The organism is Xanthobacter sp. ZOL 2024, from assembly GCF_052932325.1.
Map to the genome: position 1 here is coordinate 2727280 of NZ_CM128808.1, position 55863 is coordinate 2783142.

Consider the following 55863-nt stretch of genomic DNA (forward strand, 5'->3'; position numbering starts at 1 on the left):
ACCGAGCTGTAGACATCCACCCGGTCGAGCCGGTCGAGATCGAAGGTGCGGGTTTCCCAGCGTTCCGTCGCCGCATCTTCCGTGTGCCAGTCGAACACCCGCACATGCGCGAGGGTCACGCGGCTGCCGTGGAAGGTGGCGGTGACGCCCTGGGCCACATCCGGCGCCCAGTCGCGGTCGTCGCGCGGCAGGATGGTGGACCACCACAAGGCGACGATGGCCACGAGTGCCGCCAGCACCAGGCTCGCCCGCTCCGGCCGCCGGGGGGCGAGAAAGAGGATCGCGGCGGCCACCCCCAGCACCGCCGCGGTCGCCGGCCAGCGCCAGAAGGGGCCGGCTTGAAAGGCGAGGGCGGTGGCCGTCCAGCCGGCAAGCCCCAGGGTGCCGAGCATCAGCGCCAGCGCCCACAGGCGCCGCAGGAGCCGGCCGTTTCGGGCCTGTGCAGGGGCGGGGGAGGAAGATCGATCCATGGCGCCCCTCTAGCATGTTCGGGCCCGCGCTTGTGGGGATCACGCGGGCGTGATCGACGGGCGCCTCCAGGTGGCGTAGACCGCTACCAACGGTGGGTTTGGCCCATCGTCCTGTTGAACTGCGTGAAGGAGTGCCGCCATGTCCGCCACCAGCCATACCCCCATCCGCAAGGTTGCCGTGATCGGCGCCGGCACCATCGGCGCCAGCTGGGCGGCGCACTTCCTGGCCCATGGTCTCGACGTGGTGGTGAGCGATCCCGCCCCCGGCGCCAAGGAGCACACCCAGCAGCTCATCGACGGCGCCTGGCCGGTGCTGCAGTCGCTCGGCACGGTGAAGGGCGACCCCAAGGGGTGGCGGTTCGAGCCCGATCCGGCCAAGGCGGTCGAGGGGGTGGACTTCGTTCAGGAGAACGCCCCGGAGCGCTACGAGGTGAAGCAGAAGCTCCTCGGGGTCATCGGCGAGCTTCTGCCGCCCGAGGTGGTGATTGCGTCCTCCTCGTCGGGCCTCCTCGTCACCCGCTTCTCCCAGGGTTGCCGCTTCCCCGAACGCTGCGTGATCGGCCATCCGTTCAACCCGCCCCACCTCATTCCCCTGGTGGAAGTGGTGGGTGGCGAAAAGGCGAGCCGCGCCGCCATCGACACCGCCATGGCCTTCTATGCCGCCATCGGCAAGCGCCCCATCGAGATCCGCAAGGAGGTCACCGGCCACGTGGCGAACCGCCTGCAGGCGGCCCTGTGGCGGGAGGCGATCTACCTTGTGGAGCAAGGGGTTGCATCGGTCTCTGACATCGATGCCGCGGTCACCGAAGGGCCCGGCCTGCGCTGGGCGCTGATGGGCCCGCACATGACCTTCAACCTGGGCGGCGGCCAGGGCGGCCTTGCCCATTTCATGGAGCACCTGTTGCCGGCGGTGGAAAGCTGGTGGGCCGATCTCGGCACACCCGACATGACCGCCGAGCTGCAGCAGACGCTGGTGGACGGGGTCAAGGCGGAAGCCGATGGCCGCTCCATGACCGAGCTCGCCCAATGGCGCGATAAGCTGTTGACAGACATCATTACTTTGCGCGCCGCCAGCGCTGCGGCGCGTGCCGCCGCGGCCGCCGACCGGCGGTTGGACGAGGCGCTGGAAGAGACCTTCCCCGGCAGCGACGCCCCCTCCGTCACCCGCCAAACCCCGGCGGAAGACATCGAGGGTGATCCCGCCAAGCAGGCCTGAACGCCTTCAGCTTCAATGCCTTCGCGACCCGGCCCTGCGCCGGGTCGCGTGCTGTTCGGGCTCTGCCCGTTTGCGCCCGAGAGACTGAGGAGAAGTGCCGGTGCCGATCGCGGACCGTTGTCGGGCCACGCCTGAACCCCTGTTCCAGGTCCGCTGCGCCCGGCCCTGGCTGGTGGCTTGCTTCACCGCGCCGCAGCGCATGGTGTCCTGGTCCATCACCCGGCCGGGCTTCACCACGGCGGATCAGGTGGCCTGGCTGGAGGTGCGCAACCGCGACCTCACGGCTGATCTCGACGTGCCTGCCTGGTTCCGTGACCGCCTGCAATCTGAAGGGCTTGGGGCAGCCGTCGGCCTGCTCACCTCCCGCAACGTGGCGCACCATCATCTGGCGACCTGTCAGGCGGAAGGGATCACCGCCACCTGCCTCGTCACCCTCGGCCTCAATAATGGGGAACGGGTGGGCCACCGCTTCTCGCCCGAGGCGGCAAAGCGGCTCACCGCCGGCACCGTCAACATGCTGGCAGCCCTTGATATTTCCCTGACCGAGGCAGCGCTGCTGGAGGCCTCCTCCATCGTCGTGCAGGCTCGCACCCGGGCCATTCTGGAGGCGGATTTCCGCCGCGAGGGAGCCGATGAGGCGGTGTCTGGCACCGGCACCGACTGTGTGGTGATGAGCGCGCCGGCAGCGGGGGCGCCAGTGCCCTATGCGGGTCTTCACACCGCGGCGGGCGAGGCGCTCGGCGCGGCGGCGCTGGCGGCGACCCGTGAGGCCGCCGCCGTCTGGCTGGCCGATCCCGGCCGGCTGGTGTTCTAAGGCGTGAAGCTCAGGCGACGGTGATGTCGAGGGTGCCGACGCCGGCCACCTCGCCTTCGAGGCGGTCACCGCGCGCCACCGGGCCGACGCCGGCGGGGGTGCCGGCGAAGATGAGGTCGCCGGGGGCGAGGCGGAACAGGGTGGAGAGGGTGGCGATCATCTCCGGCACCTTCCAGATCATCTGGTTGAGGTCGCCGTCCTGCTTCACCGCGCCATTCACCTTGAGGAAGATGCGGCCGGTGGAGGGATGGCCGGTGACGCTGGCGGGCACCAGGGCCGAGCAGGGAGCGGCATTCTCGAACGCCTTGGCCACTTCCCACGGGCGGCCGAGCTTCTTGAGATCCGCCTGCAGGTCACGGCGCGTCAGGTCGAGGCCGACCGCATAGCCGAACACGTGGTCGAGAGCCTCGCTGACCGGAATGTCGGTGCCGCCGGACTTCAGCGCCACCACCATCTCGATCTCGTGGTGCACGTCCTTGGTGGCGGAGGGATAGGGCATGGTGGAGCCGGACGGCACCAGGGTGTCCGGGTTCTTCTGGAAGAAGAACGGCGGCTCCTTGTTGGGGTCGTGGCCCATCTCGATGGCGTGGTCGGCGAAATTGCGGCCAACGCAATAGATGCGGTGCACCGGGAACACAGCGGTGCTGCCGACCACCGGCAGGGTGGGGATGGCAAGCGGCGGAAACACATAGTCGACCATCGCGGACTCCGACACGCCGATGTGGACACCAGGCCTCGCGCCAGTCTCGGTCAGCCTGGGGCGGTCGCGGCTTCGCCAGGTCGGGGCGCAAGGTCCCGGCGCAGCCCGCCCGCATGACGGGCGGCGACCTCAACCGAAGCTATTAGGCCGTTGTGGCGGGCGAGGAAAGCCGGCAACGCCCACCACGGGTGGTTCCCTGGTCTGTCGCGGAACCCCTGCGCAGTCATGACAGTCGAACTATATTCACATATATATAACGTTGTTGTTTCCAGCCCGGGCGTGGGTCGCCGGTCGGGCGCTTACGCGATTTGCTTTTGGGGGATTGCCATGCGTTTCGGCATTTTCTGCACCTATGAGAATCCGCAGCAGGATTATGTCTCGGCTTTTGCAGAGCAGACCCAGCTGGTGCGGGCGGCGGAGAACCTGGGCTATGAAGAGGCCTGGGTGGCGGAGCACCATTTCAACCCCGGCGCGGCCAGCCCCTCCTGCCTCGCCCTTCTGGCCCATCTCGCCGGGCAGACCTCGCGCATCCGGCTCGGCTCGGCGGCGGTGCTGCTGCCGTTCCGCGATCCCATCACGGTGGCGGAAGACGTGGCGACGGTGGATATCCTCTCCCGTGGGCGGCTGAACCTCGGGGTTGCCAAGGGCGGGCCGTTTCCGGTCCAGAACAAGCACTTCCACGTGGCGAAGGAGGAGTCCCGCGCCCGCACCCTGGAGGCGCTGGAGGTGATCGAGCAGCTGCTCTACACGCCGTCGGTGCGCTTCAAGGGGGCGTTTTTCGATCTCGATGGCGTGGAGCTGGTGCCCAAGCCGGTGCAGGCGCCCATTCCCACCTTCCTTGCCACGGCCACGCCGGATGCCCTGCGCCATGCGGCGGCGCGGGGCTATGGCATCATGGCGGCGCCGCCCTTTCCGCTGGCGGGCGCGCGCGAGAGCCTGAACATGTATCGCGCGGCGGCGCCGGGCGTCGATCCGCGCTTCACCCTCATCCGCTTCTTCCACCTGGCGCCGACCCGCGAACAGGCAGTGGAGGAGGCCAAGGGTTTCCTGCGCCCGTTCGTCGAACGCATGCAGGCCACCACCCAGCAGGCGCAGCCCGATTGGACGCCCTGGTTCGCCCTCGATCGCATGGTGGCGGATTCCCTGGTGGGCACGGTGGACGAGGTACGGGCGCAGCTCGCCACCATTGCCGCCGATCTCGATCCGCGCATGGTGCTGCTGAAGCCGCTGTCCCCCGCCTTCAGCAAGCGGCTGGCCGATGTGGAGGCATTCGCCACCACCATCCGCCCACAACTGCCCGCGGCGGCCTGAGGGGCGCGCGGGAGGGCGCGCCCCCGGCTGCCGGCCTATGGAGCGGCGACGCCCGTGCCGATCGGGCAGCTGACGCCGGTGCCGCCCAGGCCGCAATAGCCGTTCGGATTCTTGGCGAGATATTGCTGGTGGTAATCCTCGGCGAAATAGAACGGGCCGAGGGGAAGGATCTCGCTGGTGATGGGGCCGAAACCCCGCGCCTTCAGGGCTGCGCCATAGGCCGCCTTGGCGGCCTCGGCCTCGATCTTCTGCGCATCGTCCGTCACATAGATGCCGGAGCGGTATTGGGTGCCCACATCATTGCCCTGGCGCATGCCCTGGGTCGGGTCGTGGGCCTCGAAGAACACCTTCAGCAGCGCGGCATAACTCACGGCCGCCGGGTCGTAGACCACCAGCACCGCTTCGGTATGGCCGGTGAGGCCGGAGCAGACCTCCTCATAGGTGGGATTGGGCGTGTGCCCCGCCACATAGCCGACGGCGGTCACCCAGACCCCGGGCACCTGCCACAGGCGCCGCTCCGCGCCCCAGAAGCAGCCGAGGGCGAACACCGCAGTCTTGAGCCCCTCCGGATAGGGGCCTTTCAGCGGGTGGCCCGAGACGAAATGGTTGGCGGCGGTGGGCAGTGGCGTGGACCGGCCGGGCAGGGCCTGGTCCGCAGTGGGCAGTTCGAGGGACTTTTTCAGAAAGAACATGGCGGCGCTCCTGCTGAGCGGTGTGCGATCAGGCCCGTGAGGACACCGACCGCACCGTCGCTGTGTTGTGTCGCAGATATGGGGATGGCGCGGGACCGCCGCGAGGGGTCAGCTCACCTCGAAGCGCGAATGCTCGCGGCTGCGCCCCAGGCCGAGCAGGGCGAGGCCCGCCACCACCAGCACCGCCGAGGCTGGCAGGGAGAGCAGCGGCATCACCAGCTTGCTCCATAACAGGGGGGAAGCGGCCTCCGTGACCGCTTCCGCATGCTCGATGTTGCCCGGCGCCAGCGCATACCAGGCATCGCCGGCGGAGGTGAAGAGCATGGCCGAGGCGGCGATGGAGCGTGTGCCATCGACGATCAGCGCGACGAAGCCGCCGGCCAGCAGCCAGAAGCCGGAGAAACGAAGCAGAAAACGGATCATTCGCACGACGGCCGCCACGTCAGTGAAGGAGCCAGGACAGGCGCGCGTCCCCCATTCCAGGGGAGATGCCCGCCCGCAACGATCTTGTCGCCTCCGCGCCGATTCGGGAACGCCCCAGCCGAAAGGCCGGCGCCGGAGGCCGGCGCGCGCATGATATTGCAGTGCATCTTAAGAGAGTGCCACTTGAAGGGAAGCGCAGCGTCTGCTTCCATCGTGCCATGAACACGCTCGTGATCGAAATCCGCAGAGCGAAGGTCGCCGACGCGCCCGTGATCGCGGCGGTGCACGACGCGGCGTGGCGGGCGGCCTATCGCGGCCTCATCCCCGGCCTCGAGCTGGAGCGGATGGTGGAGCGGCGTGGCCCGCAATGGTGGCAGACCGCCATTCGTCGGGGTAGCCGGATTTCCGTGCTGCTGGTGGGTGATGACCTGGCCGGCTATGTGAATTTCGGTGGCAACCGGGCCAAGGCGCTGCCCTATGGCGGGGAGATCTACGAGATCTACCTGCACCCCCAATATCAGGGGCTGGGCTTCGGCCAGCGCCTGTTTGCGGCGGCGCGGCGCGATCTGGCGCTGGCGCGGCTCGACGGGCTGGTGGTGTGGGCGTTGGCCGAAAACGAGAATGCGGTGGGCTTTTATAAAGCCCTGGGTGGTCAACCGGTCGCATCCTCAACCGAGAGGTTCGGCACAAAAACGCTGGACAAGATCGCATTCGCTTGGCAGCGGTAGCGCCCGCGCGGGGGCAGTCCTGCGCGATCCGAAGCTGGAAGCGAGAGTGACATGCGCATCGAAGCCATTCCGATCGGCAAGAACCCGCCCGAACAGGTCAACGTCATCATCGAGGTCCCCATCGGTGGCGAGCCCATCAAGTATGAGATGGACAAGGAGTCGGGCGCGCTGTTCGTCGACCGCTTCCTCTACACCTCCATGCGCTACCCGGGGAATTACGGCTTCATTCCGCACACCCTCTCCGGCGATGGCGATCCGGCCGACGTGCTGGTGTGCAACACCCGCGCCCTGGTGCCGGGCTCGGTCATCGCGGTGCGTCCGGTGGGCGTGCTGGTGATGGAAGACGAGAGCGGCCAGGACGAGAAGATTGTCGCGGTGCCGGTCTCCAAGCTCACCAAGCGCTACGACAAGGTCGAGGACTATTCCGACCTGCCGGAGATCACGCTCAAGCAGATCGAGCATTTCTTCGAGCACTACAAGGACCTGGAGCCCAACAAGTGGGTGAAGGTGCTGCGCTGGGGCGACAAGGCCGAGGCCCACAAACTCATCGTCGAGGCCATCGAGCGCGCCAAGGCCAAAGGCTGATCGCTCCAAGGGCTGATCGGCCGAGAGGCTGATGTTCCTCTGCGGCCAGCGCAGGTGCTGGCCGCAGAGCCCCTCCCGCCCTGCAGGGCGGGCGCATTGACTTCACACCCGAACCCACCCATGCGTGGCCTCCACCCTTAAGGAGGAACGCCATGTCAGGTTCGCAGATCCCGGTGTCGACGACCCCCGATCCTCGCGCTCCGGTCTGCGTCGTCACCGGCGGGGCCAGCGGCATCGGCGCGGCCTGCGCCCGTGAGCTCGCCCGCACCGGCGCGCGGGTCGCCATCGTCGATCGCTCGGCCGAGGCCGCCGCACAGGTGGCTCAGAGCCTGGGCGGCGCCCCCTTTGTGGCCGATGTGGGCGATGCCGCCAGCCTCGAGGCCTGCGCAGCGCAGATCGAGGCGGAATACGGCCCGGTCGAGGTGCTGGTGACAAGCGCCGGCGTGCTGCAGGTGCCGGCCCGCCCCCATGAACTGCCGCTGGAACAGTGGGACAACGTGGTTCGCATCGACCAGCGTGGCACCTATGTGTCCTGCCTCGCCTTCGGCCGCGCCATGCTGGCCCGGCGGCGTGGCGCCATCGTCAACATCGCCTCCATCACCGGACTGCGCTCGGTGCCGCTGCATGCCTATGGCCCGGCCAAGGCCGCGGTGATCGCCATGACCGAGTGCCTGGCCGCCGAATGGGGCCCTGCCGGGGTGCGGGTGAATGTGGTTTCGCCCGGCTATACCCTCACGCCGGCGCTGAAGCAGGCCATCGCCAAGGGCGAGCGTGACGTCTCCACCCTTGCCGCCAACGCCGCGCTTCAGCGGCTGGTGGAGCCCGAGGAGGTGGCGCGGGTGGTTGCTTTCCTCGCCTCCGATGCCGCCTCGGCCATGACCGGAGTGAACGTGCCGGTGGACTGCGGCTGGCTGGTGGCCACCCCTTGGAACACCTATGGCGGGCTGCGCGCGCCTTAGCCGGCTCTCGACGCGGCGGGGCCGCTGCTAGCCGAAAGTCCATTGGCCATGGGCGCGGATCCGGTTTAAGGAATGAAATTCGCAGCAAAATAGCTATTGTCGAAAGCTAATGATTGATCGTGCGGGTCCCGGCAGCCGCTGGAGCGCGCTGCGGTGGCGCGGGGCCGGCAGCGGGCTCGGGGCACCCGGGTCAGGGGAGTTATCGCTTGATGTCGTCGAAGCTCGGCCGTCGCCGCAATGCCTTGCCGCTCACCGTATCCCGGCCCGCCCTCCTGGTGGACGGCTCCGATCTCGTGTTCCGCGATGTGCTGCACGACATGCTGGCCTTCGCCGCGGTGATCGAGCAGGTGCGCGACCGGCTGGGCGCGCTCATCGGCCTGTCCGGCACCCAATACACGATCCTCACCGCCATCGCCCATCTGCGCGCGCTCACCCCTGATCTCGGCGTTAACCAGGTGGCGGAGCACCTGCATCTGTCCGGGGCGTTCATCACCCTGGAGGTCAACAAGCTGGTCAGCGCCGGCCTGGTGACCAAGGCGGTCAATCCCGAGGACCGCCGGCGGGTGGTGCTGGCGGTGACGCCGGAGGCCGAGCGCCGCCTGACGGAGCTGGTGCGGGTCCAGGTGCCGGCCAACGACGCCCTGTTCGAGGGGTTGTCGGCCCAGGAGTTCAAGGCCCTGCGCTCCATCATCGCCAAGCTCGCCGGTCCCGGTGACCGGGCGGTGCGTCTCATCGACTATCTGGCGCCCTCGGGGCAGCTCGACGACGTGCCGCCGGACGTTCGGGCGCCGCTGTAAGCCTGCGCGATCAGGCCGCGGCGAACGGCGGTCCGGCAGGATCGATCTCAGCTGCGGGCGTTATCGTTTGCCCGGCGGAGGGCCAGCCGAAGACCGCGCGCCGCAGGGCCGCGCGGGTGGCCAGGTGGTTGAACCGCCAGATCCGCGCCTCGTCGCGCGCCAATCCATGGATGAAGACGCCGACGCAGATGAACAGGTTGGTGGCGTCCGACTGGCCAATGGTGCCATCCCGCACGCAGTCGGCGACCGCCTGCGCGACGGCGCGCTGGGCGGGGCCGAACACTTGCGCGGCCTGGCGGGCGTCGCGGATGGCCAGCTTGTTGAACAGCACGGTCCGCGGTGCCGCGAGTGAGGCGGGGGCGGGGATGGCCAGCACCGCCGTAAAGCCGTCGTCCGGGCTGGTCAGGGCGCGCACGAACGCCTGTTCGGCGCTGGAGCCGCGGGCCCCGGCGAGCACCTGGACATGCGCCACCTCCGCGCCATCGCCCACCTGGGCGGCGCCCACCAGAAGCCGACCCGGCTGCTGCGGCACGATCTTGGCCATGGCATTCCTCTGCGCTGCGGGGGAACCCGACAAACGGCGGCAACCGGACACGCCATGCGCCGCGTCGGTCGCGTTGGACGCATCAAGCGAAAACGGTGCCAGCGCCCTCAGCGCATGAGGATGGGGATGTTGCCCGTGGCGGCCGCGCCCCGCCCGTCGCGCACGGTGACGAACACCCGGTAGGCGCCGGGGGGCAGCGGACCCACCCGCACGCTGCTCGCCGAAGGCTCGTGGATGGCCTGCGGAAAGCTCGGGGGAATGGGCTCGGGATCGCCGCCGATGCTGGGGGCGGTGCTTTCCGCCATCACCTGCCATTCCACCTTGAGGGGATCACCATCGGGATCGGTGGCGGCCAAACGCACCAAGGCGTGTCCGCCCGGCGGCACTTCGGCCGGACCGTCGAGGCGCAGCGAGCGGATGCGGGGGGCATGGTTGGGGCCGCCGGGCGGCGTGCCGTCCCACAGCTCGGCCATCACCTCCACCGTTTCCGTCCATTCCCCGGTGGGAAGCAGCAGGGAATACCAGGTGGGGGTCACCTCCTGCTTCTGGCCCCACAGGAAGGCGATGGTGCCGATGTCCGCCTGCTTGGCGGCGGTGAGGTAGCGGCGCATGCGATCGGCCTTGACGCTGGAGGTCAGCTCCGGTCGCGCGCCCCAGGGCGTCTTGATCGCTTCCCAATGGCCAAGGCTGCCCATCTCGGTCAGCAGCACCGGCCCGCTCCAGCCCTGGGCCCGGGCGCGGGTGGCCGAGGTGAGCAGGCCATCGCCATAGCCATTGATGCCGAGCACGTCGATGGAGGGCGCCAGGCGCTTGATCTGCGCGGCCTTGTCGGTGCCCACCTCCGCCACCACCGCCATGGTGGGGTGGCTGGGGTCGAGGGTCTTCACCAGTTGCGCCGCCTGCTCGATGGCCGGCCAGACCAGCTCCGTTTCCTCCGGTGGCAGTTCCACCTCCACCTCGTTGCCGATGCCCCACATGAGCAGGGCCGGGTGGTTGCGGTAGCGTTCCACCATGTGACGCAGGGCGTCCAGCTGCGTCTCCACGGCGGCGCGGTTGCGATAATCGAAGCCGAGGCGCGGATGGCCCATCCAGAAGCCGACGATGACCTTGAGCCCGGCGCGCTGGGCGGCATCCAGCACGGCGCCGGGCTCCTGGCCATAGGTCCGCACCACATTGGCCCCCAGGGCCTTCAGCTCGGGAAGACGGGTTTCGCCGCTGGCGCCCCGGGCCACGAAGGGCTGGCCATCCACCAGCAGGCTGGTGCCGCGCACGCTGACCTGGGCGGCGGCAGCCGCGGTGACGAGGGCCGGCCCGCCGGCGCACAGCGCGAGAGCGAGCAGGGGAAGGGGAAGGACAGCGCGCACCAATGCAGGACTCCAGACAGATCGATCGGGGTTCGATCGCCATCGGGCCGCGGGCGGCACCGACTCGCTCGTTGCAGTAGCCGCGGAATCTTGCGAGAGGAGGGCGGCGACATCAACCGATCCGCCCGCATGGCCCCCGGCCTGCGCTTGCGTCCCGCGCGGGATGCGCGATCCGCACAGGCGCGGTATCGGGACGTATCAAGGGGATGTGCCACACGGGCTCGCTCCAAGGGCTCAACTGGAGGCCTGCTGCCGACATGTTCGTGCTTGCCCATCTTTCCGACCCCCACCTGGGCCCCATTCCCGAGGCGCGCGTCTCCGAGCTGCTCGGCAAGCGTTTCTTTGGAATGATGAACTGGATCGGTGCGCGCCGCCGCAATTTCGGGGCATCCACCCTGGGGCCGCTGCTCACGGATCTGATGGCGCAGGCGCCGGACCATATCTGTGTCACCGGCGATCTGGTGAACCTCTCCCTGCCGGAGGAATTCGATACCGGCGCCACCTTCCTGACCTCCCTCGGGGAGCCTGACCGCGTCAGCGTGGTGCCCGGCAATCACGACGCCTATGTGCGCTCCGCCATGCATTACCATCTGGAGCATTGGGCCCCCTTCCTTTCGGGTGACGACACCCATCCGCACACGCCGGTGGATGTGGATGCCTTTCCCTATGTGCGCCGGCGCGGGCCGGTGGCCGTGGTCGGCGTCTCCACCGCCATTCCCACCGCCATTTTCCTGGCCAGCGGCGAAGCGGGGCGGGGACAGCTCGCGCGGCTGCGGACGCTGCTGCTGCAGTTGAAGGAGGAGGGGCTGTTCCGGGCGGTGATGATCCACCATCCGCCGGTGGGCACCCGCCCCTTCCATCGCGATCTGCGGGACGCGGCAGCGGTGCGGGCGGTGCTCGCTGAGGCCGGTGCGGAATTGGTGATGCACGGGCACGACCACCGCACTGAGTTCGGAGTCATTCCCACGCCGGCCGGTGGCGTGGTGCCCGTGGTTGGCGTGCCCTCGGCATCCGCCGGGCCGGACGATGACCGTGGGGCCGGTGCCTATGCCCTGTACCGGATTTCCGGGGAGCCCGGAGCATGGCGCTGCGAGATGGAAAGGCGGGGCTATGCCGCTGGCGATGCAACGGTGCGGGCCCGCGAGGTGCAGCTTCTGGCGCCGTTTGGTTCGGCCGCCTGACCGCTCAGAAATGTGGTGTTTTGATGCTGTTTCCCTGTCGTCATCGGGGGGGCAGGATTACCGAACTTTAAGTTGAGGGGCGGGGCGTCTCCGCGCATGGTGCGGCCATCCTTTAAGGAGGACCGTTGATGAAGAAGACCGTTCTTGCCGCCGTCGCGGCTGCCCTTGTCGCTGGTTCCGTGGCCAGCTATGCGGCGCCGCCCGTGGGGGCCGGCCCGCAGGGGCCGCGGCCCACCGCCGAGCAGCGGGAAGTCCTGTCCGATGCGCGCATCGCCGCCGTGAAGGGCGGGCTGAAGCTCACCCCCGACCAGGAAAAGCTGTGGCCGGCCTTCGAGGCCGCGCTGCGCGATGTGGCCAAGCAGCGCTCCGCCCTCATGGAGCAGCGCCGTGCCGAGCGCCAGGCCGCCCGCGCCGCCGCTAAGCAGGGCGAGAAGCCGCCGATGGTCGATCCGGTGGCGCGGCTGCGCGCCGGGGCCACGCGGATGACCACCACTGCGGGTGAGATGACCAAGGTGGCCGACGCCCTCGACCCGCTCTACAAGGCGCTGACCCCGGAGCAGCAGAAGACCTTCCAGGTGCTCGCGCGCGACAATCTGCGGGCGTTCTTCGGCGGTCCCGCCCGGCCGCCGCGCCCGGAAGCGCCGCGTCGCGGCTGATCTGACGACGGGCGGCGTCGCGTCGCTGCCCCGTTCCGGCCGGAGGGGAACTCCGGCCGGTCTTCCTCTGCGCAAACGCTCCCAGACATTCCTGCAAAGCAGCGCCTGATGCGCGCGGATCCATGACGAGATTTCATGGATCACGTGATCAATATTGATTTTTCTGATGGCGCGTCGGCGGATTAACATGCCCGCGAAGCGGCCGGTGCGCCTTGGGCGTGCGTCTTGGGTGCCGCAGAGCGAGTGTTTCATGTCGATCCCTTCTGAGACGATGCGCCCGCCGGCGGCTCCTGGGCGCCATCTCCCTGCTGTGCTGATCATCATTGCCGGCTGCGTGATCGCCATGATCACCTTCGGGCCGCGTTCGGTGTTCGGCCTGTTCCTGGTGCCCATGTCGAGTGACCTCGGCTGGGGTCGCGACGTCTTCGGCCTCGCGGTTGCGTTGCAGAACCTCTTATGGGGACTGGGTTCGCCCTTCGCCGGGGCGGTGGCCGATCGCTTCGGCACGGTGCGGGTCCTGTGCGCGGGCGCCTTGCTCTACGCGGCGGGCCTGATTCTCATGGCCTACGCCACCACACCGGCGATGCTGCAGATCAGTGCCGGTGTCCTGGTGGGCTTCGGCCTGTCGGCGGCCTCGTTCAATCTCGTGCTGGCGGCGTTCGGCAAGCTATTGCCCGATCGACTGAAGGGGCTGGGCTTCGGCGCGGCCACCGCGGCCGGGTCGTTCGGGCAATTCCTGTTTCCGCCGCTCACCACCGGGCTGATCGACAGCGTGGGGTGGCAGGAAACGCTGATCGTGTTCGGCTTTGCCATGCTGGTGGTGATGCCGTTCTCGATCGCCCTCGCCACCCGTGGCATGCGCGCGGGAGCACCAGGTGCGGCGGCGGCGCCAGCCCTGCCGCAGCAGAGCGTGGCGGGCGCCCTGTCGGAGGCTTTCCGTCACCGCAGCTATGTGCTGCTGGTGCTGGGCTTCTTCACCTGCGGCTTCCAGCTGGCCTTCATCACCGTGCACATGCCGGCCTTTCTGGTGGATCGCGGCATCGGCCTGTCGGTCGGGGCGGCGACCCTGGCGCTCATCGGCCTGTTCAACATCATCGGCTCCATCGCCGCCGGCTACCTGACCGCGCGGGTCTCCCGCAAGTATCTGCTGGCCTGGATCTATGCCGGTCGCGGGGTGGCCATCGCCGTGTTCATCATGCTGCCGGTCACGCCCTTGAGCTGCTACGTGTTCGGCGCCGCCATGGGGCTGCTGTGGCTCTCCACCGTGCCGCCCACGTCGAGCCTGGTGATGCTGATGTTCGGCACGCGCTACATGGCCATGCTCTACGGCTTCGCCTTCTTCTCCCACCAGGTGGGCGGCTTCCTCGGCGTCTATCTGGGCGGCGAGCTCTATGAGGCCGTCGGCTCCTATGACCTCATCTGGTGGTTGTCGGTCGCCCTGTCGTTCGCCTCGGCGGCCATCAACCTGCCGATCCGCGAAGAGCCGGTGCACCGGCCGGTGGTGAGCGTGGCGTAAACGGGCCCTTAACAGACCCTGAACAGGGGGTTAATTTGTTGCGGCCGCAGGGTCACACTGCGTGGAAAAATGGCGTCATTGCTGCATTTTCCGCCATTCCCGGGGGGTGCTGCGCTTGACAGTCGGGGGGTGCGTCTGTGCATCTTCGAGCTTGATCAACAGGCAGTTGTGAAGCAGCCATGCGCAGGACTTTTCTCGCGGCCATCGGTGTCGCCACCGTGCTCTCCGGAGCGACGAGCGCCGCCCGTGCCGGTGAGCAGCTTTCGGCGGAACAGGCGCGGGCCTTCGTGATCGGGCGCTCGTTCTCCTTCTCCTGCTTCGAAGGCTCGAAGGGCTCGGGCCGGGTCTATGCCGACGGTTCGGTGGCGGGCATCATCTCCCTGCGGGAAAACCCCGCCCGCTTCGTGCGGCTGCCGCCCAACACCCTGCGGGTGCGCGGCGATGCCGTCTGCGGCTTCGTCAAGGGCATGACGTTCGAGCCCTGCTTCGATGTGGTGAAGACCGGGCCGGGCTCGTTCCGTGGCTCTTTGGCCGGCGTGCAGACCATGTGGTGCGATTTCGACCGGGTCGGTGGCGAACGGCCCCAGGTGGCCTCGCGGCGCCGCAGCCGCAGCCACGTCGCCGAAGAGGCTTCGGCCCAGTAAGGCGCGCGGCGCGCTCTCGCTGTTCTGATCAGTCCGCAGCGTCGGGGCGGGTTGGGCGCAGCTTCAGGCCGCTGGCGGGTGGTCGTGCTGCCCTTCGATCCACGCCTTGCGCCGCGACAGTTCCCGGCCTACGTGCTCCATGAAGGAGCGGACGCGGGCGGTGGCCTTGATATCCGGATGGGTCAGCAGCCACAGGCCGGATTCCATTTCCGGTTCGGGGCCCATCACGCGCACCAGCCCGGGCGTGCTGGCGCCGATGAAGCAGGGCAGCACCGTCAGCCCGATCCCCGCCACCGCCGCCTCGGCCAGCCCCAGCACCGAGTTGAGCCGATAGACCTGCCGGTCGTCGCCCACCCGCTCGCGCAGCCACTTGGCCGGCTTGATGGAGCCGAGGGTGTCGGAAAAGCCGATCCAGTCGTGCCTGCGCAGGTCGCCCGGCTCCAATCGCCCCGCGCCAATCACATCCGGCCGGCCATAGACGCCCCAGGCAATGCCGGCGATCCGCCGGCCCACCAGGATGTCGCCGGGGCGATCGCTGGCGCGGATGGCCACGTCCGCATCGCGCTTCGACAGGCTCAGCGGCTGGTTGGAGACCACCACATCCAGGCGGATCTCGGGGAAGGCCGCGCGGAAGCTGGCGAAGACCGGCGTCAGCATGTGCACCAGCATGGAATCGTTGGTGGTCACCCGCAGGTCGCCGGAGGGGCGCAGGTCGCGGCCGGTGATGCGCCGTTCCACGGCCGCCACCTCCTCGCCCATGCGCTCCGCCAGCCGGACCATCTCCTCGCCGGTGGTGGTGGGCACATAACCGGAGCGGGCCCGCTCGAACAGGCGGCTGCCGATCAGCTCTTCAAGGGCTCCGAGCCGGCGGAACACGGTGGAGTGGTTGACGGTCAGGAGGTCGGCGGCCCCGGCCAGGGACCCCGTTTGGGCGATGGCCCGGACCAGGCGGAAGTCATCCCACGCGATCATGTTCCTATGCGTCCGCGCAAATGAGAGTGGCCTGCGCCCACTATTGCATTGCGGCGGTGAGGAGGCGAGCCCCTAACCCTGCGGCGGCCCGCCTCGGCGCGGCAGCAGCCTTTGGTAGAGCCACCCCATGGCCACCAGCACCAGCCCGAGGCCGATGAAGGACATGGCGCGCAACACGCCCTCCAGGTCCGACATGTCGGAAAGGAAGACCTTCACCACCGTCGCGCCCACCACGGCGGCGGAGCCGAGGCGCAGGGCGCGGGAGCCGCGGGCCAGCCCGAGCCCCAGCAGGGCGATGCCGAACGCTAGCCACACCGCGGAATAGGTGTACCATTCCATGGAGCTGATCCGGTCCGCATCCAGCACTGGCCCCTGGAACAGGCGCGACACCTGGAACGTCAGGTAGGCGAGGGCCAGCACGGTGGCGAGCGCCCCGGCCGCGAGCCGCAGCCGCGGACGATGCGGCGGCAGGTTGGCCGCGTAGGCCAAGGCCAGCACCGCCGGGAGGGCATAGGCCACCAGCAGGTCGTTGAAGACCACCCCGCCCACATTGGCGCCGGTGAGGAAGGGATTGCCGGCGATGAGGGCGTCAAGGGCACACAGGGCGGCCAGAACCGCCACGCCATCGGAGAAGATGCGGTAGAGACGGCGGCCGGTGGCGCGGGCGATCCGGGCGAGGCCTACCGCATAGGCTGCATAGATGGCCGCCAGGAGCCCGCTCTCCCACAGCCGGGAGCCGACGGCATAGACGTCGCCCCCATGGGCCAGATGGCGGATTTCCAGGGCCGCCAGCAGCACCGCGAACACCAGCGCCAGGCTCTCCAGCACCCGCCGGCTCCAGTCGTCCTGCGCCCGCAGCAGCCATGCGGCGGCAGCGAAGGCCAGGGCCGGCACGCCATAGCCCCACAAGAGCCAGTTGAAGATGGGCGTGGTTCCGAGATCGGCGCCGGCGATGGTGGGATCCCAGCCGATCCGCGCCAGCACCACCATGCCGAGGGCGGCCGCGAGCTGCCGCAGTCCGGGCAGGGGCCGCTGGGTGGCGACCCAGGCGACGCCCAGGGCCGCCAGGGCGAGGCCCACGGTGAGCCATCCCTTCTCCAGGGCGAACGCCAGGGCAAGGCCCAGGCCGATGACGCCAGCGGCGGCAAAGACCGCTGCCGGGACCTCGCGGCCCCGTCGGGTCAGCAGCTCGGCGCCGGCGGTGAACAGGGCCGCCAGCAGCAGGGCGAGGGCGGCGAACGGCAGGCTGCGATCGAGCTCGGTCAGCCGTCCATAGGCGGCGAGGAGCAGCAGCAGCGGGCCGACGGTGGCGGTCAGCGCCCAGCCCAGCGCGGTGAGGCGCCGCTGGGCGCGCAGGGCGCCGGCAAGGCCGAGGCCCAGCAATCCGGCGCCCATCATCAGGCCGTAGGTGGCGAAGTGACCGACGGAGAGCCGCGCGGGCTCCGGCGCGACGCCGGCCAGGGGGCCCGCCGGCGCCACGGCGCTGCCCGGCTCCGGTGGAAAGGCCCAGGCCATCAGGATCGCCGGTGCGGCGAAGGCCACCGCCACCGCCCCGAAGGTGGCGGCCTCCACCCGCCAGGCGAGCGCCAGCGTGCCCAGGCTCAGCCCCACGAACACCGCCAGCGGCAGGCCGGCGACGGCGTCAGAATTGGCAGCCAGCACCGCCACCAGCAGAGCGAGGGCGCAGCCGAGAGTGGTGATCGGATCCGGCCGCGGATCGGCCGGCGGGCCCCACGCCAACCCGGGAGCGATCAGCAGGGCGGTCAGCACCAGCAGCACGGCGGCCAGGGCGCCCGCCGCCGGCACGGCCTGCGGCGGTGCGAAGAGGAGGAGGGCGACACCCCAGGCGGCCCCGCCCAGCAGGGCCAGCAGCGCCAGCCAGCGCCACAGCCGGATGCGCGCCACGGCGAGCGCGCTGGCCCCGACCATCGAGATCAGCAGCACGACGCCCCAGGCATTGGGCGTGTCGGAGCTGATGAGCAGGGGCGTCACCGCCGCGCCGACGAACCCCAGTGCCGCCAGTGCCGGGCCATGCAGCAGCGCCGCCAGCAGCGTCGCGACACCGGTCAGGCCCAGCAGCAGGAATGCGGCGGCCGGCGGGAGCAGGTGGTAAAGCTCATAGGCCGCATAGAGACTGCCGAAGGCGGTCATGGTGCCCACCGCCGTCAGCACCGCGGGCACCTGCGCGGCGGGCAGGCCGGCGAAGCCGTCGCGGCGATCCAGCCGGCGCAGGGCTTCGCCCCCCGCCAGCAGCGCCGCCGCCAGCAGCAGCCCGAGGGCAATGCGGCCGGCCGGACCGATGAGGTTCTGCTCGACCGCGAAGCGCACCAGGAAGACGCCGCCCAGTGCCAGGGCGAGGCCGCCGACCCATACGGTCCAGCGGGCGCCCACGCGCTCCTCGAACCCCGACAGGCCCTCCCGCAGCCGCCCGATGCTCCAGCCCGTGGTCGGCGTTGGTTCGGCTTGTGGCGTGGAGGGGAGGGGGCCGGGGGCGGGCCGCTCGGGGGCGTGCGGGGCGGGTGTCGCGTGGGGGCGTGGCGCCGGTTCCGTGAGGTCCATGTCCGGCGGACGGTGCGCGGTTATCCCTTCTGCCGCCGTGGGTGTCGCCCGGAACTGCGCCAGGGCGAGCTCAAGGGCCTGCACACGCTGTTCCAAGGTCTGCAGGCGCCCGCGCTGACGCAGGGCGAGGATGAGCGCCACCAGCGCCATCACGGGGAAGGCCAGTGCCAGCAGCACCAGCCAGGCCACTTCATCCATTCTCAGTCCTCGGGAGGCAGGGGCGGGTCAGGCGCCGGTCGATGGGGGACGTTGGGCCCCAGTGAGACGGGCGATCCGGCGCGCTGGTGGGTCCACAAGGGCGGTGTGGATCCGCAAGGGCGCGTGGGCCGGAAGAAGGGGATGGCGCCGGTGGGGCGGCGTGACACTGGCGCGGCCGCATCCGCCGGCGCGGTCGCGGCCTGGAGGCCGCCATGGTCCGCCGCCGGCGATGGCGCGCGGCGGCGGGCCGCGCAGCGGCAGGGTGGGGCAGCAGGGGCGGGGTCAGCCGCCCTTCTGCTCCTCGGCCTTCTTCACCGGCGGGGGAGCATCGACGGCGTCGAGGCCCTTGTCGATCTTCTTGACGATCTTGGCGAGATCATCCGGTTCCGGCTTCAGATCACGGGCATGGTTCCACTGGAAGCCGGCTTCGAGCTTGCGCCCGACCTTCCAATAGGCATCACCCAGGTGATCGTTGATCACCGGATCCTGCGGCATGAGCTCCACCGCGCGCTCCAGCTCGGAGACCGCCTCCTCATAGCGGCCGAGCCGGAAGTAGGCCCAGCCCAGGCTGTCGACGATGGGGCCGTCGTCCGGTCGCAGGGCCACCGCCTTGCGGATCATGTCCAGGCCGGCATCCAGGTTGGTGCCCTGGTCGACCCAGGAATAGCCGAGATAGTTCAGCACGTGGGGCTGGTCCGGATTGAGGGCCAGCGCCTTCTTCAGGTCGGCCTCGGCCCCCGCCCAGTTCTTGCTGCGCTCATTGCAGATGCCGCGGAAATAGAACAGCGCCCAGTTGGCCTTGGTGGGCTCGGGAATGAGCGCGATGGCTTGTGAATAGGTGTCGGCGCATTCGGAGAACATCTTGCGCGCCTGCTGGATGCGGCCGAGGGCGACGATGGCCTCCAGATCCTTGGGATTGGCGGCGATGATGTCCTTCAGATGCTTCTGCGCCTCGTCGAACTTGTCGGTGGCATCGAGATTGATGGCCATCTGCACTTCGGCATTGCGCTTCAGGGGCGAGGAGTCCGGCACCAGCTCATAGACGGAGATGGCCTTCTGCGGCTGCTTGAGCTGCTCGTAGAGGTCAGCCAGGGTCAGCCGCGCGAACGGATGTTCGGGATCAAGCCAGATCGCGAGCTGGAGATAGACGAGGGCGAGGTCCTCGCCCCCCTGGCGGGCCAGGGTGGAGCCGAGCCCATAGAGAACCTCGGCGGCGCCTTCCTGCGCGGTGGTCACCAGAGGCGGCAGCGGCTTGCCGGCCTTCAATTCCTTCATTTCGGCGAGCACCACCGGATGGTTGGGCATCGCCTTCTCGAAATCCGCATAAGCGGCGATGGCCGCTTCAGTGCTGTCGTTGCGCGAGGCCCAGCGGGCATAAGCCTCAATGGTCCGCAGCGAGCCGGGGTCGAGCTTCACGGCTTCCGCCAGGCGCTTGCCGGCTTCCTTCTTGTTGCCGGCGGCATCCAGGATCAGCCCGGCCTGTAGCGCCTTCAGCGGCGCATACCACTCGGGCCCCTTGAGCTGGTCAATGAGGCCGACAGCCCCCTTGGTGTTGCCCGAGCCGTAGAAGGTCCAGGCGGCCAGCAGCGTGGCGGTGAGATCGCCGATGGGGCCACGCACCGAAAGGGCGAGGTTGGTGCGCGCGGTCTGGAACCGGCCCTTCTTGATGGCCTTCACCGCCAGTGCGAGCCGGGCGATGCGGTGGCCGTTGTCCACCTTCACCAGCCGTTCGGCCAGCTTCATGGCCTCGGCCATCTGGCCGTCCACCAGGGTGGCGAAGAAGGTGCGTTCCATCACCTCTTCATTGCGCGAATCAAGCTCCAGCAGATTGCGCAGATAGGTCACCGCGGCGTCGGTGTCGCGTTCCGTGGTGGCGAAGCGCGCAGCCAGATAGCTGCCGGCGATGGTGGGATCAAACTCTGCGGGGGCCTCCGCGCGGGCTGTTGCCGGCAGGGCCAGATGCAACACCGCGGCGAACCCGGCGACGAGCGCCAGGGAGGAAGTGGGGCGAGAAATCTTCACCGATCAAGAATCCTGAAGAGCCTGGACGGCTGTTGCACCGCGCCATTCATACGCGAGGAGATGGCGGGAGGATGGCCGCTTTCCCGGTGGGTCGCAAGTTTCCACCCGCGCAGGGGCACTGCAGCGTCGGAGCCCCGCGCCGCAGGCAGGGCCGTGGCGTGGCCTTGCCGGCGCCATGACCCCGGGCCATAAGGCGCCCATGGAGACCTCTCTGGCCAAGGCACCCGCCAAGATCAACCTGACCCTCAGGGTCACCGGCCGGCGAGGGGATGGTTTCCATGAACTCGTCAGCCTGGTGATGTTCGCCGGTGTCGGCGATCTCGTGGCGCTCACGCCCGATCGTCCGCTGGCGCTGACGGTGGAAGGGCCGACCGCCGCCGCGGCGGGGCCCGACGCCGACAATCTGGTGCTCAAGGCGGCGCGGGCGTTGGCCGATCGCGTGCCGGGGCTACGCCTCGGCGATTTCCGTCTGGTGAAGCGCCTGCCGGTGGCCGCCGGCATGGGGGGCGGCTCGGCCGATGCCGCCGCGGCCCTGCGCCTGCTGGCCGCTCTCAACGCTCTCACCCTGGATGACGCGCGCCTGCTGGCGGCAGCGCGGGAGACCGGCGCTGACGTGCCGGTGTGCCTCGATCCGCGCCCGCGCCTCATGCGGGGAATCGGCGAGCAGCTGTCGGCACCGTTGCGGCTGCCGCCGCTGTTCGCCGTGCTGGTGAACTGCGGTGTCGCCGTGCCTACGGCCGATGTCTTCCGCGCCCTGGGCCTGCGGGCGGGGGAGTTGCTGCCCGGCCCCGAGCATCCGCGTGAACTGCCGGCGGATGTCGTTGCCTTGCGCGGGGTTCTGGCTGGTCTGCCCAACGACCTCGAACCGCCGGCGCGGGCGGTGGCGCCGGTGGTTGGCACCGTGATGGGCGCGCTGGCCGCGGCGCCGGAGGCCCGGCTGGTGCGCATGTCCGGCTCGGGCGCCACCGTATTTGCTCTCACCGATGACTGCCGGGCGGCCGCAGCCTTGGCCCGGCGGCTGAAGGCCGAGTACCCCGGCTGGTGGGTTCGGCCCACCGTTCTGCGGTGATTGCGCGCGCGTCGCGTGTCTTCGCCGAGCGCGTCGCGTGCCTTTTTCGATTCGCGTCGGACCCTTGCACCGCAACTGCGGGGGGCTCGGCGGGTAATGGAGTGATGGGGATGACGCTGCCGGCTTTTCTGCTCGCCGCGCTCGGCGAGATCGCAGGGTGCTTCGCCATGTGGCACGTGGTGCGCCTCGGCGGCTCGCCACTGTGGCTGGTGCCGGGGTTGGCCAGCCTCGCCGCCTTCGCCTACGCATTGACCTTCGTGGACGCGGAAGCGGCCGGGCGCGCCTTTGCCGCCTATGGCGGCATCTATATCGTCGCGTCGCTGGCCTGGATGTGGGCCGTGGAAGGCATGCGGCCCGACCGGTGGGACGCGACCGGCGCCCTTTTGTGCCTTGCTGGCGCGGCCGTCATCGTGTTCGGGCCGCGCGGCTGAGCCGCGTCACCCGCGCTCAGTGGGCGCGGGAGAGGCAGAAGTCCACGGCTTCCATCAGCGCGTCCTTGGCCGGGCTCGCCGGGAACAGGGCCAGGGCATCCTTGGCCATGGCGCCATAGTGGCGGGCGCGCTCGACCGTGTCGGCGATGGCGCGGTGCTTGGTGAGCAGGCCGATGGCGGTGGCGAGATCGGCATCGTCCGCCTCGCCGCGCTCCAGGCACTTCTGCCAGAACGCCCGCTCGGTCGCATCGCCGCGCCGGAAGGCGAGCAGCACCGGCAGGGTCAGTTTGCCCTCGCGGAAGTCGTCGCCCACATTCTTGCCGAGCTTGGCCTGGTTGCCCCCATAGTCCAGGGCGTCGTCCACCAGCTGGAAGGCGATGCCCAGATTCATGCCATAGGAGCGGCAGGCGACGATCTCCGCCTTTGCGCGGTCACCGAGCACGGCACCCACCTCGCACGCGGCGGCGAACAGCTCCGCCGTCTTGCCGCGGATGACGGCCAGATAATCGTCCTCGGAGGTCTGGGTGTTCTTGGCGGCGGCCAGCTGCATCACCTCGCCTTCGGCGATGACGCAGGCAGCGTTGGACAGGATGTCGAGGCAGGTGAGCGAGCCCACCTCCACCATCATCTTGAACGCCTGTCCCAGCAGGAAATCGCCCACCAGCACCGAGGCTTCGTTGCCCCACAGCTTGCGGGCGGCGAGCTTGCCGCGGCGCATGTCGCTTTCATCCACCACGTCGTCGTGGAGGAGGGTGGCCGTGTGCATGAACTCCACCGAGGCGGCGAGCTTCACGTGGCCGTCGCCCGCGTAGCCGCACAGTGCGGCGCAGGCGAGAGTCAGCATCGGCCGCAGGCGCTTGCCACCGGAGGAGATGAGGTGGTTGGCCACCTCGGGGATCATCGCCACATCGGAGCCAGTGCGCGCCAGAATGGCGGCATTGACGCGCTCCATATCCGCTTTCACCAGGGCGACCAGCGCCTCGATGGACGGTTCATTGGGCTCGAACGGAAGGACGAGGGCCAAGAAACACGCTCCCGCTTGTCTTTCTTTCGGGCGCACCATAGGGATGCCCATGGGCCTGACGCAAGCGCTGCGGCACGAAAATGCCCGATTGGGAAGGCCATCGGGCAGGCGCGAGGGAGCAGCCGGGAATGCGGGAGCTGGTGCGAACCAACGACGTGGTGCTGCTTGGCGCCATCACCGCGCTGCTAGATGCGGCGGAGATCGGCCATTTGGTCGCGGATGCTCATATCAGCGCCCTGGAAGGCTCCATCGGCATTCTGCCGCGCCGCCTGCTGGTGATCGACGATGACGCGGCGCGTGCGCGCCGGTTGTTGGTGGATGCAGGCTTCGCGCAGGCGCTGCGCGATCCCGAGTGAGCACCGATGGCGATCACCACCGCCGAGACCACTGAGGACGCCGTGCTGGGTGGGCGTCTTACCCTGCGGCAGCCGGTGCGCGGCCATCGGGTGGGGCATGATGCCCTGCTGCTCGCCGCGCTGGCGCCTGCCGCCTGCCGGGTTGTGGTGGATCTGGGCGCCGGGGTCGGCAGCGCCGGCTTGGCCTTTCTTACCCGCTGCCCCGAAGCGCGCGCCACGCTGGTGGAGATCGATCCCGCTCTTGCGGGCCTCGCGGCGGACAATGCGGAGCGCAACGGCCTCGCGGCGCGCTGCCGGGTGGTGGCGGCCGACGTGCTGACCCTCGGCCGGCCCGGCGGCGCGCCGGAACCGGTCGCCCATGCCGCCGATCTGGTGCTGATGAACCCGCCGTTCAATCCCGCCGCCGCGCACCAGGTTTCGCCCCACCCCGGTCGGGCCCAGGCCCATATGGCGGGGGAGGATCTGCTGGAGGCGTGGGTGAAGGCGGCCCACCGCTGCCTCAACGCCGACGGCGTGCTGTGCCTCATCCATCGGCCGGAGGAGGTGGGGGCGATCCTTGCCGCCCTCCAGGGCCGGTTCGGCGCCGCCGATCTGCTGCCGGTGTATGGCCGGCCGGGTGGTAAGCCGGGCGCCGCCGCCGTGCGGCTGCTGGTGCGTGCACGGAAGGGCCGGCGCACCGCGCCGCGGATCCTGCCCGGGCTGGTGCTGACGGATGCGGCCGGCGCACCGACGCCCGAGGCGGCGGCGGTGCTGCGCGCGGGGGATGCGCTTGCGCCGCCTTGAGGCCGTCGTCTCGCGCGCCTACATCTTCACTATGGCCGATCCCTTCTTCTTCCTGCCCCGCCGCCTCCGCAGCCTCATCCCCTCCCGCTGGCGCAGGGATGTGCCCGTGGTGCCGGTGGTGCGCCTTGCCGGTGCCATCGGCATGAACTCGCCCTTCTCCCAGAGCCTCACCCTCGCCGGCTGCGCCCGGACCCTGGAGAAGGCGTTCGCGGTGAAGGAGGCGCCGGCGGTGGCGCTGCTCATCAATTCCCCTGGCGGCGCGCCGGTGCAGTCCCACCTCATCTTCAAGCGCATCCGGGCGCTGGCGGAGGAGAAGGACAAGCACGTCTTCGCCTTCGTGGAGGATGCGGCGGCCTCCGGCGGCTACATGATCGCCTGCGCCGCCGACGAGATCTTCGCGGATCCCTGCTCGGTGGTGGGCTCCATCGGCGTGGTGAGCGCCGGCTTCGGCTTCGACAAGGCCATCGCCCGGTTCGGTGTTGAGCGGCGGGTCTATACCGCCGGCGAGCGCAAGGTGACGCTCGATCCGTTCCAGCCGGAGCGGGCCGAGGATGTGGAGCGCCTCGACGGCCTGCTGAAGGAATTGCATGTGGTGTTCGCCGATCTGGTGCGGTCGCGCCGCGGCAGCGCCCTTACCGTCGACGAGGCCACCGTGTTCTCCGGCGAGTTCTGGCTCGCCACCCAGGCCCTCGGCCTCGGGCTCCTGGACGGGCTCGGTGACGTGCGCGGCATCCTGAAAGCCCGCTACGGGGATGATGTCCGGATGCCGCTGATCCAGGGGCCGTCGCCCTTCTTTCTGCGCAAGCCTGGCGGGTTCGCGGGTGGGGTTGGTGCGGGGCTCGCCCATCAGGCCGCATCCGGCGCCATGGCCGCGGCGGAGGAGCGCGCCCTCTGGGCTCGCCTCGGGCTGTGATGGCCCCGCTCCGCTGGCCCTGGGGCCCGCGCTCCGCTACAGCATTCTTGAGCGACACCGGAGCTCTTAGCCCCGGCCGCCGCTGCGCCGACTGGATGTAAGCACCGCCCCATGAATACGCCCGCCAACACCCTCCATATCGCCGTCGCCCAGCTCAATCCCATCGTCGGCGACGTGGCCGGCAATCTGGAGCTGGTGCGCCGCACCCGCGATGCCGCGCGCCTCTCCGGCGCCGACCTCGTGGTGTTCTCCGAGCTGTTCATCGCCGGCTACCCGCCGGAGGATCTGGTGTTGAAGCCCGCCTTCCAGGCCGCCTGCCGGAAGGCGGTGGAGGAACTGGCGGCGGAGAGCGCCGACGGGCCGGCGCTGCTGGTGGGCGCGCCCTGGGTGGAGGGGGGCAAGCTCCACAATTCGGTGCTGCTGCTGGAAAATGGCGCCATCAGCGCGGTCCGCCACAAGGTGGACCTGCCCAATTACGGCGTGTTCGACGAAAAGCGGGTGTTCCAGCCCGGCCCCATGCCGGGGCCCATCCCGTTCAAGGGGGTGCGGCTCGGGGTGCCGATCTGCGAAGACATCTGGGGCCCCGACGTGGTGGAGTGCCTCGCCGAGACTGGCGCCGAGATCCTCATCGTGCCCAACGGTTCGCCCTATCGCCGCTCGGTCTATGAGGAGCGGGACAATGTGGCGGTGGCGCGGGTGGTGGAGAGCCACCTGCCGCTGCTCTATGTGAACCAGGTGGGCGGCCAGGACGAACTGGTGTTCGATGGCGCCTCCTTCGCCCTCAATGCCGACCGGTTCCTGGCCCTGCAGTTCCCGAGCTTCCAGGAACGGGTGCGGGTGACCCGCTGGGAGCGGCTGGCCGGCGGCTGGGCCATGACCGAGGGGGCTATCGGCACCCGCACCGAGGACGAGGCGGCGGACTATGCCGCCTGCGTGCTGGGGTTGAAGGACTATGTGAACAAGAACCGCTTTCCCGGAGTGGTCATCGGCCTGTCCGGCGGCATCGACAGCGCCCTGTGCGCGGCCATGGCGGTGGATGCGCTGGGGGCCGACCGCGTCCACTGCATCATGATGCCCTATCGCTACACCTCGGAGGAGAGCCTGTCCGATGCGGCCGTGATGGCCGAAAAGCTGGGCGTGCGCTATGACATCCTGCCCATCGCTCCGGCGGTGGAAGGGTTGGAGAGCGTGCTGCATCCCCTGTTCGCCAATCACCCCAAGGACGTGACGGAGGAGAACCTCCAGTCGCGCGCTCGCGGCACGCTTTTGATGTCCATCTCCAACAAGTTCGGCGGCATGGTGGTGACCACCGGCAACAAGTCGGAGATGTCCACCGGCTATGCCACCCTCTATGGCGACATGAACGGCGGCTACAATCCCATCAAGGATCTGTACAAGACCGAAGTGTTCCGCCTCTCGCGCCTGCGCAACCAGTGGAAGCCGGAGGGTGCGCTGGGGCCGGACGGCATCGTCATCCCCGATGCCCTTATCGACAAGCCGCCCACCGCCGAGCTGCGCGAGAACCAGAAGGACGAGGATTCGTTGCCGCCCTATGGCACTCTCGATGCCATCCTGTTCCGGCTGGTGGAGATGGAGGCGCCGGTGGCGAGTGTCATCGCCGAGGGGTTCGATGCGGCGCTGGTGAAGCGGGTGGAGCGCATGCTGGCCATCGCCGAATACAAGCGCCGGCAGGCGGCGCCGGGCGTGAAGGTCACCGGCCGCAATTTCGGACGCGACCGCCGCTACCCCATCACCAACCGGTTCCGCGACGAGGGCTGAGGCGCTTTTCCCACGCTCGATGTGGGAAAAGCAGGGGGCGGCGCGCTTTCGCCTTCCAATGGGCCGGGCAGATGCTCTAGGTCGGAAGCACTCGCATATCTGTCCACGCGATGCTGCCCGTCGCGCCGCCTGAGGGAAGTTGTCCGATGCATCAGCGAACCGCCCGCGCCATTGACCCGTCCTCCGATGTGGCCATTGCGGCGAGCGTGACGCCGGCGCCCATCGCCGACATTGCGGCGAAGCTCGCCATTCCCGCCGATGCGCTCTATCGCTACGGCCCGCACAAGGCCAAGCTCGGCCTCGAGTTCCTGCGCGAGCTGGAGGACCGCCCCGCCGACGCGCCGCAGGGCCGGCTGATCCTGGTCACCGCCATCAGCCCCACCCCGGCGGGAGAGGGCAAGACCACCACCACCATCGGCCTTGGCGACGCGCTCTCGCGGCTCGGCGAGAAGACCGCCGTGTGCCTGCGCGAGCCCTCCCTCGGCCCGGTGTTCGGCGCCAAGGGCGGCGCCACCGGCGGCGGCCATGCGCAGATCATCCCCATGCAGGACATCAACCTGCATTTCACCGGCGACATCCACGCCATCACCGCCGCCCACAATCTGCTGTCCGCCCTCATCGACAACCACATCTATTGGGGCAACGGGCTCGATCTCGACAGCCGCCGCATCGCCTGGCGGCGGGTGATGGACCTCAACGACCGGGCCCTGCGCGCCATCACCGTCGGCCTCGGCGGGCCGGCCAACGGCTTTGCCCGTGAGGACGGGTTCGACATCACCGTGGCGAGCGAGGTAATGGCCATTTTCTGCCTCGCCGACAGCCTGGCGGATCTGGAAGCGCGCCTGTCGCGCATGGTGATCGGCCAGACCCGGTCGCGCCGCATGGTGCGGGCGGAGGAGCTGGAAGGCATCGGCTCCATGGTGGCGCTGCTGCGCGACGCCTTCCAGCCGAATCTGGTGCAGACCATGGAAGGCACGCCGGCGCTGGTGCATGGCGGCCCGTTCGCCAACATCGCCCATGGCTGCAATTCGGTGATGGCCACCAAGAGCGCCCTGGCGCTGGCGGATTATGTGGTGACTGAGGCCGGCTTCGGCGCCGATCTCGGCGCCGAGAAGTTCCTCGACATCAAGTGCCGGCAGGCCGGCCTCACCCCCTCCGCGGCGGTGGTGGTGGCCACCGTGCGCGCCCTGAAGATGCACGGCGGCGTGCCGGTGAAGGAGCTGGGGCCGGAGAATGTGGCGGCGGTGACCCTGGGCACCGAAAATCTGAAGCGCCACGTGGAGAATATGGGCAAGTTCGGCCTGCCGGTGGTGGTGGCGCTGAACCGCTTCACCTCCGATACGCCGGCCGAGGTGGAGGCGGTGCGCACGGCGCTCGCCGAACTGGGCATCGAGGTGTTCGTGTGCTCGCACTGGGCCGATGGCGGCGCCGGCGCCGAGGCACTGGCCCGCGCGGTGCGCACCCTCGCAGCCCGGCCGAGCCGCTTCACATATCTTTATCCCGATGCGATGCCGCTGAAGGAGAAGATCGAGACCGTGGCGCGGGAGATCTATGCCGCGGGCCGGGTGGAATTCTCCTCCGCCGCCCTCAATCGGCTCAAGGAATTCGAGGCGGCGGGCTTCGGCAAGCTGCCGGTCTGCATGGCCAAGACGCAATATTCCTTCTCGGCCGATCCCGCTTTGCGCAATGCGCCCACGGGCCATGTGCTGCCGATCCGCGATGTGCGGCTGTCCGCCGGCGCAGGCTTCGTGGTGGCGCTGGCCGGCGACATCATGACCATGCCGGGCCTGCCGTCCCATCCGGCGGCGGAGCACATCTTCGTCACGCCGGAGGGCGTCATCGCCGGCCTGTCCTGAGGCCGGTGGGGCCAAGCGGATCAGTGAACGCTGATCCGGGCTGGCGATTAGCCCTGGCGGGGACGGTAGTCGCCGGTCTTGGGGTCCCGCTCCAGGGGAATGGTCTTCAACTCGCCCGCGTCGGCGGCCTGCTGGCGCTTGAGGGTGTCGTTGACCCGCCGGCTCTCCGCCGCGATCACCTTCACCAGAGCGGCGGCGCCGAGGGCGCCCAGGGCGACAATGAACAGCGGCGGCACGGGCGGGTCTCCTCACCTCTCGCTTGTCGCGCGAGAACGCTCTAACGGTTGCGACGCATCACGCGTGGACGCCATCTGCCATCAGTCCCGGTCTTCGACCGGGCCCAAGTGGCTTCGCTCAAGCGCCGCGCGAGCTTATCCAAAGGTTCATGAGAAAGCTCAAGAACCTTGGGCATCATTCACCACGCGCTCATGGCGAAAAAGGGTCGAAGCCGCCGGATCGGCCTCAGGCGGCGAACACCTTGTAGCGATGGGGCTTGAGGCCGACCTTCGTGCCGACATCCAGGCTCTGGTCGCGCGGCACGGCGGCCTCGATCACCAGCGGGCCGCCGTCGTTGGCGATTTCCACGTCCGCCCGGCGGTTGGGGCCGAAGGTGCGCACCGCCAGCACCCGGCCGGCGAACGGGCTCGCCGCCGGGTCGGCGATCTCCACATCGTGCGGGCGGGCGAGGATGCGGGCCGGGCCATCGCCCAGCCCCTGGGCATCGAGCCCCAGCGCCCGATCGCCGAGATACAGGCTGCCGGACCGCGCGAGGCCGGGGAAGGCGATGGTTTCGCCAATGAAATCATGGACAAAGGCGGTGGCCGGATCGTCATAGACCTCGGCCGGCGTGCCCACCTGCTCGATCTTGCCACGGCCCATCACCACCACCCGGTCGGCCAGCTCCAGGGCTTCTTCCTGGTCGTGGGTGACGAGGACGGAGGTCACCGGCAACTCCTCGTGCAGGTGGCGCAGCCAGCGGCGCAGCTCCTTGCGCACCTTGGCGTCGAGGGCGCCGAACGGCTCGTCCAGCAGCAGCACCCGGGGCGAGATGGCGAGCGCCCGCGCCAGCGCCACCCGCTGGCGCTGGCCGCCGGAAAGCTGGGCCGGATAGCGCTCGGCCAGCCAGTCGATCTGTACCAGGGACAACAGCTCGTTGACCTTGGCGCGGATGGCGGCTTCCGGCAGCTTGTCGGCGCCGCGCCGGACGCGGAGGCCGAAGGCCACGTTCTCGAACACGCTCATGTGCCGGAACAAGGCATAATGCTGGAACACGAAGCCCACGTTGCGCTCGCGCACTGAGCGGTCGAGCGCGTCCTCGCCGTCGAACCGCACGGCGCCGGCATCGGGCCAGTCGAGCCCGGCGATGATGCGCAGGAGGGTGGTCTTGCCGGAGCCGGACGGGCCGAGCAGCGCCACCAGCTCGCCGGAGCGGATCTCCAGGCTGACATTATCCAGCGCGGTAAAGGACTTGAAGCGCTTGGTGACGCCGACGACGTCGATGCTCATCGCTCTTCCTCTGCAAGGCGGTGTTCAAGAATGGTCTTGGCGATCAGCGTCACGAGCGCGAGCAAGGCCAGAAGGGACGCCACCGCGAAGGAGGCGACGAACTGATATTCATTGTACAGGATTTCGATATGCAGCGGCATGGTGTTGGTGAGGCCGCGGATGTGCCCGGACACCACTGACACCGCCCCGAACTCGCCCATGGCGCGGGCGTTGCAGAGCAGGACGCCATAGAGCAGCGCCCATTTCACATTGGGCAAAGTGACCCGGAAGAAGGTGGACAGCCCGGAGGCGCCGAGCGACACCGCGGCTTCCTCCTCCGCCGTACCTTGTTCCTGCATCAGGGGAATCAGCTCCCGGGCGACGAAGGGGAAGGTCACGAAGATGGTGGCGAGGACGATTCCGGGCAGGGCGAAGATGATCTTGATGTCCCAGTCCTGCAGCCACGATCCGAACAGGCCCTGGGCGCCGAACAGCAGCACATAGACCAGGCCCGCGACCACCGGGGAGACGGAAAACGGCAGGTCGATCAAGGTGATGAGGAAGGTCTTGCCGGCGAAGTCGAACTTGGCGATGGCCCAGGAGGCCACCAGGCCGAATACCAGGTTGGCGCTCACCGAGATCAGCGCGACGAGGAGGGTGAGGCGGATCGCGGCGAGGGCGTCGGGGTCGACGAGGGCGTCGAGATAGGCGCCGAGGCCATGCTTGAACGCCTCGACGAACACCACCACCAGCGGTAGGCCGATGAACAGGCCGAGAAAGGCCAGCGCCACCGCGGTGAGGGCGACCCGTACCGCGACGGGCTCGGTGTTGACCGGGCGGGGCGCGCGGGCGGTGTAGGCCGGGGCCTCCGCCACCGCGCTGGGCAGGCCCTCGCTGGCGCCGCGGACGGGATGGGGTTCGGTCAAGGTCACGACAGTTCCGGTCACGACGCTTTGCCTCCCCGCAGCTCGCTCCAGCGCTGCAGGCGGTTGATGACCAGCAGCAGGGCAAACGAGGCCAGGAGCATCACCACGGCGATGGCGGTGGCATCCGCATAGCGGAACTCCTCCAGCCGGATCACGATGAGCAGCGGGGCGATTTCGGAGATGCCGGGCAGATTGCCGGCGATGAAGATGACGGAGCCGTATTCACCCACCGCCCGGGCGAAGGCCAGGGCGAAGCCGGTGAGCAGGGCGGGCCAGACCGAGGGCACGATGACCCGCCAGATGGTCTGGCTGCGCACCGCGCCGAGGCTGGCGGCGGCCTCCTCCAGCTCCGCGTCGAGATCGGCCAGCACCGGCTGCACCGTGCGCACCACGAACGGCAGGCCGATGAAGATGAGCGCCACCAGAATGCCGAGGGGGGTGAACGACACTTGGATGCCGAGCGGCGCCAGCAGGCTGCCGATCCAGCCGTTTTCCGCATAGAGCGCGGTCAGAGCGATGCCGGCGACGGCGGTGGGCAGAGCGAAGGGGATGTCGATGAGCGCATCCACCACCCGCTTCAGGGGAAAGTCATAGCGCACCAGCACCCACACCACGATGGCGCCGAACACCACGTTCACCGCCGCCGCCGCCAGCGACAGGCCGAAGGAGATCTGCAGCGCGTGCAGGGTGCGCTCGCTGGTGACGATGGTGAGGAAGCGGGCGAAGCTGATCTCGCTGGTCTTGATGAACAGCGCCGACAACGGCAGCAGCACGATCAGGCTCAGCCAGGTGAGGGTGAGCCCGAGGGTGAGCCCGAAGCCGGGAATGACGCTCGGATGGCGCAGGGTGAGGCGGGACGCGGTCATTGTGGAATTATAGCGCCTCACCAGGGGGAACGTCGTGCGCTCGATCAAGGGGAAGGGGTGTTTGCGGCGGCCGCCTGTGGAAGGCCGGGCCAGACCGCGCGCCGGCCGGGCCGGCACGCGGTCGAAGGGGGCGGGCGCAACGGCCCGCCGGTGAGGTCGCCTCAGTTGGCATAGATCTCGTCGAACACGCCGCCATCGGAGAAGTGGGTCTTCTGGGCCTTCTGCCAGCCGCCGAACACCTCGTCGATGGTGAACAGCTTCACCGGGGCGAAGGTGTCCTTGAACTTGGCCGCTACCGCCTCATCGCGCGGGCGATAATAGTTCTTGGCGGCGATCTCCTGGCCGGCCGGGGTGTAGAGGAACTTGAGATAGTCCTCGGCGATGGCGCGGGTGCCCTTCTTGTCCACCACCTTGTCCACCACCGCCACCGGCGGCTCGGCCAGGATGGAGAGGGAGGGGGTGATGATGTCGAACTTGTCGGGGCCGAGCTCGTTGACCGAGAGATAGGCCTCGTTCTCCCAGGCGATGAGCACGTCGCCGATGCCGCGCTCCACAAAGGTGACGGTGGAGCCGCGGGCACCGGTGTCGAGCACCGGCGCGTTCTTGAACAGCGCCTTCACGAAGTCCCTGGCCTTGGCCTCGTCGCCGCCGGTCTTCTGCAGGGCATAGCCCCAGGCCGCCAGATAGTTCCAGCGGGCGCCGCCGGAGGTCTTGGGGTTCGGCGTCACCACCTTGATGCCCGGCTTCACCAGGTCGTCCCAATCCTGGATGCCCTTGGGATTGCCCTTGCGCACCAGGAACACGATGGTGGAGGTATAAGGGGAGGAGTTGTCGGGCAGGCGCTTCTGCCAGTCCTTGGCCAGGGCACCGCGCTCGGCGATGGCGTCGATGTCATAGGCGAGGGCCAGCGTTACCACGTCCGCATCCAGGCCGTCGATTACCGAGCGGGCCTGCTTGCCGGAGCCGCCGTGGGACTGGCGGATGGTGAGGTGATCGCCGGGGTGGGCCTTCTCCCATTCGGCGATGAAGGCTTTGTTGACGGCCGAATAAAGCTCGCGGGTGGGGTCATAGGAGACGTTGAGCAGGGTGGTCTCCGCCGCCCGGGCTGGCGCGGAACCCAGACCCATGCCTAGTCCCATGGCCAGCGCCGCGCCACCGAGGCAGGCGCCGAAGCTCCGGCGCGAAAGGCGGCGGGTCAGAGCGGAGCGGCGCGCGGAACGAATGGGCATGACAGCCTCCGGTGATCGGTGGGGCCCCGGGAGCGGGGCCCAAAGGGAACCCCCGAATGGGGCTCTTCCAGGAATGCAGCAGACGATGGCATCCCTTTCACCGCCGGTCAATGCGTAATTCTACAAAATCCATAGAAATAAAGTTTAAACCTGATTTCAACGCGTTATCAGTGTCAAATGCCTTGGCCTCAAATGCCTTCACCGAGGTGGATGCCGCACTCGGTCTTGGCGCGGCCGCGCCAGCGTCCGGCCCGGGGATCCTCGCCGGGCTTCACCCGCGAGGTGCAGGGCATGCAGCCGATGGAGGCGAAGCCGTGCTTCTCCAGCGGATGGTGGGGCAAGGCATGGGCGTCCATATAAGCGAGGAGATCCTCACGCCCCATGGCGGCCAGCGGGTTGAACTTCACCCGGGCGCCGTCGCCTTCCACCACGGCGATGGCGGCGCGGGTCTGCGCCTGGTAGCGCTTGCGGCCGTTGATCCAGGCCGCATAGGGCGCGAGGCCGCGGGCCAGGGGCTCCACCTTGCGCACCGCGCAGCAGGCGTCGGGATCGGTGGACCACAGGCCGCTGTCACCGTCGCGCGCCGCCAGCGCCGCCGGATCGGGGGCGAGGGTGATAACTCCGGTCAGGCCCAGGAGGGCGATCAGTTCGTCGCGATAGGCGAGGGTTTCGGGAAACAGGTGGCCGGTATCCAGGAACAGGATCGGCGTGGCCGGATCAAGCTGGGCGATCAGGTGCAGCAGCACCACCGATTCCGTGCCGAAGGACGACACGGCGGCGATGCGGCCGGGAAAGGTGGTGAGCGCCACCTTGAGGATGTCAAGGGGCTCGGCCGCCCTAAGGCGGGCATCGAGGGCGAAGACATCCACGGGCAGCGGCGCGCGGTTCACGGCGTTCATGGCCTATCCCCTTGCGGCGCGGCGGATGGCGGCGGCGGTCGGCCGGCCGTCGCCGGTGGGCTGGTAGAACACGCTGTAGCTGCCGAGCGCGGCGGCGAAGGCCTCCGCATCGGCCGGCTTTTCCACCTCGAAGGCATCGAAGCCGGCGCGGGCCATCATCAGCACCTGGTCCCGCAGCACGTTGCCGGTGGCCCGCAGCTCGCCGGTGAAGCCATAACGCTCGCGCAGCAGCCGCGCCTGGCTGAACGCCCGGCCATCCCGGAACTTCGGGAACACCAGAGCGATGAGGGAGAGGCGCGACAGCAGCGGCGCGAGCTCGGCCACGTCGCGGGCATTGGGCCACACCACCCCCAGGGCGCCGTTGCGGCCGGCCGGGGCTTCACCCTCGCGCAGCAGGCGATCGGCGGAGATGAGCGCCGGACCCTGTGGCAACGGCGCGTCGTCGGCGGTGGGCACGAACGGATCGGCCGTCACGGCCCCGGACTTAACGAGGGGCATAGGCGCGCTCCTTGAACGGCTCGACGCCGAGGCGGTCCACCGCGGCGATGAAGGTTTCCTGGGGCGAGGTGCGCAGCGCGAGATAGGTCTCGATGAGCCGCTCCACCGCATCGGCGATCTCGCTCTCGGGGATCGCCGGGCCGATCAGCTCGCCGATGCGGGCCTTGGAATTGGCCTTGCCGCCCAAGGTGATCTGGAAGAACTCCTCGTCCTTCTTCTCCACCCCGAGAATGCCGATATGGCCCACATGGTGATGGCCGCAGGCATTGATGCAGCCGGAGATGTTGACATGCAGCCGGCCGATTTCCGCCGCCTTGGCGTGATCGGCGAACCGCTCCGACAGGCGCTGGGCGATGGGAATGGAGCGGGTGTTGGCCAAAGAGCAATAGTCGAGGCCCGGGCAGGAGATGATGTCGGTGACGAGCCCCACATTGGGGGTGGCGACGCCGATGGCATCGAGCGCCTTCCACAGGGCTGGCAGATCCTTCTGCCGCACATGGGGGAAGGTGAGGTTCTGCTCGTGGGCGACGCGGATCTCGCCATAGCCATAGCGCTCGGCGAGATCGGCGATGGCGTCCATCTGGTCGGCGGTGCAATCCCCGGGCGGGGCGCCCACCGGCTTCAGCGAGAGGGTGACGATGGCATGGCCCGGCACCTTGTGCGGGGCCACCGCATTGGCGTGCCAGCGGGCGAAGGCGGGATCGGCGAGGGCGCCGGTGAGCCCCGCCGGCCGGTCGGGCAGGGCTTCGAAATCCGGCACGGCGAAGCGGCTGGCGATGTCGGCAAAGGCGGCGTCGTCGAGCCTTAAGGCGCCGTCCTTGAGGGCGCGCCATTCCGCCTCCACCTTCTCGGCGAAGGCGTCGGCGCCCATCTCATGCACCTGGATCTTGATGCGGGCCTTGTAGATATTGTCGCGCCGGCCGCCCAGATTGTAGGTGCGCAGGATCGCTTCCAGATAGGAGAGCAGGTCCTCCTTCGGCAGAAACTCACGGATGGTCTTGCCGATATAGGGGGTGCGGCCGAGCCCGCCGCCCACCAGCACCTCGAAGCCGATGGCGCCGTCGCGCTTGTGCAGGCGCAGCCCCACGTCATGGACGCGGATGGCCGCGCGATCATGGGTGGCGGCGGTGATGGCGATCTTGAACTTGCGCGGCAGATAGGTGAACTCGGGGTGGAGGGTCGACCACTGGCGGATGATCTCCGCATAGAGGCGCGGGTCCTCGATCTCGTCGGGCGCGGCGCCGGCCCAGGCGTCGGTGGTGGTGTTGCGGATGCAATTGCCCGAGGTCTGGATGCCGTGGATGCCCACTTCGGCCAGCTCGGCCATGGCGTCCGGCAGCTCGGCGAGCTTGATCCAGTTGAACTGGATGTTCTGGCGGGTGGTGAAGTGGCCATAGCCCCGGTCATAGCGCCGGGCCACCCGGGCAAGGGCGCGCATCTGGGGGGCGCTCAGGGTGCCATAGGGAATGCACACCCGCAGCATATAGGCGTGCAGCTGCAGATAGACCCCGTTCATCAGCCGCAGGGGCTTGAACTCTTCCTCGTTCAGCGCCCCCGACAGGCGGCGCGCCACCTGGTCCCGGAACTCGGCGACCCGCTCCTTGAGGAAGGTGCGGTCGAACTCGTCATACACATACATGGGACTGCGCTTTCCTCAGGCGGCGCCGGGCAGGGCGATGGCGGTCGGCAGGGCCACGGTGGGGCCCTCGACGCGGATGCGTTCGCGCAGGTTGGCGGGGGCGATGCGGCCGTCCGCGGTGCGGCGGACCGGGGCGGGATAGGCGCCCACCGCGGTGTTCTCGTCCCCATGGGCGACGGCGAGCAGCGCCTGCACCCCCTCGCTGGTGTCGCGCACCGCCGCGTCGGCAAGGCGCTCGCTCCACCGGCCGGCAGCGGTGAGCCAGACCACCACGCCATCGGCAAGGCGGTTGGCGGTGATGGCGGTGGGGCCGGAAATCTTCAGCTTGCGCTGCAGCGGCGAGGTCATTCTGGCACTCCTTGCGCCCTAAACAACGGTCAGATGATGTGTAAATAACAGGCTATCGTATTTCTAAATGTAAAATAACATCATCTCACGTGCAATATGTAAAATTAAACGGGACGTGCGTGTGGAAAGGGGCGCGCGGGTCACCAAGCGTGCTGGGATTCCCTCTCCAGACGCCCCTTGCGGGAACGAGCAGGCCCGGTGCAGGCTGGCTTCTGCCTCGTGCACCTTCATCCGCGCGCGCAACCCTGCTCCATGTCACGGGAACCCCGGGGGGAATCCGATGCCCGAACTCGCTGTCGTCTCGCCGTCCCCGATCCTGCTCGACATCACCGACGGCATCGCCCGCATCCGCTTCAACCGCCCCAAGGTGCTCAATGCTTTGGACGAGGCCACCATCCTCGCCTTCAAGGCGGCGGTGGACGAGGTGGCGGCGGATTCGACCGTGCGGGTGGTGGTGCTCTCGGGCGAAGGGCGCGCCTTTCTCGCCGGCGGCGACGTGGGCCGCTTCCACACCGCCGGGCCCGACGCGCCCAAGGTGGTGGCGGCCATCATCGATCCGTTCCACCAGGCCATCCTGGCGCTGGCCGGCATGCCGGCGCCGGTGATCGCGTCGGTGCATGGGGCGGTGGCCGGGGCCGGGCTTTCGGTAGCCCTGGCCGCCGACCTGGCGATCGCCGCCGAGGATGCGGTGTTCACCATGGCCTACACCCGCATCGGCACCACGCCGGACGGCTCCGGCACCTTCTCGCTGCCGCGGGTGGTGGGTCTGCGCAAGGCCATGGAGCTGGCGCTGCTGTCGGACACGGTGGATGCCGCCGAGGCGCTGCGGCTCGGCCTCGTCAACAAGGTGGTGCCGGTGGCGGCGCTCGCCCACGAGACCGACCTTCTGGCCCGCCGGCTCGCCGCCGGCCCCACCGAGGCCTATGGGCGCATCAAGCACCTGCTGCGCGCCGCCTTCCGCCACACCTTGTCGGAGCAGTTGCACGCCGAGCGCGAGGCCTTCATCGCCAGCGCCGGCACGGCGGATTTCGCCGAGGGCGTCGCCGCCTTCGTCGCCAAGCGCCCGCCCCAATTTGAGGGGCGCTAGGGCGCGATCGCGCGGGCTTGCCGGGTTGCGTTGACTGAAATCTATTAATCAGATAATGTTCATAGAAATTACAGGATCTATGAACATGACGCTCCTGCGCCACCCTCTGTTCCGCGATACCGTGCTGTTCGCTTTGTCCTATGGGGTGATCGTGGTCGCGGTGATTTTCGGCTGACGACCGCGCGCACAAACACGAACCGCCGCACCCGGAGGGGTTGCGGCGGTTCGTGTTTGTGCGCGGGGAGGGCGGCTCAGCGCGCCAGGGTCACCTGCTGATTGGTGTCGGCGATGATGCCGGTATAGCGATTGGGTCCATCGGGCTGCAGCCGCGCGGTGACCTTGCCCTGATGATTCTGCAGCACCAGATCCGGCCCCATGGTGTCCCAGCCCTTGGTCATGAAGATTTCGCTGGGGCAGGAGACATCCGCCTGCGCCGCCATGCCGCTGAGGCCGCGGGTGGTGGAGAGGGTGACCGGGCAGCTGTAGCGGCCATTGTCCCAGCTGAAGCTCCAGGCACCGGAGAGCTGCTCCTTGGCGGCGCTGGGGGCATAAGCGGTGGCGCCGGGATTAGCCGGTGGCGGGGTGAGGGGAACGGCGTTGGCGGTGGCACGGGGGGTGATGGCTTCGGCCGCCGAGGTGGCGGCGGGCACGCTGGCGACGCTGGCGCTGGTGGTCGCCGGGGACGGCGCCGGCGAGGTCTCCACCGCGCCGGAAGGCGCCGCCATCACCCGATTGGCCTCCACAGCCGAAGTTTTGCTGCCGAAGCCGTCGAGCTCGGTGCTGCATCCCGCCAGGACCATCACGAGAGCTGCCGCCAACCCACCCGCCGCCACGGTGGTCGCGGTGCTCGATCGCACCCGTTCAGAAACCAACTGCATCCACTCCTCTCCGGACGTGTTCCGCAACACGACGACCCCGGCCCATCGATTCGCCCCCGCTGCGGCGCACGATGGCCCTTGGTTCCCGCTGACGTTCGGATCGCAACCTGTCGCGGCGCTGTCGCAGCCGTCACCCGTCGCGCATCCGGCCACACTTCCCGCAGAACATGGCAGGACCATGGCTGTGAGATTACCGTGATACCATATCACCGGTGCGGATGGACGCCATGGTTAAGCCGCGTTATCCACCCGGGACGGTATCCGCCTTTGGTCGGATCGGCGCGGCAGGGGCCGCGCGGTCCCTCTGGGAGATGGCCATGACCTCCATGCTCGACCCGAAGACCCTCACTTTGCTGGTCACCGGCGCCACGTCCGGCATCGGCGCCGCCACCGCCCGTCGCTTCGCGCGGGCTGGCGCGCGGGTGATCGCGGTCGGCCGGCGCGCCGAGCGGCTGGCGGACCTGCAGGCGGAATTCGGCGCGCGGGTGCACACGGCGGTGCTGGACACCCGCGACCTGGCCGCCACCGAGCGCCTGGTGGCGGAGCTGCCGGCGCCGTTCCGCGATTTCAACGTGGTGTTCGCCAATGCCGGCCTCGCCATGGGCCTCGAGCCCGCCTACGCGGCGAAGATCGAGGATTGGGACACCATGGTGGCCACCAACATCAACGGCATGCTCTACACGGTGCGGGCCACCCTGCCGGCGATGATCGCGCGCGGCGAGGGCCATGTTGTGCTCACCGGCTCCATCGCCGGCGACTATGCCTATCCCGGTGCCAATGTGTATGGGGCCAGCAAGGCGTTCGTGAAGCAGTTCGCCCTTAACCTGCTGGCCGATGTGCATGGCAGCGGCGTGCGGGTGACCAATATCGAGCCCGGGCTGACGGAGACCGAATTCTCGGTGGTCCGCTTCCATGGCGACCAGGGCAAGGCGGACAATGTCTATGCCGGCGCCACGCCCATGAGCGGCGATGACATCGCCGAGCAGGTGCTGTTCGCGTGCAGCCAGCCGCGCCATGTGAACATCACCCGCATCCAGGCGATGGCGGCGCAGCAGGGCTTCGGCCCGCTGGCGCTGAAGCGCAGGCCGGCCTGAGTCGGTTGCCGGGTTCAGGGCGTCGGGGTGCGTGGCGGTGAAGACGGTGTGTCCGGTGTCGGGTGCGTGTGGAGAGCGGGCATGAGCAGCGTCAGCCTGCCCAATGCCATCACCGTGGTGCGGATCCTGCTGGTGCCGGCGGTGGTCTGGGCCATCGGCGTGGGGGAGACCCAGCTGGCGTTCTGGCTGTTCCTGGCCGCCGGCATCTCCGATGGCCTGGACGGCTTCATCGCCAAGCGCTTCCACATGCAGACGGAGCTCGGGGCCTATCTCGATCCGGTGGCCGACAAGGCGCTGCTCATCTCCATCTATGTGGCGCTGGCGGTGGTGGAGCTCATTCCGCGGTGGGTGGCCATCGCCGTCGTGTCGCGGGATGTGATGATCATCGGCGCCGTGGTGTTGTCGCTGGTGATGGCGAAACCGGTCACCATCGCGCCGCTTCTGGTGTCCAAGGTGAACACCGCGGCGCAGATCGCCTTTGCGGCCTTCGTGCTGGCGAGCTCCGGCTTCGCCATCCATCTGCCGCAGGCGTTCGCGCTGGGCCTGACGGCGGTTGGCCTCTTGACGGGTCTTTCCGCCGCTGCCTATCTCGCCGCATGGATGCGTCACATGGCGAGTTGATGGGGCCGGCCGATCGGGCTCCGGCAGATCCTGCTTCGACCGGCCGCGTCCCGGCGGCCCCGGAGGCGTCGGCGCATGAGCCCGTGCCGGAAGGCACCATGCTGGGACGCATTCAGCTGCGGTTCTGGATCGGCGCCCTGGTGGTGCTGGTGCTGTGCCTGTGGCTGCTCAGCGGCATCCTTCTGCCGTTCGTGGTGGGCCTGGTGCTGGCCTATTTCCTCAACCCGGTGGTGATGCGGCTGCGCCGCATCGGCATTGGCCGAACCATCGCCTCGCTGGCGGTGGTGGTGGTGATGCTGCTGGGGGTGGTGCTGTTCTTCCTGGTGGTGCTGCCGATCCTGACCTCGCAGCTGTTCGAGTTCGCCCAGCGCCTGCCGTCCTATGTGGCGCGCCTGCAGGGCCTGTTCACCGAGGAGAACCGCGAATGGCTGAGCCATATCGTGGGCGATCGGCTGCCGGACATGCAGCGCTCCATCTCGGAGCTGATGACCCAGGGCGTCACCTATCTGCTGGGGCTTCTGTCCTCGGTGTGGGCGGGGGGGCAGGCCCTGGTCTCCATGTTCGCGCTGATGGTGGTGACCCCGGTGGTGATGTTCTACATCCTGTGCGACTGGGACAATATGTTGGATTTCGTGGACCGGCTGCTGCCGCTGCAGCAGCGGCCGGTGCTGCGCGACCTGGCGCGAGAGATGGATGGCGCCGTGGCCGGCTTCGTGCGCGGCCAGGCGCTGGTGTGCCTGCTGCTGGGCCTTTATTACGCCATCGCCTTGTCCATGACCGGGCTCAACTTCGGCCTGCTCATCGGCCTGGTGTCGGGGGCGGTGTCGTTCATTCCCTATGTGGGCTCGCTCACCGGCCTGGTGCTGGCGATGGGCGTCGCCATCGTCCAATTCTTTCCCGATTGGGGGATGATCGCCACGGTGTTCGCCATCTTCATCTTCGGCCAGACCATTGAAGGCTATGTGCTGTATCCCAAGCTGGTGGGTGACAGTATCGGCGTGCATCCGGTGTGGCTGATGTTCGCCCTGTTCGCCTTCGGCTACCTGTTCGGCTTCGTCGGCCTGCTGCTGGCGGTGCCGCTGACGGCGGTGGTGGGCGTGGCGGCGCGCTTCGCCGTTGGCAAATATCTCAACTCGACCCTCTATCGAGGCCCGGGTGAGACGCCGGAACCCCGGTGACGCCATGGCTGGACACCCTCCGGTCCGGCAATTGCCGCTCCTGTTGCCCGCCGAACCGGCCCTGCGGCGGGAGGATTTCCTGGCCGCGCCGGGCAATGCGGCGGCGCTTGCCCTCATTGATGCCTTCCCGCACTGGCCGGCCCGGGTGGTGTGCCTGATCGGCCCGCAAGCGGCGGGCAAGAGCCATCTGGCCGCCATCTTCGCCGAGCGCGCCCATGCGCGGGTGATGCGGGCGAGCGACCTGACGCGGGCGCAGGTGCCCGAGGCGCTGGCGTCCGGCGCGCTGGTGCTGGAGGATCTCGACGCGGCGCCGTTCGAGGAGGCGGCGCTGTTCCATCTGCTCAACCTCGCCCGCGAGCAGCATGCCTTCCTGCTGATGACCGCGCGCCTGCCGCCCTCGCAACTGGTGCTGGCCACCAAGGACCTCGCCTCGCGGCTGCGGGCGGTGCCGCTGTTCGAGATCGCCGCCGCCGACGATGCCCTGCTGGCGGCGGTGCTGGTGAAGCTGTTCGCCGACCGCCAGGTGGCGGTGGATGAAGCCACGGTGAGCTATCTGCTGCTGCGCATTCCCCGTACGGTGGCGGGGGCGCAGCGGGTGGTGGAGGCGCTCGACCGGGCCGCGCTGGCGGCCCATCGTCCGGTCACCCGCAGCCTGGCCGCGCAGGTGCTGCGTGACCACCCCGACCTTGCGGCCCAAGAGGACGGCGGGGAGGACGGCGGGGAGGACGGCGGGGAGGACGGCGGGGAGGACGGCGGGGAGGACGATGGCGGGGAGGTGGACGGCCCGGAGGACGAGGTTTCCGGCGGTGGAGAGAAGCGGCGGGGCTGAATGCCGCCGCGTCATAGAGTAGTCATCTAACATGGCCATGGTCCGCCCGAACCGATGGAGCCGACGATGAGCGCAAGAGAGGCCGCAGCTGTGGTGGAAGACGAGATCCTCCCGGAAGGGGCCGACGGTTCGGAGGCGGTGCTGGCTCTGGCGCACTCGCCCCATCGCTTCATCAACCGTGAGATTTCCTGGCTGCACTTCAACCGCCGGGTGCTGGAGGAGGCCTCCAACCGCAGCCACCCGCTGCTGGAGCAGCTGCGCTTCCTCTCCATTTCCGCCAACAATCTCGATGAGTTCTTCATGGTCCGCGTCGCCGGCCTGAAGGAGCAGATTCGCGAGGGGGTGCAGACCCAGAGCCCGGATGGCCTCACCCCCTCCGAGCAGCTGACCAAGATCATGGCGAGCGCCGCCCAGCTGATCGCCGACCAGCAGGTGCGCTGGCGCGAGCTGCGCGGCGACCTGGCCACCGCCGGCGTGGTGCTGGTGGACGGGGCCGACGCCACCGCCGCGGACCGGGCGGCGCTGGAAACCCATTTCCTCAATCACGTGTTTCCGGTGCTGACGCCGCTCGCCATCGACCCGGCCCACCCGTTTCCGTTCATCCCCAATCTCGGCTTCTCGCTGGCGCTGCAGCTGGCGCGCCAGGGCGACGGGCGCGGCATGAACGCGCTCATCCGCGTGCCGGCCAAGGTGGAGCGCTTCATCCGCCTGCCCGACCATGCGGCCACGCCCGGCATGCGCTTCATGACCCTGGAGCAGATGATCGGCCTGTTCATCTCCTCGCTCTTCCCCGGCTATGAGGTGAAGGGGCAGGGGGTGTTCCGGGTGGTGCGCGACAGCGACCTCGAAATCGAGGAAGAGGCGGAAGACCTCGTCCGCCTATTCGAGACTGCGCTGAAGCAGCGCCGCTATGGTGAGGTGATCCGCATGGAGGCCGATGCCTTGATGCCGGAAGAGCTGCGCAATTTCGTCGCCCGCGAGCTCGGCGTCCATGACGACGAGATCTTCGTGGTGAACGGGGTGCTGTCGCTGAACGAGTTTTCCCAGCTGGTCTCGGTGGATCGGCCGGATCTCAAGTTCAAGTCCTACAATGCGCGATTTCCCGAGCGCATTCGTGAAAACGGCGGCGACTGTTTTCTGGCCATTCGCGAGAAGGACATTCTTGTTCACCACCCTTATGAATCCTTTGACGTGGTGGTGCAGTTTCTCCGTCAGGCCGCCCGCGACCCCAATGTCGTCGCCATCAAGCAGACCCTCTACCGCACCTCCTCCGACAGCCCCATCGTGAAGGCGCTGGCGGAAGCGGCGGAGGCCGGCAAGTCGGTGACCGCGCTGGTGGAGCTGAAGGCCCGCTTCGACGAGGAGGCCAATATCCGCTGGGCCCGGGATCTGGAACGGGCCGGCGTGCAGGTGGTGTTCGGCTTCATCGAGCTGAAAACCCACGGCAAGCTCTCCATGGCGGTGCGCCGGGAGGGCGGCTCGCTGGCCACCTACGTGCACGTGGGGACCGGCAACTACCACCCCATTACCGCGCGCATCTATACCGACCTCTCCTTCTTCACCGCCGATCCGGTGATCGCCCAGGACGTGGCGCGCATCTTCAACTTCATCACCGGCTATGCCGCCCCCGGCGAGCTGGACGCCATGGCGGTGTCGCCCATCGGCCTCAAGGCGCGGCTGCTCGACAACATCCGCGAGGAGATCGAGCACGCCAAGGCCGGCCGGCCGGCGGCCATCTGGCTGAAGTGCAATTCCCTGGTGCACCCCGAGATCATCGACGCGCTCTATGAGGCGAGCGGGGCGGGGGTGCAGGTGGATTGTGTCATCCGCGGCATCTGCTGCCTCCGCCCCGGCATCCCCGGCCTCTCCGAGAACATCCGGGTGAAATCCATCGTCGGGCGCTTCCTGGAGCATTCGCGCATCTACTGCTTTGGCGCCGGCCATGGGCTGCCCAGCCCGCAGGCCATCGTCTACATCTCCTCGGCCGACCTGATGCCGCGCAATCTCGACCGCCGGGTGGAGACCTTGTGCCCCATCACCAACCCGACGGTGCACGAGCAGGTGCTCGACCAGATCATGGTTGCCAACCTTATCGACAACCAGCAGAGCTGGCGGGTGTTGCCGGATGGCTCGTCGGAACGCATAGTCCCGGCGCCGGGCGAAGAGCCGTTCAACGCCCATCAGTATTTCATGACCAACCCGAGCTTGTCTGGACGTGGAAAATCTCTCAAGGATTCTTCGCCGCGCAGCCTTCTCGTCCGCCGCTGAGCCGGCCGACGCGGCCCATCGCGCCCCTGGTCGCCTGGGCGATGGGGCGCCGGTGGCGGTCATCGACATCGGCTCCAATTCCGTGCGGCTGGTGGTCTATGAAGGGCTCAACCGGGCGCTGACGCCCATCTTCAACGAAAAGGCCCTGTGCGGACTCGGTCGGGAGGTGCTGTCCACCGGCCGTCTGGCGGAAGATGCGGTGGTGCGGGCCCTGTCCGCCCTCAAGCGCTTCCGCGCCCTGTGCGACGCCATGCAGGTGGGCGCGGTCTATCCGCTGGCCACGGCGGCCGCGCGCGACGCCGAGAACGGCCCCGCCTTCATCGCCGAATGTGAGGCCATCTGCGGCGCGCCCATCGAGCTGCTCACCGGGCGGCGCGAGGCGGAACTGGCCGCCAGCGGCATCCTCGCCGGCATCCATCGACCCGACGGCATCGTCGGCGACCTCGGCGGCGGGTCCCTGGAGCTGGTGGAGGTGAAGGGCGGACAGATCGGCACCGGCATCACCCTGCCACTCGGCGGCCTCGCCCTGCAGGATCGCTCCTCGCGCTCGCCGCGCCGGGCCGAGAAGATCATCAAGGAGACCATGTCCGACGCCGGGGTGCTGGACGACATGGCCGGGCGCACCTTCTACGCGGTGGGCGGCACCTGGCGCGCGCTGGCGCGCCTGCACATGTTCCAGAAGGGGTATCCGCTGCACGTGATGCACGGCTATGTGATCCCCGCCCGCGAGGCGCTGGACTTCACCCGCATCGTGCACCGGGCCGATACCGAGACCCTCGCCCATATCGACGTGATTTCCGATGCCCGCCGGCCGCTGCTCGCCTATGGTGCGCTGGTGCTGGAAAACCTGGTGCGCCAGGGGCGCGCCTCCGAGGTGGTCATCTCCGCCCTCGGTGTGCGCGAGGGCCTGCTCTATGCGCTGATGGCGCCTGAGATGCGGGCGGAAGATCCGCTACTGGTGGCGGCGGCTGAGCTCAACGTGCTGCGCTCGCGCTCGCCGCGCCATGGCGAGGAGCTGGTGGCCTGGACCGACGCCTTCTTCGCCTCCTCCGCGGTGCTGGAAGAGGCGGAGGACGAAACCCGCCTGCGCCGGGCCGCCTGCCTGCTCTCCGACGTGGGCTGGCGGGCCCATCCCGATTATCGCGGCGAGCAGAGCCTCAACATGATCGCCCATGCGGCGTTCGCCGGGCTCGACCACGCCGGGCGCGCCTATGTGGCCCTGTCGGTCTATTTCCGCCATGTGGGCATCGGCGCCGACGATGCGGAGACGCGCCTCCTCGAGCTGGTGACCACCGGCATGCTGGACCGCGCCCGCATCCTCGGCGGCGCCATGCGGGTGGCTTATCTGCTGTCCGCCGCCATGCCGGGCATCCTGCCGCGCGTGCCGTTGCAGGTGCGCGGGGATCAGCTGGTGCTGAGCGTGCCCCGCGCGCTCGCCGCCCTGGTCAACGAGCGGGTGCTCTCGCGCCTGCGGCAGCTGGCCCGCCTGATCGGCCGCGAACCTTTGACGGAAATGGTGGACTGAGCCACGGCCGCCTGCGGGGGACGTTCCGCGCAGGATCCTTTGAACCTGCGACCGGCGCTCTCGGGAGGGCCGGTTTGCGGTGCGTCGCACGCGGCGTGGAGACGCGCGTCAGGCCTGGGCGTCCCCGGCGGATGGCTCCACCGCCACCACGCGCCCTTTTTCCACCGCCAGCGCCAGCCGGCCGGCCTTGAGGGCGAGGGCCCGTTCGCCGAACAGCTCGCGCCGCCAGCCCTTGAGGGCTGGCACGTCGGCGTCATCGTCGACGGCAATGCGCTCCAGGTCCTCGGTGGTGGCGATCACCTTGGCGGCCACGGCGTTCTGCTCGGCGGTCATGCGCAGCAGCACCTTGAGCAGCTCGACGGTGGCGCTGGCGCCGTTGGGCAGCGCCTTGCTGCGCTCGATGCGCGGCAGGGTGCGCGGATCGCGGGCGAGGCCGCGCTTCACCGCCTCCAGCACCGACTCGCCATAGCGGGAGCGCTCGAAGCCCTTGGGTAGCGAGCGCAGTTCGGAGAGACGGTCGGGGGTCTGCGGCTGCTGGACGGCGATCTCGCCGATCACGTCATCCTTGAGCACCCGCCCGCGCGGCAGGTCGCGGCTCTGGGCCTCGCGCTCGCGCCAGGCCGCCAGCTCCACCAGGACCGCCAGTTCGCGCGGCTTGCGCACCCGCGATTTCAGGCGCTCCCAGGCGCTGTCGGGATCCTGCTCATAGGTGGTGGGGGAGGTGAGGGTGTGCATCTCCTCGCCGACCCATTCGCCGCGCCCACGCGCGTCCAGGTCGGTGGTGAGCTTCACATAGATGTCCCGCAGGTGGGTGACATCGGCCACCGCATAGGTGAGCTGCGCGGGGCTGAGGGGCCGGCGCGACCAGTCGGTGAAGCGGGACGACTTGTCGATGGCTTCCCCGCACACCCGCTGCACCAGCTGGTCGTAGGAGACGCTGTCGCCATAGCCCAGCACCATCGCCGCCACCTGTGTGTCGAACACCGGATGGGGAATGAGGCGCGCCTGGTGCCAGATGATCTCGATATCCTGCCGGCCGGCGTGGAACACCTTCATGACCCGCTCGTTGGCCATGAGGTGATAGACGGGCGCGAGGTCGAGGCCTTCGGCCAGCGCGTCCACCACGATGGCCTCTTCGGTCGAGGCCAGCTGCACGACGCAGAGCTTCGGCCAGAAGGTGGTCTCGCGGAGAAACTCCGTATCGACGGTGACGAAGGGATGACGGGCAAGACGCTCGCAGGCGGCCGCCAGCGCGTCGTTCGAGGTGATGAGATCCATAAACTTGACCATATCCGGGCCCTTGGCCCGACGAAAGGGATTGTGGCGTGATTTTGTCATGGGCGTTGGTGTCGTCACGCCCCGTGTATCGTCATCCGTCCTGCTTCATGCGCCGGTGCGCGTGCCGGTGGCAAGGGCCCGCGCGCTGTCTGCCGACATGGGCGGCCCCAGCAGGAAGCCCTGCAGATGGGTGCAGCCCTCCTCGCGCAGCAGCTGGGCCTGCGCCTGGGTTTCGATGCCCTCGGCGGTGATCTCCAGATCGAGGGCCAGACCGAGGCTGATGATGGCGCGCACCACCGCGAAGGTGTGGCGGTCCTCCACCACATGGGCGATGAACCCCTGGTCGATCTTCAGGCGGCTGACATTCAGGTCGCGCAGGTAGCGCAGCGAGGAATAGCCGGTGCCGAAGTCATCGAGGGCGAGAGAGAGGCCGCGGGCGCGGAACCGGTCGAGGATGCGCCGCAGCGGCGCATCGGCCTGCAGCAGCAGCGATTCGGTGATCTCCAGCTCGAGCCGCTGGGGCGCGAGGCCGCTGTGCGCCAGGGCGGCCTCCACATCCTGCTCCGCCCGGCCGCCGCGGAACTGGGCCGGCGAGACATTCACCGAGATGAAGACATCTTCCGGCCATGCGGTGGCGGCCTGGCAGGCTTCTTCCAGGATCCACTTGCCGATCTGGAGGATGAGGCCGGATTCCTCGATCACCGGAATGAACTGCTCGGGCGGCACGTCGCCCCGGGTGAGATGGTGCCAGCGCAGCAGCGCCTCGAAGCCGGCGAGGCGGCCCGTGGTGGCGGCGAAGATCGGCTGGTAGACGACGCTGAACTCGTGCTCCCGCCAGGCCGTGTCGAGGTCGATCTCCAATTGGCGCCGGGCCTGCGCGGAAATGCTGAGGTCGGGGTGGAAGTGCTGGGCGTTGCCTCGTCCCTCGCCTTTGGCCTGGTAGAGGGCCAGGTCGGCGCACTTGAACAGGGTGGCCACATCGCTGCCGTCGCGCGGGGCCAGCGCGATACCCACGCTGCAGCCGGTCAGGATCTTGTGCTCGGTGAGGTCGAATGGCTCCCGCAGGGCCTCGATCAGGCGCTGCGCGGCGCGCTTGGCCTCCGTCTCGTCGGCGCACTGGCGGCAGACCACTGCGAATTCGTCTCCGCCCAGGCGCGCCACCATGCTCTGCGCCGGCATCACCCCCCGTAGCCGCTGGGCCACGCCCTGGAGCAGCGTGTCGCCCACGTCATGGCCCAGCGTATCGTTGATGGTCTTGAAATAATCGAGGTCGATGAACAGCAGGGCCAGGGTCGGGGCCTCGCCTTTCAGCCGGCGGGTCAGCTCCTCGGTGAAGGCGAGGCGGTTGGGCAGTCCGGTGAGGGCATCGGTGCAGGCGCGCACCCGCTCCTGTTCGGCGAACGCGCGCTCGCGGGCGATCTGGCGCACCACCAGGAACACGATGAGCCCCACCACCCAGCACACCAGCAGGGCGGCGATGCCGATGGGCAGAATGGCCTTCCAGGCCTGATGGTCGATTCCGTCGGCGGTGTCGCTCACCACCACCGCCAGTGGGTGGTGCGCGAGCGGCTGCACCGCGACGATCCGCTTCTGGGCATCCAGCACGTTTTCGGGCACCGCGCCGTCGTCCGGCAGGTTCTGCAGCAGCAGCGCGGCGATGCGCGCGCGGCCCGCATCGGGCTGCGGCGTGCTGCCGACGCTGGCCGGGACCCGCGCCAGCACCGTGCCATCGTTGCGCACCAGGGCGATCAGGCCGGAGGCGCCGAGCTCGATGGTGCTGAAATCGTGCTCGAACGAGGCCTGCTGCATGGCGCCCAGCACCAGGCCGAGGAACCGGCCATCCGGCCCGTTGAGGCGGTGCGCGACATAGATCGTGATGGCGCCACTGGCGATGCTGCGCACCGGCGTGCTGATGAAGCCGGTGGGCGCAGGCTCGGCCGAGAGGGCGGTGAAATAGTCGCGCATGGCGACATTGATCATCGGCGTCGGCCAGCGGCGTGAGAAGCTGACGAGATCGCCGTTGCGGTCGATGATGGTCACCGCATCCACCTGCGGCAGGCCGGAGATCTTCTCCCGCATGAGCTGGTGGATCTCGGGGGTTCCCATCAGGGACCGCAACTGCTGCTGGGTGGAGATCTCCGCCGCGGCAATGCGCTCGGCCATGGAGCGCTGCACCAGCTCGAGCCCCTGCAGGCTACGCTCGGTCTGGTTGGCGAGGGTGAGCGCGAGGTTGCGCAGCTCCCTGCGGTGCTCCTCATGGCTCTGGACATAGAGCGAGTGGGTGAGCCACGAGGCGCCGGCAAGCACGCAGATGACGATCAGCACGCCGATGGCGATGAAGAATACCGGGGCGCCACGGCGCTGCGCCGCGGACACGGCCTCGTCGACAAACATGGGCCCGGTGGCTTCGGAGGCGGACGAGGGGGCGCAGGCGGTCGGGGTCTCGGGTGAAATCGGGCCTTGTCTCACTGCGCGTCTCGTGGTTGTCGGTCCCGAGACGACGGTCCCCCCGTTGCATCGCTCTCGCCGAGAGGTGCTGATAGCACGCTTTGGGGGGAAGGAACCAGGACTGTCCGCTTGACAAGGGCTGGGGCGCATGCCCTTTCCCCGGCTTTAGACGCGGACGGTCCGCGCCGCGGCGCGCGTTCGCTGGCGCCGGGGGCGAACCATCTCCGCCGGGCTCCGGGCGCGCCGCAAGGCCTGCGCAGGAGCCCGCCGGAAAGGTGTCCTGCCTTCGCGGACCACCCATTTGAGCCTTGAAAGGGCAATCTCGATGCACCGCTATCGCTCCCACACCTGCGGCGCGCTCACCACCGCCGAGGTCGGCGAGCACGTCCGCCTCTCTGGCTGGTGCCACCGCATCCGCGACCACGGCGGCGTGCTGTTCATCGACCTGCGCGACCATTACGGCCTCACCCAGGTGGTGGTGGACCCCGACAGCGCGGCCTTCAAGGACGCCGAGAAGGCGCGCTCGGAATGGGTGATCCGCATCGACGGCAAGGTGCGCCTGCGCCCCGAGGGCACCCAGAACCCCGACCTCGCCACCGGTGCCGTGGAGGTCTACGCCGCCGAGCTGGAGGTGCTGGGCGCCGCCGCCGAGCTGCCCATGCCGGTGTTCGGTGATGTGGAATATCCCGAGGAAACCCGCCTCAAGTACCGCTTCCTGGACCTGCGCCGGGAGAAGCTGCACCAGAACATCATGACCCGCGGCGCCATCATCGACGCCATGCGCGCCCGCATGAAGGGCCAGGGCTTCTTCGAGTTCCAGACCCCCATCCTCACCGCCTCCTCGCCGGAGGGCGCGCGCGACTTCCTGGTGCCCTCGCGCCTCCATCCCGGCAAGTTCTATGCGCTGCCCCAGGCGCCGCAGCAGTATAAGCAGCTGATCATGATGAGCGGCTTCGACCGCTACTTCCAGATCGCCCCCTGCTTCCGCGACGAGGATCCCCGCGCCGATCGCCTGCCGGGCGAGTTCTACCAGCTCGACCTGGAGATGAGCTTCGTCGAGCAGGAGGACATCTTCGCGGCGGTGGAGCCGGTCATTCGCGGCGTGTTCGAACAGTTTGCGAACGGCAAGCCGGTCACCCAGAACTGGCCGCGCATTCCCTATGCCGTGTCCATGCGCAAATATGGCACCGACAAGCCGGACCTGCGCAACCCGCTGGAAATGCAGGAGGTGTCCGAGCATTTCCGCGGTTCCGGCTTCAAGGTGTTCGCCCGCCTCCTGGAGGTGGAGAAGAACGAGGTGTGGGCCATTCCCGCCCCCAAGGGCGGCTCGCGCGCCTTCTGCGACCGCATGAACTCTTGGGCCCAGGGCGAGGGCCAGCCCGGCCTCGGCTACATCATGTGGCGCGAGGGGAACGAGGGCGCCGGCCCGCTGGCCAAGAACATCGGCCCGGAGCGGACCGAGGCCATCCGCGCTCAGCTCGGGCTGCAGGCGGACGATGCCGCTTTCTTCGTGGCGGGCGACCCCTCGAAGTTCGTGAAGTTCGCCGGCGCCGCCCGCACCAAGGTGGGCGAGGACCTGAACCTCATCGACACCGAGCGCTTCGAGCTGGCCTGGATCGTCGACTTCCCCTTCTACGAGTGGAACGAGGACGAGAAGAAGGTCGACTTCTCCCACAATCCCTTCTCCATGCCCCAGGGCGGGCTGGAGGCGTTGCAGACGCAGGATCCGCTCACCATCAAGGCGTTCCAGTACGACATCGCGTGCAACGGCTATGAGATCGCCTCCGGCGGCATCCGCAATCACAAGCCGGAAGCCATGGTGAAGGCGTTCGAATTGGCCGGCTATGACGAGGCGACGGTGATCGAGCGCTTCGGCGGCATGTATCGCGCCTTCCAGTATGGCGCGCCGCCCCATGGCGGCATGGCGGCGGGCGTGGACCGCATCGTCATGCTTCTGTGCGGCACCGAGAACCTGCGCGAGATCTCCATCTTCCCCATGAACCAGCAGGCCCTGGACCTGCTCATGGGCGCCCCCAACGAGGCGACCCCCAAGCAGCTGCGCGAGCTCCACATCCGCCCGGTGCCGCCGCAGAAGTGAGGTGCGCCGGGCCGTCAGGGTCCGGAGATTGCGCCGGTCGATGGGACGACAAGTTGCGCGGGCATTGCCGTTGCGGCAATCTGGCCGCGCAATTGATTCTGTGCGCTGCGGTTCCCGTGCGGGGCGGGAAGACAACCGGGCGCGAGGGGCAATTGCCGCCGGACCTCCGCAGTGGGACCGGCGCCGTGCCTCTTTCCGGAGACATCCCCGTTGAACCGCACCCTCATCACCTCCATCGTCGCCGCATCGTTGCTCCTGCCGGGGCTGGCGCGCGCCGATGATATTTCCGATGCCATCGCCGATGCCCAGAAGGCCTATGGCGCCGGCGATCTGACCGGCGCCAAGCAGGCGCTGGATATCGCTTCCCAGTTGCTCGCCCAGCGCAATGCCGAGGGCCTCGCCAAGTTCCTGCCGCCGGCGCCGGCCGGCTGGACCGCGGGCGAGACGGAGACCGATGCCGCCGCGGCGGCCATGTTCGGTGGCGGGCTGATCGCCAAGCGCGAGTATCGCAAGGGCGACGACACCGTCACGGTGCAGATCATCGCCCAGTCGCCCTTCATCGCCCAGATGGGCGCCATGTTCGCCAACGCGCAGATGCTGGGCGCCATGGGCAAGGTGTTCCGCCACCAGGGCCGGGTCGCCGTGGCCACCCGCGAAGGGGCGGTGCAGCTGATGAGCGGCGGCACCTTCATCACCATCGAGGGGTCCGCCCCGGATGCGGACAAGCGCGCCTTCCTGTCCGCCATCGATCTGGCGGCCCTGGAGAAGGCCGGCGGCTGAGCCGCGCAGCCCATCCTGACAGATCTGCGGAGAGAAGCGGGCCGCCGCGCGTGGGCGAGGCGGCCGTGGCGCTCAGGGCGTGTTGGTGACGGAGAAGGTGAACAGCTGCAGCGGCACTTCCGGATCGTCGGAATTCATCAGCGCCAGCAGCGGCACCGGCCCCTTGGGGGTGGCGGTGAGCGTCAAGGTGTGGGGATTTTCGATGAAGGCGGCGAGCGCCGCCCCCACGTCCGCCGCCTCGGGATTGGTCTTCGCCAGGTCGCCGGCGAGCTGCTGCAGGAGCTGCACCAACGCGGCGCGATACTCATCGACGCTCACGCCCTCCGCCTCCGCCATGCGCTGCATCACCAGCCGGGCGAGGCCGAGGTCGGTGATTGTGAGCGTGGTGGGGCCGAGGTTCACGCCCGGCAGCGCCTCGGTCATCGCCTCTTCGCTGGCGAGGGCGGCGGCCGGCAGCTGGGTGAGGGCGGTGTCCAGTTTCAGGCGGACGGCGTCCTTCACCTCCATCTCCATCGGCGCCACGCGCACGCTGGAGGCGGCGGCGTCATAGGCGGCGCCGAACGCCAGCGAGACCGTGGCGCGGGTGAGGCCGGCGGCGGCCAGGGTGGTGAAGGGCTCGCCATCATCGGCGCCGATGGGGCCGGAGACATCGGTGAAATCGAGCCGGATGCGGGTGGGCAGGTCGCCGGCCAGATCCCCCCACGACAGGGCGAAGGTGCCGATGCGGATGGGCGCGCTGGGGGCGCCCTCGCCACCGGTGGGCACCTCCACATCGTTCACCGTAATGCCGGAGAGCAGGCGGAAGGCACCGAGCGCGGCATCGGGGGTCAGGTCCTCGGCGCTATGGGCGAAGCGGAAGGCGCGGCCGAGATCGAGACCGGTGAGGGCGATGCGGCCAACCCGGGCGCTGCGGCCGTCCTCATCGCCGTCCACGCCCTCCAGGGCGAGCTGGGCCAGCACGCCGGCGTCGAGCCCCTCGAGGGTCAGCACCGCCACATGGCCGTTGCCGCTGGGCTCGGTGCTGCGCAGCTCGCGCGCCTCGAAGCGGGTGAAGCGCACCGCCGAGATGACGGCGAGCGCATCGGTGATCTGCTGGTCGCTGGCGACGGCGTCGTCCGCGGCATCATTGATGGCGTTGAGGGCGGCGATGCGGGCCGGGGTGAAAGCCTCCGGCGCGATGGCGAGGCCGGTGAAGCGCACGCCGGCGAGCTCGGTGCGGCCGTCCTCTTCCTCCACCACCATCTGGCCGGTGGTGGCCTCCTGCAGCACCTGGACGAAGCCGGTGCCGGCGGCCGCGCCCTGGAGCAGCGGCTTGAGGTCGATGCCGGTGACGGCGATGTCGCTGACCTGCGCGTGGAGGCCACTGCCCTGGCCCTCGCGCACGGCCGCCGCGTCCGGCAGCGGCGCGGCGGTGAGGCGGGCGATGGCGAGCTTGGCCACCCGCCCTTCATCCACCCCGGTGAGGCTGAGGGTCTCGGCGGTGATTTCCCGCGGCGCCTCATCCACCGCATCGGCGGGAGGGCTGATGCGGGTGACGGTACGCGGTGCGGCTATCGTTTCAGCGCTCATGCCGACGAGCTGCGCCATGAGCACGTTCATGAGGTCAGTGCCGTCGCCGCGCACCGCCGGCAGCAGCGGCCCGGAATAGCCGGTGATGGCGAGGTGGGGCACCTGGTGGGCCACGGCGCCGGCGGCGGTGCCCTTGAGGCTGACCTTGAGGTCGTCCACCGCCACGCTGCCCGCGGTGATTCGCTCGCCCCGCGGCGGGGCGGCGTCACGGGCGGCGATCTTCCCCACGGTGAGGGTAACGTTTCCATCGGCGCTGACGAAGGAAAGGTCGGTGAGCACGAGGCTGCGCTCGCCCACCGAGACCTCGGTCTTGCCCACCGCCGCGCGGGCGCCGGTGGCGCGGATGCTGGCCAGCGCCTGCTCGATCTGCGCATCCACCTGGTGGCGCGCCCAATAGGACATGCCGAAATAGCCGCCGATGCCCACGAGGAGCAGCGCAAGCACGCTGACGACAACGATTTTCTTCATCGGGAGAGGGCCTCGCCGCGGACATCTGTGGGTTGCAGGGCGATCATGCGCGCGCAACATAACTCATATTTTGTAGTTGGCCGTGACATAAGAGAATCGCCCCGCTACGTTTCGGCCGCGATTTCCCATTAGCGCGAGCCCATGTCCTTCGGCGATATTGCCGGCGGGATGGAGCGTCAACCGCGCCCGCGCGTGGCATTGGGTCTCGGAGCGGGCACGAACGGAAAAAGGTTGGGGGAGGGTATGGCGTCGAATATTTCCGAGGATCTGCGTTCCGGAGCACTCGTCTACCATCGTCTGCCGAAACCCGGGAAGCTGGAGATCCAGGCCACCAAGCCCCTCGGCAACCAGCGGGATCTCGCGCTGGCCTATTCGCCCGGCGTGGCGGCGGCCTGCGAGGCGATCGCCGCCGATCCCCTGCAGGCGGCCGAGCTCACCATCCGCGCCAATCTGGTGGGCGTGGTCTCCAACGGCACCGCGGTGCTGGGCCTGGGCGCCATCGGTCCTCTCGCCGGCAAGCCGGTGATGGAGGGCAAGGCGGTCCTGTTCAAGAAGTTCTCCGGCATCGACGTGTTCGACATTGAGATCGACGCCTCGACCGTCGAGCGCATGGTGGATGTCATCAGCGCGCTGGAGCCCACCTTCGGCGGCATCAATCTTGAGGACATCAAGGCGCCCGAGTGCTTCGAGGTGGAGCGCCAGCTGCGCGAGCGCATGAAGATCCCGGTGTTCCATGACGACCAGCATGGCACCGCCATCATCGTCGCCGCCGCCGTGCGCAACGCCATGGAAGTGGGCAAGCGCAAGATCGGGGATCTGAAGATCGTCGCCTCCGGCGCCGGCGCGGCCGCGCTCGCCTCGCTGAACCTGCTGGTGAAGCTCGGCGCCAAGCCGGAAAACATCTGGGTCTGCGACATCGAGGGGCTGGTCTATGAGGGCCGCAACACCCTCATGGATCCCTACAAGGAAAAGTTCGCCCAGAAGACCGACAAGCGCACCCTGGAAGAGGTGATCGAGGGCGCGCACATCTTCCTCGGCCTGTCCGCCGGTGGCGTGCTGAAGCCGGAGATGGTGAAGAAGATGGCGGATCATCCGCTCATCATGGCCCTCGCCAACCCCACCCCCGAGATCATGCCGGAGCTCGCCCGCGAGGCGCGGCCCGATGCCATGATCTGCACCGGCCGGTCGGATTTTCCCAACCAGGTCAATAACGTCCTGTGCTTCCCCTACATCTTCCGCGGGGCGCTGGATGTGGGCGCCACCGACATCAATGACGAGATGAAGATGGCT

The 55863-nt window shown here is 68.9% G+C and carries 51 protein-coding genes (2 of these 51 cut by a window edge); 28 read left to right on the forward strand and 23 right to left on the reverse strand.

The window, feature by feature from the left end; genetic code table 11:
- Positions 1-470: the 5' portion of an Lnb N-terminal periplasmic domain-containing protein gene (locus ACU4E7_RS12545; protein ID WP_447019049.1), read on the reverse strand. Its footprint begins 646 nt before the window's first position; only the first 470 of its 1116 coding nucleotides appear in the window; it begins with the start codon at positions 468-470; its stop codon lies off the left edge, out of view.
- Between the two features lie 139 nt (positions 471-609).
- Here ACU4E7_RS12545 and ACU4E7_RS12550 point away from each other — a divergent pair, with 139 nt between their 5' ends.
- Together ACU4E7_RS12550 and ACU4E7_RS12555 are read left to right on the forward strand one after the other, a co-directional pair.
- Positions 610-1686, forward strand: coding sequence for a 3-hydroxyacyl-CoA dehydrogenase NAD-binding domain-containing protein (locus ACU4E7_RS12550; RefSeq protein WP_447019050.1), 1077 nt, complete (start codon positions 610-612; stop codon positions 1684-1686).
- Between the two features lie 100 nt (positions 1687-1786).
- Positions 1787-2500, forward strand: coding sequence for an adenosylcobinamide amidohydrolase (locus ACU4E7_RS12555; RefSeq protein WP_447019051.1), 714 nt, complete (start codon positions 1787-1789; stop codon positions 2498-2500).
- A 10-nt stretch (positions 2501-2510) separates the two neighbouring features.
- On the opposite strand, the gene ACU4E7_RS12560 is transcribed toward ACU4E7_RS12555, so the two are convergent.
- Positions 2511-3200: a fumarylacetoacetate hydrolase family protein gene (locus ACU4E7_RS12560; protein WP_447019052.1), complete on the reverse strand. Its 690-nt coding sequence runs from the start codon at positions 3198-3200 to the stop codon at positions 2511-2513.
- A 327-nt stretch (positions 3201-3527) separates the two neighbouring features.
- Here ACU4E7_RS12560 and ACU4E7_RS12565 point away from each other — a divergent pair, with 327 nt between their 5' ends.
- Entirely contained in the window at positions 3528-4511 is a 984-nt protein-coding gene (locus ACU4E7_RS12565) for an LLM class flavin-dependent oxidoreductase (protein ID WP_447019053.1), read from the forward strand.
- A gap of 35 nt (positions 4512-4546) precedes the next feature.
- Here the strand turns inward: ACU4E7_RS12565 and msrA are convergent, their stop codons facing one another.
- Complete coding sequence (gene msrA, locus ACU4E7_RS12570; protein WP_238120087.1) at positions 4547-5203, reverse strand: peptide-methionine (S)-S-oxide reductase MsrA; 657 nt, start codon at positions 5201-5203, stop codon at positions 4547-4549.
- Between the two features lie 108 nt (positions 5204-5311).
- Positions 5312-5626, reverse strand: coding sequence for a hypothetical protein (locus tag ACU4E7_RS12575; RefSeq protein WP_238120089.1), 315 nt, complete (start codon positions 5624-5626; stop codon positions 5312-5314).
- A gap of 218 nt (positions 5627-5844) precedes the next feature.
- Between ACU4E7_RS12575 and ACU4E7_RS12580 the strand changes: the two genes are divergently transcribed.
- From ACU4E7_RS12580 to ACU4E7_RS12595, 4 genes are all read left to right on the forward strand, one after another.
- Positions 5845-6354, forward strand: coding sequence for a GNAT family N-acetyltransferase (locus ACU4E7_RS12580; RefSeq protein WP_238120098.1), 510 nt, complete (start codon positions 5845-5847; stop codon positions 6352-6354).
- Between the two features lie 51 nt (positions 6355-6405).
- Complete coding sequence (gene ppa, locus ACU4E7_RS12585) at positions 6406-6939, forward strand: inorganic diphosphatase (protein WP_238120100.1); 534 nt, start codon at positions 6406-6408, stop codon at positions 6937-6939.
- A 152-nt stretch (positions 6940-7091) separates the two neighbouring features.
- The gene (locus tag ACU4E7_RS12590; protein ID WP_447019054.1) at positions 7092-7898 is read left to right on the forward strand and encodes an SDR family NAD(P)-dependent oxidoreductase; all 807 of its coding nucleotides are present in this window, start codon (positions 7092-7094) and stop codon (positions 7896-7898) included.
- 209 nt (positions 7899-8107) lie between these two features.
- Positions 8108-8695, forward strand: coding sequence for a MarR family winged helix-turn-helix transcriptional regulator (locus tag ACU4E7_RS12595; protein ID WP_447019055.1), 588 nt, complete (start codon positions 8108-8110; stop codon positions 8693-8695).
- Positions 8696-8705: 10 nt separating this feature from the next.
- On the opposite strand, the gene fae is transcribed toward ACU4E7_RS12595, so the two are convergent.
- The gene (gene fae, locus ACU4E7_RS12600; protein ID WP_447019056.1) at positions 8706-9239 is read right to left on the reverse strand and encodes a formaldehyde-activating enzyme; all 534 of its coding nucleotides are present in this window, start codon (positions 9237-9239) and stop codon (positions 8706-8708) included.
- Between the two features lie 107 nt (positions 9240-9346).
- Positions 9347-10603: a glycoside hydrolase family 2 TIM barrel-domain containing protein gene (locus tag ACU4E7_RS12605; RefSeq protein WP_447019057.1), complete on the reverse strand. Its 1257-nt coding sequence runs from the start codon at positions 10601-10603 to the stop codon at positions 9347-9349.
- 257 nt (positions 10604-10860) lie between these two features.
- Between ACU4E7_RS12605 and ACU4E7_RS12610 the strand changes: the two genes are divergently transcribed.
- The 4 genes from ACU4E7_RS12610 (at position 10861) to ACU4E7_RS12625 (ending at position 14600) form a co-directional block, all read left to right on the forward strand.
- A complete protein-coding gene (locus tag ACU4E7_RS12610) occupies positions 10861-11784 on the forward strand; it encodes a metallophosphoesterase family protein (RefSeq protein ID WP_238120112.1) in 924 nt (307 codons plus the stop codon).
- A 128-nt stretch (positions 11785-11912) separates the two neighbouring features.
- Positions 11913-12440, forward strand: a complete 528-nt coding sequence (locus ACU4E7_RS12615) for a Spy/CpxP family protein refolding chaperone (protein WP_447019058.1) — start codon at positions 11913-11915, stop codon at positions 12438-12440.
- A 250-nt stretch (positions 12441-12690) separates the two neighbouring features.
- A complete protein-coding gene (locus ACU4E7_RS12620; RefSeq protein ID WP_443265907.1) occupies positions 12691-13956 on the forward strand; it encodes an MFS transporter in 1266 nt (421 codons plus the stop codon).
- 179 nt (positions 13957-14135) lie between these two features.
- Positions 14136-14600 carry a hypothetical protein gene (locus tag ACU4E7_RS12625; protein ID WP_238120114.1) on the forward strand — a complete coding sequence of 155 codons (465 nt, stop codon included), beginning with the start codon at positions 14136-14138 and terminating at the stop codon, positions 14598-14600.
- A 63-nt stretch (positions 14601-14663) separates the two neighbouring features.
- On the opposite strand, the gene ACU4E7_RS12630 is transcribed toward ACU4E7_RS12625, so the two are convergent.
- From ACU4E7_RS12630 to ACU4E7_RS12640, 3 genes are all read right to left on the reverse strand, one after another.
- Positions 14664-15572, reverse strand: coding sequence for a LysR family transcriptional regulator (locus tag ACU4E7_RS12630; RefSeq protein WP_238120115.1), 909 nt, complete (start codon positions 15570-15572; stop codon positions 14664-14666).
- Between the two features lie 72 nt (positions 15573-15644).
- The gene (locus ACU4E7_RS12635; RefSeq protein WP_447019059.1) at positions 15645-18329 is read right to left on the reverse strand and encodes a DUF2339 domain-containing protein; all 2685 of its coding nucleotides are present in this window, start codon (positions 18327-18329) and stop codon (positions 15645-15647) included.
- Between the two features lie 282 nt (positions 18330-18611).
- Positions 18612-20351, reverse strand: a complete 1740-nt coding sequence (locus ACU4E7_RS12640) for a tetratricopeptide repeat protein (RefSeq protein ID WP_447019060.1) — start codon at positions 20349-20351, stop codon at positions 18612-18614.
- Between the two features lie 199 nt (positions 20352-20550).
- Between ACU4E7_RS12640 and ACU4E7_RS12645 the strand changes: the two genes are divergently transcribed.
- Together ACU4E7_RS12645 and ACU4E7_RS12650 are read left to right on the forward strand one after the other, a co-directional pair.
- Positions 20551-21420 (forward strand): 4-(cytidine 5'-diphospho)-2-C-methyl-D-erythritol kinase, encoded by an 870-nt coding sequence (locus ACU4E7_RS12645; RefSeq protein ID WP_447019061.1) that lies wholly within the window; start codon positions 20551-20553, stop codon positions 21418-21420.
- A 110-nt stretch (positions 21421-21530) separates the two neighbouring features.
- Positions 21531-21851 carry a YnfA family protein gene (locus ACU4E7_RS12650; RefSeq protein ID WP_447019062.1) on the forward strand — a complete coding sequence of 107 codons (321 nt, stop codon included), beginning with the start codon at positions 21531-21533 and terminating at the stop codon, positions 21849-21851.
- A 16-nt stretch (positions 21852-21867) separates the two neighbouring features.
- On the opposite strand, the gene ACU4E7_RS12655 is transcribed toward ACU4E7_RS12650, so the two are convergent.
- The gene (locus ACU4E7_RS12655; RefSeq protein WP_238120120.1) at positions 21868-22875 is read right to left on the reverse strand and encodes a polyprenyl synthetase family protein; all 1008 of its coding nucleotides are present in this window, start codon (positions 22873-22875) and stop codon (positions 21868-21870) included.
- Positions 22876-23003: 128 nt separating this feature from the next.
- Between ACU4E7_RS12655 and ACU4E7_RS12660 the strand changes: the two genes are divergently transcribed.
- From ACU4E7_RS12660 to ACU4E7_RS12680, 5 genes are all read left to right on the forward strand, one after another.
- Entirely contained in the window at positions 23004-23231 is a 228-nt protein-coding gene (locus tag ACU4E7_RS12660) for a putative signal transducing protein (RefSeq protein WP_238120121.1), read from the forward strand.
- Between the two features lie 6 nt (positions 23232-23237).
- Entirely contained in the window at positions 23238-24014 is a 777-nt protein-coding gene (locus ACU4E7_RS12665) for a tRNA1(Val) (adenine(37)-N6)-methyltransferase (protein ID WP_447019063.1), read from the forward strand.
- Between the two features lie 31 nt (positions 24015-24045).
- Positions 24046-24927 carry a S49 family peptidase gene (locus ACU4E7_RS12670; protein ID WP_447021626.1) on the forward strand — a complete coding sequence of 294 codons (882 nt, stop codon included), beginning with the start codon at positions 24046-24048 and terminating at the stop codon, positions 24925-24927.
- A gap of 111 nt (positions 24928-25038) precedes the next feature.
- A complete protein-coding gene (locus ACU4E7_RS12675; protein ID WP_447019064.1) occupies positions 25039-26706 on the forward strand; it encodes an NAD+ synthase in 1668 nt (555 codons plus the stop codon).
- A gap of 146 nt (positions 26707-26852) precedes the next feature.
- Positions 26853-28562: a formate--tetrahydrofolate ligase gene (locus tag ACU4E7_RS12680; RefSeq protein WP_447019065.1), complete on the forward strand. Its 1710-nt coding sequence runs from the start codon at positions 26853-26855 to the stop codon at positions 28560-28562.
- Between the two features lie 47 nt (positions 28563-28609).
- Here the strand turns inward: ACU4E7_RS12680 and ACU4E7_RS12685 are convergent, their stop codons facing one another.
- The 9 genes from ACU4E7_RS12685 to ACU4E7_RS12725 all read right to left on the reverse strand — a co-directional run bounded on the left by ACU4E7_RS12685 (position 28610) and on the right by ACU4E7_RS12725 (position 36452).
- Positions 28610-28798, reverse strand: a complete 189-nt coding sequence (locus tag ACU4E7_RS12685; RefSeq protein WP_238120125.1) for a hypothetical protein — start codon at positions 28796-28798, stop codon at positions 28610-28612.
- Between the two features lie 226 nt (positions 28799-29024).
- A complete protein-coding gene (locus tag ACU4E7_RS12690) occupies positions 29025-30068 on the reverse strand; it encodes a sulfate/molybdate ABC transporter ATP-binding protein (protein WP_447019066.1) in 1044 nt (347 codons plus the stop codon).
- Complete coding sequence (gene cysW, locus ACU4E7_RS12695) at positions 30065-30922, reverse strand: sulfate ABC transporter permease subunit CysW (protein WP_238120301.1); 858 nt, start codon at positions 30920-30922, stop codon at positions 30065-30067. Before cysW ends, ACU4E7_RS12690 begins: the two co-directional genes overlap by 4 nt.
- 68 nt (positions 30923-30990) lie before the next feature.
- A complete protein-coding gene (cysT, locus tag ACU4E7_RS12700) occupies positions 30991-31839 on the reverse strand; it encodes a sulfate ABC transporter permease subunit CysT (RefSeq protein ID WP_238120127.1) in 849 nt (282 codons plus the stop codon).
- Positions 31840-32000: 161 nt separating this feature from the next.
- Positions 32001-32978, reverse strand: a complete 978-nt coding sequence (locus tag ACU4E7_RS12705) for a sulfate ABC transporter substrate-binding protein (RefSeq protein WP_447021627.1) — start codon at positions 32976-32978, stop codon at positions 32001-32003.
- Between the two features lie 278 nt (positions 32979-33256).
- A complete protein-coding gene (locus ACU4E7_RS12710; RefSeq protein ID WP_447019067.1) occupies positions 33257-33967 on the reverse strand; it encodes a phosphoadenylyl-sulfate reductase in 711 nt (236 codons plus the stop codon).
- A 3-nt stretch (positions 33968-33970) separates the two neighbouring features.
- Positions 33971-34465 (reverse strand): DUF934 domain-containing protein, encoded by a 495-nt coding sequence (locus ACU4E7_RS12715; protein WP_238120129.1) that lies wholly within the window; start codon positions 34463-34465, stop codon positions 33971-33973.
- Positions 34452-36104 carry a nitrite/sulfite reductase gene (locus ACU4E7_RS12720; protein WP_447019068.1) on the reverse strand — a complete coding sequence of 551 codons (1653 nt, stop codon included), beginning with the start codon at positions 36102-36104 and terminating at the stop codon, positions 34452-34454. The genes ACU4E7_RS12715 and ACU4E7_RS12720 overlap by 14 nt, the downstream gene beginning before the upstream one ends.
- Before the next feature lie 15 nt (positions 36105-36119).
- A complete protein-coding gene (locus ACU4E7_RS12725) occupies positions 36120-36452 on the reverse strand; it encodes a DUF2849 domain-containing protein (protein ID WP_447019069.1) in 333 nt (110 codons plus the stop codon).
- Between the two features lie 280 nt (positions 36453-36732).
- On the opposite strand from ACU4E7_RS12725, the gene ACU4E7_RS12730 reads away from it, so the two are divergent.
- The gene (locus tag ACU4E7_RS12730) at positions 36733-37539 is read left to right on the forward strand and encodes an enoyl-CoA hydratase/isomerase family protein (RefSeq protein WP_447019070.1); all 807 of its coding nucleotides are present in this window, start codon (positions 36733-36735) and stop codon (positions 37537-37539) included.
- Positions 37540-37790: 251 nt separating this feature from the next.
- Here the strand turns inward: ACU4E7_RS12730 and ACU4E7_RS12735 are convergent, their stop codons facing one another.
- Positions 37791-38417 (reverse strand): protease inhibitor Inh/omp19 family protein, encoded by a 627-nt coding sequence (locus ACU4E7_RS12735; RefSeq protein ID WP_238120133.1) that lies wholly within the window; start codon positions 38415-38417, stop codon positions 37791-37793.
- Positions 38418-38734: 317 nt separating this feature from the next.
- On the opposite strand from ACU4E7_RS12735, the gene ACU4E7_RS12740 reads away from it, so the two are divergent.
- The 6 genes from ACU4E7_RS12740 to ppx all read left to right on the forward strand — a co-directional run bounded on the left by ACU4E7_RS12740 (position 38735) and on the right by ppx (position 45932).
- Complete coding sequence (locus tag ACU4E7_RS12740; RefSeq protein ID WP_447019071.1) at positions 38735-39511, forward strand: SDR family NAD(P)-dependent oxidoreductase; 777 nt, start codon at positions 38735-38737, stop codon at positions 39509-39511.
- Between the two features lie 81 nt (positions 39512-39592).
- Positions 39593-40132, forward strand: coding sequence for a CDP-alcohol phosphatidyltransferase family protein (locus ACU4E7_RS12745; protein ID WP_447019072.1), 540 nt, complete (start codon positions 39593-39595; stop codon positions 40130-40132).
- Positions 40133-40230: 98 nt separating this feature from the next.
- Positions 40231-41310: an AI-2E family transporter gene (locus ACU4E7_RS12750; RefSeq protein WP_238120136.1), complete on the forward strand. Its 1080-nt coding sequence runs from the start codon at positions 40231-40233 to the stop codon at positions 41308-41310.
- Positions 41311-41314: 4 nt separating this feature from the next.
- On the forward strand, positions 41315-42139 hold the full coding sequence (locus ACU4E7_RS12755; protein ID WP_447019073.1) for a chromosomal replication initiator DnaA: 825 nt from the start codon (positions 41315-41317) through the stop codon (positions 42137-42139).
- A gap of 66 nt (positions 42140-42205) precedes the next feature.
- A complete protein-coding gene (locus tag ACU4E7_RS12760) occupies positions 42206-44407 on the forward strand; it encodes an RNA degradosome polyphosphate kinase (RefSeq protein WP_447019074.1) in 2202 nt (733 codons plus the stop codon).
- Between the two features lie 52 nt (positions 44408-44459).
- Positions 44460-45932: an exopolyphosphatase gene (gene ppx, locus ACU4E7_RS12765; RefSeq protein ID WP_238120138.1), complete on the forward strand. Its 1473-nt coding sequence runs from the start codon at positions 44460-44462 to the stop codon at positions 45930-45932.
- 108 nt (positions 45933-46040) lie between these two features.
- Here the strand turns inward: ppx and rnd are convergent, their stop codons facing one another.
- Positions 46041-47210, reverse strand: a complete 1170-nt coding sequence (gene rnd, locus ACU4E7_RS12770) for a ribonuclease D (RefSeq protein WP_238120303.1) — start codon at positions 47208-47210, stop codon at positions 46041-46043.
- 105 nt (positions 47211-47315) lie between these two features.
- Entirely contained in the window at positions 47316-49604 is a 2289-nt protein-coding gene (locus ACU4E7_RS12775; RefSeq protein WP_447019075.1) for a putative bifunctional diguanylate cyclase/phosphodiesterase, read from the reverse strand.
- Between the two features lie 379 nt (positions 49605-49983).
- Between ACU4E7_RS12775 and aspS the strand changes: the two genes are divergently transcribed.
- Together aspS and ACU4E7_RS12785 are read left to right on the forward strand one after the other, a co-directional pair.
- Positions 49984-51756 (forward strand): aspartate--tRNA ligase, encoded by a 1773-nt coding sequence (aspS, locus tag ACU4E7_RS12780; protein WP_447019076.1) that lies wholly within the window; start codon positions 49984-49986, stop codon positions 51754-51756.
- A gap of 210 nt (positions 51757-51966) precedes the next feature.
- The gene (locus ACU4E7_RS12785) at positions 51967-52536 is read left to right on the forward strand and encodes a hypothetical protein (RefSeq protein ID WP_447019077.1); all 570 of its coding nucleotides are present in this window, start codon (positions 51967-51969) and stop codon (positions 52534-52536) included.
- A gap of 72 nt (positions 52537-52608) precedes the next feature.
- On the opposite strand, the gene ACU4E7_RS12790 is transcribed toward ACU4E7_RS12785, so the two are convergent.
- Positions 52609-54573 (reverse strand): hypothetical protein, encoded by a 1965-nt coding sequence (locus ACU4E7_RS12790; protein WP_447019078.1) that lies wholly within the window; start codon positions 54571-54573, stop codon positions 52609-52611.
- Positions 54574-54816: 243 nt separating this feature from the next.
- Here ACU4E7_RS12790 and ACU4E7_RS12795 point away from each other — a divergent pair, with 243 nt between their 5' ends.
- Positions 54817-55863: the start of an NADP-dependent malic enzyme gene (locus ACU4E7_RS12795; protein WP_447019079.1), read on the forward strand. Its footprint extends 1236 nt past the window's final position; only the first 1047 of its 2283 coding nucleotides appear in the window; the start codon lies at positions 54817-54819; its stop codon lies off the right edge, out of view.

What these genes read in the sequence shown, in the direction of transcription:
- ACU4E7_RS12550 (WP_447019050.1), top strand. Translation starts at nt 610, where the DNA reads ATGTCCGCCACCAGCCATACCCCCATCCGCAAGGTTGCCGTGATCGGC.
- ACU4E7_RS12560 (WP_447019052.1), bottom strand. Translation starts at nt 3,200, where the DNA reads ATGGTCGACTATGTGTTTCCGCCGCTTGCCATCCCCACCCTGCCGGTG.
- ACU4E7_RS12565 (WP_447019053.1), top strand. Translation starts at nt 3,528, where the DNA reads ATGCGTTTCGGCATTTTCTGCACCTATGAGAATCCGCAGCAGGATTAT.
- msrA (WP_238120087.1), bottom strand. Translation starts at nt 5,203, where the DNA reads ATGTTCTTTCTGAAAAAGTCCCTCGAACTGCCCACTGCGGACCAGGCC.
- ACU4E7_RS12575 (WP_238120089.1), bottom strand. Translation starts at nt 5,626, where the DNA reads ATGATCCGTTTTCTGCTTCGTTTCTCCGGCTTCTGGCTGCTGGCCGGC.
- ACU4E7_RS12580 (WP_238120098.1), top strand. Translation starts at nt 5,845, where the DNA reads ATGAACACGCTCGTGATCGAAATCCGCAGAGCGAAGGTCGCCGACGCG.
- ppa (WP_238120100.1), top strand. Translation starts at nt 6,406, where the DNA reads ATGCGCATCGAAGCCATTCCGATCGGCAAGAACCCGCCCGAACAGGTC.
- ACU4E7_RS12590 (WP_447019054.1), top strand. Translation starts at nt 7,092, where the DNA reads ATGTCAGGTTCGCAGATCCCGGTGTCGACGACCCCCGATCCTCGCGCT.
- ACU4E7_RS12595 (WP_447019055.1), top strand. Translation starts at nt 8,108, where the DNA reads ATGTCGTCGAAGCTCGGCCGTCGCCGCAATGCCTTGCCGCTCACCGTA.
- fae (WP_447019056.1), bottom strand. Translation starts at nt 9,239, where the DNA reads ATGGCCAAGATCGTGCCGCAGCAGCCGGGTCGGCTTCTGGTGGGCGCC.
- ACU4E7_RS12610 (WP_238120112.1), top strand. Translation starts at nt 10,861, where the DNA reads ATGTTCGTGCTTGCCCATCTTTCCGACCCCCACCTGGGCCCCATTCCC.
- ACU4E7_RS12615 (WP_447019058.1), top strand. Translation starts at nt 11,913, where the DNA reads ATGAAGAAGACCGTTCTTGCCGCCGTCGCGGCTGCCCTTGTCGCTGGT.
- ACU4E7_RS12620 (WP_443265907.1), top strand. Translation starts at nt 12,691, where the DNA reads ATGTCGATCCCTTCTGAGACGATGCGCCCGCCGGCGGCTCCTGGGCGC.
- ACU4E7_RS12625 (WP_238120114.1), top strand. Translation starts at nt 14,136, where the DNA reads ATGCGCAGGACTTTTCTCGCGGCCATCGGTGTCGCCACCGTGCTCTCC.
- ACU4E7_RS12630 (WP_238120115.1), bottom strand. Translation starts at nt 15,572, where the DNA reads ATGATCGCGTGGGATGACTTCCGCCTGGTCCGGGCCATCGCCCAAACG.
- ACU4E7_RS12635 (WP_447019059.1), bottom strand. Translation starts at nt 18,329, where the DNA reads ATGGATGAAGTGGCCTGGCTGGTGCTGCTGGCACTGGCCTTCCCCGTG.
- ACU4E7_RS12645 (WP_447019061.1), top strand. Translation starts at nt 20,551, where the DNA reads ATGGAGACCTCTCTGGCCAAGGCACCCGCCAAGATCAACCTGACCCTC.
- ACU4E7_RS12650 (WP_447019062.1), top strand. Translation starts at nt 21,531, where the DNA reads ATGACGCTGCCGGCTTTTCTGCTCGCCGCGCTCGGCGAGATCGCAGGG.
- ACU4E7_RS12660 (WP_238120121.1), top strand. Translation starts at nt 23,004, where the DNA reads ATGCGGGAGCTGGTGCGAACCAACGACGTGGTGCTGCTTGGCGCCATC.
- ACU4E7_RS12665 (WP_447019063.1), top strand. Translation starts at nt 23,238, where the DNA reads ATGGCGATCACCACCGCCGAGACCACTGAGGACGCCGTGCTGGGTGGG.
- ACU4E7_RS12670 (WP_447021626.1), top strand. Translation starts at nt 24,046, where the DNA reads ATGGCCGATCCCTTCTTCTTCCTGCCCCGCCGCCTCCGCAGCCTCATC.
- ACU4E7_RS12675 (WP_447019064.1), top strand. Translation starts at nt 25,039, where the DNA reads ATGAATACGCCCGCCAACACCCTCCATATCGCCGTCGCCCAGCTCAAT.
- ACU4E7_RS12680 (WP_447019065.1), top strand. Translation starts at nt 26,853, where the DNA reads ATGCATCAGCGAACCGCCCGCGCCATTGACCCGTCCTCCGATGTGGCC.
- ACU4E7_RS12690 (WP_447019066.1), bottom strand. Translation starts at nt 30,068, where the DNA reads ATGAGCATCGACGTCGTCGGCGTCACCAAGCGCTTCAAGTCCTTTACC.
- cysT (WP_238120127.1), bottom strand. Translation starts at nt 31,839, where the DNA reads ATGACCGCGTCCCGCCTCACCCTGCGCCATCCGAGCGTCATTCCCGGC.
- ACU4E7_RS12705 (WP_447021627.1), bottom strand. Translation starts at nt 32,978, where the DNA reads ATGGGACTAGGCATGGGTCTGGGTTCCGCGCCAGCCCGGGCGGCGGAG.
- ACU4E7_RS12710 (WP_447019067.1), bottom strand. Translation starts at nt 33,967, where the DNA reads ATGAACGCCGTGAACCGCGCGCCGCTGCCCGTGGATGTCTTCGCCCTC.
- ACU4E7_RS12715 (WP_238120129.1), bottom strand. Translation starts at nt 34,465, where the DNA reads ATGCCCCTCGTTAAGTCCGGGGCCGTGACGGCCGATCCGTTCGTGCCC.
- ACU4E7_RS12720 (WP_447019068.1), bottom strand. Translation starts at nt 36,104, where the DNA reads ATGTATGTGTATGACGAGTTCGACCGCACCTTCCTCAAGGAGCGGGTC.
- ACU4E7_RS12725 (WP_447019069.1), bottom strand. Translation starts at nt 36,452, where the DNA reads ATGACCTCGCCGCTGCAGCGCAAGCTGAAGATTTCCGGCCCCACCGCC.
- ACU4E7_RS12730 (WP_447019070.1), top strand. Translation starts at nt 36,733, where the DNA reads ATGCCCGAACTCGCTGTCGTCTCGCCGTCCCCGATCCTGCTCGACATC.
- ACU4E7_RS12735 (WP_238120133.1), bottom strand. Translation starts at nt 38,417, where the DNA reads ATGCAGTTGGTTTCTGAACGGGTGCGATCGAGCACCGCGACCACCGTG.
- ACU4E7_RS12740 (WP_447019071.1), top strand. Translation starts at nt 38,735, where the DNA reads ATGACCTCCATGCTCGACCCGAAGACCCTCACTTTGCTGGTCACCGGC.
- ACU4E7_RS12745 (WP_447019072.1), top strand. Translation starts at nt 39,593, where the DNA reads ATGAGCAGCGTCAGCCTGCCCAATGCCATCACCGTGGTGCGGATCCTG.
- ACU4E7_RS12750 (WP_238120136.1), top strand. Translation starts at nt 40,231, where the DNA reads ATGCTGGGACGCATTCAGCTGCGGTTCTGGATCGGCGCCCTGGTGGTG.
- ACU4E7_RS12755 (WP_447019073.1), top strand. Translation starts at nt 41,315, where the DNA reads ATGGCTGGACACCCTCCGGTCCGGCAATTGCCGCTCCTGTTGCCCGCC.
- ACU4E7_RS12760 (WP_447019074.1), top strand. Translation starts at nt 42,206, where the DNA reads ATGAGCGCAAGAGAGGCCGCAGCTGTGGTGGAAGACGAGATCCTCCCG.
- rnd (WP_238120303.1), bottom strand. Translation starts at nt 47,210, where the DNA reads ATGGATCTCATCACCTCGAACGACGCGCTGGCGGCCGCCTGCGAGCGT.
- ACU4E7_RS12775 (WP_447019075.1), bottom strand. Translation starts at nt 49,604, where the DNA reads ATGTTTGTCGACGAGGCCGTGTCCGCGGCGCAGCGCCGTGGCGCCCCG.
- aspS (WP_447019076.1), top strand. Translation starts at nt 49,984, where the DNA reads ATGCACCGCTATCGCTCCCACACCTGCGGCGCGCTCACCACCGCCGAG.
- ACU4E7_RS12790 (WP_447019078.1), bottom strand. Translation starts at nt 54,573, where the DNA reads ATGAAGAAAATCGTTGTCGTCAGCGTGCTTGCGCTGCTCCTCGTGGGC.